The following is a 57,671-nucleotide window of genomic DNA, read 5'->3' as shown; positions in this document are numbered from 1 at the left end:
GGAAATCCTTCTTCTGTTCATAGAAAAGGTGTGGAAGTTGAAAAAGGTATAAAAGAAGTAAGACAAATTATAGCTAAATCTCTAGGCGCGAAAGATAAAGAGATTTATTTTACATCAGGTGGAACAGAATGTAATAATACTATAATAAGAGGTATTGCCAATCTAAATAAGAAGAGAAGAAATCATATAATATCTACAAATATAGAACATCCTTCTGTTTTAAACACACTAAAAGATTTAGAAGAAGATGGATTTGAAGTAACTTACTTAGAGGTCGGAAAAGATGGAAAGATAAATATAGAAGATTTGAAAAATGCTATAAAATCAGCTACATGTTTAGTAAGTATGATGCATGTTAACAATGAAATAGGAACTATACAGCCAATAGATGAAGTTGGAAAATATCTGAAGTCTTTAAAAGAGAAGATATATTTCCATGTAGACGCTATTCAATCATATGGAAAAATAAACTTTAGACCATCTAAATACAATATAGATTTTATGAGTGTAAGCGCACATAAATTTCATGGTCCAAAGGGAATTGGATTTATGTATATTAAGGAAAATAATCGCTTAAAGCCTATGCTAACAGGAGGAGGACAAGAAATTGGAATTAGGTCTGGAACAGAAAATGTACCTGGAATATATGGGCTTGGAGAAGCTGTAAATATATTAAGTAAAGATTTAGATGCTGTTATTTTGAAGATAAATAACTTAAAAAACATATTTAGAAATAAAATAGTTGAGAATATAGAAGATATAAAAATTAATTCTCCAGAAGATGGCGTATGTCATATATTAAATGTATCATTTATAGGTACAAAGGGAGAAGTTTTACTTCATTACCTAGAGCAAAAAGGAATTTATGTGTCAACTGGATCTGCATGTTCTTCTAAGAAAAAAGGTAGTCATGTTTTGAATGCTATAGGTCTTACAAATGAAGAAATCAATGGAACAATAAGGTTTAGCCTATCTGATATGAATACAGAAGATGAGATATCTGAAGCTGTGAAAGTATTAAAAGAATCAATTTGTGATTTAAGGTCAATAATGAGAAAGAAATAAAGAATACTGTATAAATAATAAGAAGAAAGTAGTTTAAGAGGTGAAATGGTGTATAATATATTAATAGTAAAGTATGGAGAAATTGGAGTAAAAGGAAAAAATAGATATATATTTGAGAATAGACTTATAAGAAATATAAGAAATATGTTAAAGCCAATTGGCAAATTTAATGTATATAAAGAGTATGGAAGAATATATGTCGATTTAGAAGATTATGATTATGAAGAAGTTATTGAAGAAGTTAGAAAAGTATTTGGTATAGTAGGTGTGTGTCCTGGAGTAAGAGCTAAAAAAGATTATGATACATTAAAAGAAATAGCTTTAAAGATGCTAGAAGAAAAAATAGATGCTGGATATAAAACTTTTAAGGTAGAGTCAAGAAGAGGAGATAAGTCTTTTAGATTAACTTCTCAAGAAATGAGTATGGATATAGGTGGGTACTTATTATCAAAGGTAGGAGATAGAATTGATGTTGATGTAAGAAATCCAGAAGTTAAAATAAAATGTGAATACAGAGAATTTCATACTATGGTTTATAGTGATACTATACCTGGATACGGTGGATTACCACTTGGAACTAATGGTAGAGCGATGTCTCTTTTGTCTGGTGGTATAGATAGTCCAGTAGCAACATGGATGGTCGCAAAAAGGGGTATGGAAGTAGAAGCAGTGCATTTTCACAGCTATCCATTCACAAGTGAAAGGTCACAAGAAAAAGTTAAAGATTTAGCTAAGATATTAGCTAAATATTGTGGTAGAGTAAGGCTTCATAAGGTAAATATACTAGAAATACAAAAAGCAATTGGCGAGAATTGTAATGAAGAAGAAGCGACTATTCTTTCAAGAAGATTTATGATGAGAATAGCACAAAAACTTTCTGAAAAAAGACATTGTGATGCTTTGATTACAGGTGAAAGTATTGGTCAAGTTGCATCTCAAACTATACAAGGGCTTACTTGCACTAATGCTGTTGTAAATTTACCAGTATTTAGACCACTTATAGCTATGGACAAATCAGACATAGTTGATATAGCTAAGAAAATAGGGACTTTTGAAACATCTATAATACCTGAAGAAGATTGCTGTAGCGTATTTTCTCCTAGAAAACCTGTTACTAAACCTAGACTAGAAAAAATAGAAAAATCTGAGTTGTCACTTGATATTGAAAAATTAGTACAGGATGCAATTGACGGAATAGAGGTTGAAGACATAGAATTTTAATATGGAAGTGATTTAGTTATTTGGGGTAGGTGTTATATGTGATTCAAGTATTATATGTTGGTATTGGTGGATTTTTAGGAGCTATATTAAGATATTTAATATCTCTAAAGTTTGTAGGAACTAAATTTCCATTTGGGACTTTGGTGGTCAATATTCTGGGTGGAATTTTAATTGGCTTTGTAATGGAAATGAGTATAAGGACAGATTCTATTTCTAATAATTTAAAATTGTTTTTGACAACTGGTTTAATGGGAGGACTAACTACATTTTCTACTTTTAGCTTCGAAACTGTAAAGTTTTTTGATAGTGGGAATTATATATTATTTGGACTAAACATATTTTTTAATTTGGCATTAAGTATTTTGGGAGTTTTTGTTGGAAGGACTTTATGTAGACACTTTATTACTGTATAGCAGATTAAATTAAACACTATAATTTTATTTAATGGGAATGATTATTATGAATAAAAAGGGTTTTACACTAATTGAATTATTGGTAGTTATATCTATAATAGGAATTTTGGTTATAGTTGCGTTACCAGCGCTTTTTAAAAATATAGAGAAAAGTAAAGCAGTAACATGTCTTTCTAATAGAGAAAATATAAAGACTCAAATTGTTATTGCTGTGGCTGAGGAACCTAGCAAAGATAAAAAAGAAGTTATAAAAGATGTATTAAAAAATACGGATGGTAAGTATTTTGAAACAGAGCCAAAGTGTAAGTCAGGTGGAACATATTCAGCAGAGTTTGATGATGGTTATGATGGAATAACTGGCGAAGAAAGTATTGCAAAAGTTTATGTTACTTGTACAGAACATCCAGATGGTGTTGAGATGGCTAGAGATGTACACCAAAGTATGATGGACTTGATTGCATCATTTGCAGTAGACCCTTCTGTAATACCAGGGACTTCAAAAGGGAATGATGCTTTTAGAAATTATTTACTAAATAATAAATATAAAAATGGTTGGCCTACAATTCCAGATGAATTTAAAAAGAAATATAATTTAAGTAAGGCAACATTATATATACAACCATATGCATATAACCCTACTGAATCTGATGCTACTGTAGTTGTATTTGCAAATGATAAGACTGGAGGTAATTGGTACACATCTTTAGTTTATGATTATGATGAAGGTAGATGGTATAAAGGTAACAATGGTATTTCTGTTGCAGGTAGGTCATGGAATGTTGATTCAGCTGATGGTAAGACTAAATCTGTAAAAACAGAGATTCATACAAAAGCTGGTTGGGGTCCTTTAAATTAATATAGTAAATTTTATCAACTTTACTGGTATTAATCGTTCTATAGAAAAATGATATTTTCTATAGTTGAGTGATACCAGTTTTGTATTTAAGTTTATTTGTGAGGTAGATATATTGATGTTTTGATGTTATAAAAGCTTCACATATAAACTAAAAATAATTATAATAAGAATATAAAGTAGTTTAATTATAAAACTAATTTTCTAAAGATTTTGTATTTAAACTAACAAATACATAAAAAGGGGAATCGATATAATGAATAATTTACAAGATAATCAAACAATAAACTTGATAAAAGAACGTAGAAGTATACGAAAATTTACAACAGAGCAAATTACAGATGAACAATTAGATACATTATTACATTGTGCATTTGCAGCACCTTCAGGGTGTAATAAACAGCCATGGCACATAACTGTTGTACAAGACCAGAAACTTTTAAAAGAGATTAGTGATGATACTCTTTCTAGAATTCATGAAGTTAGTAATGTTGAAATAAATAAAAATTTTAAATTATTTTATGGTGCACCAACTGTTTTATTTATTTCTTATGACGAAGAGAGTTCATGGGCTCCATATGATGTGGGAATACTTACAGGAAACATAACAACAGCTGCACAAGCTTTAGGGCTTGGGAGTTGCATAATAGGAATGGTTAGGGGTCTGTTTACACCTGTTGAGCAAGGGGATATTGTAGGTCTTGTTAGTGTATTGGATGACAATGATGTAAAAGAATCAGATTCAATAAAGATGAAGTTTGATACAAATAAAAAATATAGAGAATTACTAGATATACCAGAAGGATATTCTGTACCATTTGGTATTGCTGTTGGTGTCCCAGAAGGGAATTTACCACAAGCTAGAAATGTAGTTTATAAAGTCTCTAGAGTTTAGAATATCTGAGTAGGAGTAGTTATAATGTCTATATCTGTTAATACAAGAAGTACACATGTAAATCAGAGTAATTATAGCAATGAAAGTAATGACAAGTTAGAAAAGTTTGATGAGCAAATACAGAAGCTAGAAAGTTTTATCACAGATTTGAAAGCTGATAAAAATATGGATTCTAAGATAAAAAATATGAAAATTGAAGCATTACAACAATAAATTAATGATTTGAAAAATCAAAAACAGGAATATGCAAGTCAATTAATCAAAGAGGGTACACTTAAAAAAGAATCTAAACAATCTGATATTAATCAAGAAAATTCTCAATATAAATACGATTATGCAAAAGGATTAACTTACTATACCACAAAGACTTTAGTGTCATCTGATTGTGATATAAAAAATATTTCTAAAACTAATAGTATGAGAATTAGTTTATTTGATGATATTCGTACTAAGAATATGGAAATGAGTAGTCAAACTCGTCATTCACCTACCAAATTTGATTCATTTGAGAGTGGTAAATTAAGTAGCGGTTTAAGCCAGATTAATATGTCTTTTGGAGAACAACTATATGCTAGTACAGATAAAATTAAAGATAATAATAAAAAGCTAGAAGAAATTAAAGTAAATGAAAAGAGTAAGGAAGAAGAAATTTATGAAAATAAACAAGAATCTATTGATGTTATTACTGAAGAACATATAATTATATCAAATGATTCAGTTGATAAGTATAAAAATTCTGTTTTAAATAGTACTGAAAATATTAAAGAGGAAAATGTTAAAAAAGAAAACAAAATATATACAGAAACTGATAAAGTAGAATACATAATGGAAATTGCTAATTTAGAAAACAAACCTCATAGAAGAATTGATACTACTATTTAGATAGATACATTTTTATTTGGATTATGAGATACAGTTATAAAGTTTTATGTAATTGAAAATAGAAGGGACAAGGTTAAAAATAAAAAATTATTTGTTTTAATCTTGTCTTCTATTATTTTATGTTTATAGAATAATAAAATGAGTTTAATTAATTTAAGTATTATGTATAAAGAATATAAAGTCGAAAAAGATAAAAAAATAATAATAATGTTTTGGAAAAAAGTGGTATAAGATTGAAATAAATAAAAAATCATGATACAATAAATGTAAAATAAAGGAAAAAGTGACCCTTAGTTATAAAAGGGTTTTTTTTTATGTAAAAAAAACTATAAGAATATTATAAAAAATGTATATCAAAGCCATTCAAAATTTTTTGCCACTTCTAATAATTGATTATCAGTAAAAGTACAGAACGACTGTTTACAAGATAAAGAAATAATTATAATTTTAATAGCATATATATATAATTTTTTAAAAAAAATGTATATATATGTAAAAAAAACTATTAATCATATAAATAGTGACTTTTTTATAACAAACGGAAACTATAATAACCATAATTAAAATAATTATTTTAATTGAAATAATTATTTTAATTAAAAAATTATTGATACTCTAAACACATATCATACTTATATCACAACTAATTTTTATGAAATTGAAAACAATTAAAGTTAATTACTTTAAGTAATATAAATATATAAAATATCTTACTTTATTGTTTTTTAGGTTGTTTAATTCTACAAAAATAAAATTAAAATATTTAGTCTATAGAGCATTAATATCTTTGTGTAAAAATTAAATATATTTTTTATTTAATAAAAAGGATTTCAAGTGAAAATTAAATAAACTATAAAAACTTCACTTTTAAGATAGACTTCATAATAGATTAATTAGACTTTAAATAAATAGTTTTGATAAAGACTATGCAAAATAAAGTATGAAAAATCTGTTTGAAATAAAAAATATTGGAGGGGGATTTTTAATGAAACACAGATTGAGTAAACTAACATCTGTTTTGGCAACCTTAGCTTTAGTTGTTGGTGTAGGAGTACCATCATATGGACAAACTTTACCAGATAAAGTTAATAATGAAGTACTACAAAATACAGAGCGAAGATATGATATTAATGGAAGATATCAAGTAGATTTTCGTGCAAATATGGGAAATGGATATGTAACATTTTTCTCATTATTTGTCCCATGTGGTGGTAACTCATTAAATGTAAAATATGTATGGGGGACTGACCCAAAAGGAGGTTCTCAAGAAGGGTGGGTATTACAAGTTAATGGGGAAAAAGTTTCAACTATTTATGGAACAAGCTATGGATTTCCTAATGGCATACCATCTGCAGGGATAACAGGAAGTCAAATGACAGGAATTTATTCTTTTGTTACAAATCGAGACATGTCTGGAGTAAATTGGAGCTATACATCACCTAATACAGGTAATGGAAACGCTACAAGAACATCATATGCATCTACTGAGATTTCAAATGCAAAACTTTCTATTAAAGTAAATTATAAAAATAAAGAAACAGGAGCTATAGTTGGGTCATATACAACTCAAGTTCCAGCTAAGTATGGAAATAGCACTGTTACACCTGATACTACACAAATTCCTGCTGGATATAAATTAGATCCGGCAAGTCAATCTAAAGTAGTAAATCTTGTTCAAAATGGAGTTAATCCAAATGTAGTTGATTTTACAGTTATTCCTGATAATGCAGGAGTTCCAGAAGAAGATCGTGTTCTTATAGTTGGATTTAAAGATAAAGATGGAAATAATGTTGGAAGTACTTATATAGAAGAAATTCCAGATATACTAGGCTCACATGATGTAACACCAAACACATCAAAAGTTCCTAATGGTTATAAGCTTGATCCTTCTAATCAAACTCAGACTGTTAATTTACAACCAACAGGTCTTGACAAGAGTATTGTTTATTTTACAGTAAGTCCTGATATTCCACTTGTAAATCGTATAGTTACAGTTAACTTTAAAGATAAAGATAGTGGAGCAATAATTGGAGACCCATATACAGTTACACTACCAGCTGAATATGGAAATCATAGAGTGGAATCTGATTCTACAAAGGTACCAAATGGATATGTACTTAATCCAGATAATCAATTTGAAATGGTAAATCTTAGTACCAGTGGTCTTGTACCAGATAGAGTTTACTTTACAGTAAGTAAGATGCCTTCAGAAGCAGAACGTACTTTAACAATTGGTTTTAAAGATAAATATGGTAATATAGTTGGAGATACATACACAGAGGTTGTTAATGCTGTACTTGGAAGCCATACAATAACTCCAGATTCTACAAAGGTTCCTGCTGGATATAAATTAGACCCAGCAAGTCAGTCTCAGACAGTTACACTTAATTCTTCTGGAATTAATCCAAATACAATTTATTTTACTGTAGCCGAAAAAACTTATAGGGTAGCTTATGTATCAAACTTCCCTTCAGGAGTAGCTGTTTCTGGTTCAGTACCAAGTGATACAACAGAATATAAAAAAGGAGATACTGTGACTGTTTTAGGAAATACTAATGGGCTTGATGCCGATACTTATACATTTGTAGGTTGGAGTACAGTTAGAAATGACCCATCAACAATATTATCAGGAACAATCACTATGGGAGAAAGAAATATCATATTATATGCAGTGTGGCAAAAAAATTAATAATATAAGTTGTTTATTATTGTAATTTATAAGTTAGAATCTTCTTTAATATTTATATAAGAATAAGATTCTAATAGTTATAAGAAATTCTGATATAGATTTTATCAGTATTTCTTTATTTTACAAAATGAAAAAATAAAATTATTTTTTAAACAAATAAGGAGGGTTTTGATGAATCAAAAGTTAAAAAAATTAACTATATGTATACTTACATTTGCTATAATTCCTTTAAATTATTCAAATGTTTTTGCTGAGTATGATTTAAATAAGATATTTAATAAGCAGATTCAAGATAAAAACTTAAGGAGAGTTAATAATATTACAATAACTTATGATGGTAATGGGGCTACTGGAGGAACGATAAATGAAGCTATACTTAGTGGAGGAGCGTTTATTCCTGGACCAGTAATAACAGGTCCAAAAGTATATGACCTTGATGATTTTGATTCTTATTTAGCACTAAGTAGTAACCTTACAAGAGGAAACTATCATACTGATGCTTGGAGTGTCTCAAGGGACCATTTGGCAAGTGGTACTCAACCATATGCAGGTGGAGAAAATATAGTAGCAGTAGGTATAGACAGAGATATAACACTTTACGCCATTTGGATTCCAGACTTTTTACAAGTAAGATATAACGGAAATGGAAATACTTCAGGTAATGTTCCATCAGATTCAAATAAGTATCATCAGAATGATAATTTGCAAATTAAAGAAAATGAAGGTAACCTTAAAAAAACAAATTATAAACTTACAAAGTGGAATACAAAAGCTGATGGCACAGGAAAATCTTATAATTTAGGCTCAAGTTTTGAGGTATTATTAAAAAATTATGACAATTTTAACATAGACCTTTATGCACAATGGGAATATGATTTGCAACTGGATGGTAATGGAGGAACAGGTGCACTTCCAGATTTGCCAAAACCAGGAGAGGCTGACAAATTCCCAGGGTCAGGTGGACTTATCAATGGTGATGAAGAATTCATAGGGTGGAATACAGAAGAAGATGGAAGTGGTACATCTTTTAAAGAAGGAGACCCTATTCCGCCAGATATCTCAGGAGATACAATATATGCACAATGGGGATATAAATTAGATTATAACTTAAATGGAGGAGCAGGAAGTATATCAGAAGAAAAACATAAAAAAGGCGCTGAAGTAACTGTTACAAGCCAGATACCATCTAAAGTTGGATCAATATTTATGGGATGGAATACAAAAAATAATGGTGAAGGGACTTCATACAGAGATGGTGATAAATTTAACCTTACGAAAAATACAACTTTATTTGCACAATGGAAAGAGGAATGTAGAATAACATATGATAAAAATGGAAGTACAGGTACAGCTCCAATAGATAATAATGTATATGGAAAAGGAGATGAAGTTACTGTACTTGGTGATAATGGTTTAGTAGCACCCTCTGGTAGAGGAGGAAATTTTTATTGGAGTACAAAAGCAGATGATACAGGCAGTAGATATAAATCAGGAGAAAAGTTTAACATAAAGGATATAAATACAACCCTTTATGCATTTTGGACAGATAAATACAGAGTTAAATATGAAAATAATGGTGGACAAGGAGATGTACCTGAAGATGAACTGCATGATGGAAATGCAAATACAAGTGTAAAAGCGAATACAGGAAATCTTACAAAAGAAGGATACAAATTTATTGGATGGAATACAAAACCAGATGGTAGTGGAACTCCATATAAAGGTGATGGAAGTGAGATAATTAATGTTGATGATAATATAACACTTTATGCTCAATGGGAAAAGATATCTGATAATTCAGGTGGAGATGATAATTCAGGTGGAAATAGTGGAGGAAGTAGTGGTGGAAGTAGTGGAGGCTCATCTACTAATACAACTAGCCCATCAGAAGAAAATTTGACAGGTGATGATAGATATGAAACTGCTATAAAAATAAGTAAAAGAGGTTTTGAATCAGCTGAAAATGTGATACTAGTAAATAGTACATCAATACCAGATGCCCTATCAGCAACTCCATTTTCATCTACTAAAAATGCACCTATTTTATTAACTGAAAAAAATAAATTAAATACAAATACAGAAGCAGAGATAAAAAGATTAAAAGCAAAAAATATTTATATAATAGGTGGAGAAAATACATTAAGTTCCGATTTAGAAAAAGAATTAAAATTAAAAGGGTTTACTATTGTAAGAATAGGTGGAGTGGATAGATATTCAACTTCTCTAAAACTTGCTAAAGAAATAGATAAAATAGTAGATGTAGAAAAAGTATCTGTAGTCAATGGACACGATGGATTAGCAGATGCAATAAGTGTTGGTGGTATTTCAGCACAAAATAAAACTCCAATAATTCTTACAAATGTAAAAAATGAGATGATATCTATTAAAAAATTTATAGATGAAGAAGAAATATCAAAATCTTATATTATAGGAGGAGAAACTTCTTTGCCAAAATCTATAGAAAAACAATTTCCAAATCCAAAGAGAATAGGTGGAGAAGATAGAAATAAAACAAATTCAAAAGTAATAGAAGAGTTTTATAAGGATAAAGAACTAAGAAATCTTTATGTAACAAAAAATGGGATGTTAAGAGAAAATGATTTAATAGATGCTTTAACAGTAGGTGTTTTAGCAGGTAAAAATAAATCGCCAGTAATGATTGTAGCAAAATCACTTGATGAGTCTCAAAAAACTTTAGTTAAAAGTAAGAAATTTGATAAGATAACTAAGGTAGGAGGAAATGGAAATGAAGATGCATTTAATGAGATAAAAAAATTAGTAAAATAGTATAATCTAAATAAGAATATTTTGTTGATTAAACTACACCAATAGTAATAAATTATAACCCTACTTTTATTTTTATTATAAGTAGGGTTATAATCTTACTATATTACTTATATTGTAGGGGGAAAAGATGAGAGAAGAACTAAACTCTTTAGATTTAAATCAGGTAGAAATTTTCTTTGAACTTTTATCTCAAAATACAGAAGATTATATTTTTTTTTGGGATATAAATAAGAATAATTTTAAAATATCCTCAACCGTTTTTGATGAATTTAATCTAAGTAAAGATATAGAATATGATTTAGTCGATTGTTGGAGCAAAATTATTTATCCAGATGATGTTCAAGTGTGGAAAGACGATATACAAGTCTTGCTAAATGGAGAAAAGGATGAACACAATTTAGAGTATAGATTAATAAACAAGTATGAAGAGATAGTATGGGTTTCTTGTAGAGGTAAAGCTTATGTATCAGATGATAAAAAAACTATAATTATGGTTGGTAGGATAAAGAATATAGGCGAAAAGAATAAATTTGATTCTATCACAGGGACATGGAATAGAGAACAATTTGAATACAGAATGAATTGTATTACAAAAGAGAAAATCTATACAAGTGGAGCTATGTTTATCATGGATATTGATAATTTTAAAAATATAAATGAGAAATATGGACACTCTTATGGTGACAAGGTTTTGCGTGCAATTGCTACAGAAGTTTTAGAATATTTACCTAAGGATGTTAGATTGTACAGATTAGATGGAGACGAATTTGCATTTTTTTACCCTATGTGCAATAAAGAAACTATAGAAAATTTATATGAAAAAATACAATTGTATACAAATACTCAGCATGAAATCGAATCAAATAAATATTATTGTACAATAACTGCGGGGGTTGCTATGTATCCAGAAGATGGAGATAATTATTTGGACTTATTTAAACATGCTGATATTGCGTTAGATATCGCAAAAATTGGTGGTAAAAATAGAATGAAGTTTTTTTCAAAAGAACTCTATGAAAATAAGTTAAAAGTAATTTCAATGCAACAGAAGTTGAGAGAGTGTGTTGAAAATGATTTTAATGACCTTGAATTATTTTTCCAGCCACAGGTAGATGCATTTAACAAAAATGTCATAGGAGCAGAGGCACTTTTGAGATGGCATTCAAATACTTATGGAGAAGTATCTCCTGTTGAATTTATACCAATACTAGAACAAAGTAATCTAATTATACCAGTAGGAAAGTGGATTATAAAAAAGGCTGTAAAACAGTGTAAAGAATGGCATAAAGTAAATCAAGATTTCAAGATATCTGTAAATGTATCATATATTCAACTAAAGGAAGATTTTTTTAGAGATTTTATAATAGAATGTTTGATAGAATATCAATTAAAACCTGAATTTTTAATTTTAGAATTAACAGAGAATTGTTGGGTACCAGATATAAATTTATTGAATGATAAGTTTATTAGTTTAAAAAGTATTGGAGTACATATTGCAATTGATGATTTTGGTACTGGATATTCATCTTTAAATTATCTTAAAGAGTTATCTGTTAATATAATAAAGATTGAAAGAAGTTTTGTTAAGAATATTAAATATAATAGTTATGAACATACCTTCCTAGAATATATTATTAAATTAGCTCATATTATCAACTTAAAAGTTTGTGTTGAAGGTATTGAGTCCTATGAAGAATACAATATAGTGAAGAGTTTAGGTGTAGATATTATTCAAGGTTTTTTATTTGGTAGACCTGTAAGTGCATCTGAGTTTTATAGACTTCAATTATCAAATTGATGAGTGTAGATAAAGTATACTAAAAATAAGGTAAAATATAAGGTTTTTTAAATCTTATATTTTACCTTATTTTATTGTGATAACTATTAATCTCAAGTAGTATTAGCTATTATACACTTTTGCTCCAAACTTAGAGATTATTTCACTAGCTTTTTTAATATCTTCTTTGGTAGCATCAGGAACATCTTTTAATTCATAATCAATACCTAGATTTTCCCATTTGTGTATTCCCATAGAATGATATGGCAGTAATTCGAATCTCTCTACATTTTTTAATGTAGCAACGAATTTACCTAATTTTTCTAAGTTGTCTATATCATCAGTAATTCCAGGAACTAAAACATGTCTTATCCATACTGGAATATTTCTTGATTCTAAGTGTTTAGCAAGTTTTAAAGCTTTATCCATACCCACACCAGTCAAATCAATAGATTTTTCTTCAACCATATGTTTTAAATCAAGCAAAACTAAGTCAGTATTATCTAAAACTGAGTCTATAGTTTCTATATCTACAAATCCAGATGTATCTAGACAAGTGTGTATGTTATTTTCTTTAGCTTTTTTAAATAGCTCACTTAAAAACTCTGGTTGAAGAGTAGACTCGCCACCAGAAGCAGTAATACCTCCACCAGAAAACTTCATAAAAGAAGTATACTTAAGAGCATCAGTTATTATTTCATCAACTGTATATTCTTTTCCAGATTTGGTATCCCATGTATCTCTATTATGACAGTATTTGCATCTAAGAGGACATCCTTGAAAGAATAGTATGTATCTTATTCCTGGACCATCTACAGTACCAAATGTTTCTATAGAGTGTACTTTTCCCTTAATCATAGAGTTCACCTCACAATATATTTTGATAACTTTATTAATAGTTATAATATTTCTCTAAAAAAGGCCATCTTATACCAGAAATAATTCAAGTATAAGATAGCCATTTATTTTTATTTTCTACACAGTAGTAATCTTAGCTAAAGTATAAAAATTTAAAGACTAAGCCATTTTACCGTGGAATGTTCTGTTTATAACATCTAATTGTTGTTCTTTAGTTAATTTTATGAAGTTAACTGCATATCCAGAAACTCTTATAGTTAATTGTGGATATTCTTCTGGATGTTCCATAGCATCTTCTAAAGTAGCTCTATCAAATACATTAACATTTAAGTGATGAGCATTTTGAGCGAAGTAACCATCCATCATTGCAGAAAGATTATTTATTCTTTCATCCATATCTTTTCCTAAAGCACCAGGTACTATAGAGAAAGTATTAGATATACCATCTTGAGCATGCTCATATGGTAATTTAGCAACTGAAGATAATGAAGCTAAAGCACCATTAGTATCTCTACCATGCATTGGGTTTGCACCAGGAGCAAATGGAGCACCAGCTCTTCTACCATCTGGTGTATTACCAGTTTTCTTACCATAAACAACATTTGAAGTTATTGTAAGTATAGATTGAGTAGGATAAGAATTTCTATAAGTTTTATTTTTTCTTATCTTATTCATGAAGCTTTCAACTAGCTCTACAGCTATACTATCAACTCTATCATCGTTGTTTCCGTATTTTGGATAATCTCCTTCTATTTCGAAATCAACAGCTATTCCTTGTTCATTTCTGATAGTCTTAACTTTAGCATGTTTTATAGCAGATAATGAATCCGCACAAACTGATAATCCAGCCATACCACAAGCCATAGTTCTAAATATATCTCTATCATGTAATGCCATCTCTAATGCTTCATAAGAGTATTTATCATGCATATAATGTATTACATTTAAAGTATTTACATATAAGTTTGCTAACCAATCAGTAAATGGTTCAAATTTACTCATAACTTCATCAAAGTCTAAATACTCAGAAGTTATAGGCTCAAATCTTGGTCCAACTTGAGCACCAGATTTTTCATCAATACCACCATTTATAGCATATAATAAAGTTTTTGCTAAGTTAACTCTAGCTCCGAAGAACTGCATTTGTTTACCTATTTTCATTGCAGATACACAACAAGCTATACCGTAATCGTCTCCCCAGTATGGTCTCATTAAATCATCATTTTCATATTGAACTGAACTTGTATCTATAGATACCTTAGAACAGAAATCTTTGAATCCTTGAGGTAATCTAGTTGACCATAAAACTGTTAAGTTTGGTTCTGGTGATGGTCCTAATGTATATAGAGTATTTAACATTCTAAATGAGTTTTTAGTAACTAATGTTCTACCATCTACTCCCATACCTCCTATACACTCAGTTACCCAAGTTGGGTCTCCAGAGAATAAATTGTTGTAATCAGGAGTTCTTAAGAATTTAACCATTCTTAATTTCATAACAAAATGGTCCATATATTCTTGTAATTCTTCTTCTGTCACTGTTCCAGCCTTTAAATCTCTTTCAAAGTATATATCTAGGAAAGTAGATGTTCTACCTAAAGACATTGCAGCACCATTTTGGTCTTTAACAGCAGCTAAATAACCAAAGTATAACCATTGTACAGCTTCTTTTGAGTTAGTTGCTGGTTTTGATATATCAAAGCCATAAGATTCAGCCATCTTTTTAAGCTCATTTAAAGCTGATATTTGTTCAGTTATTTCTTCTCTTAGTCTTATAACTTCTTCATCCATGCAAGAAACTTCTAACGATTTCTTTTGTTCAATTTTATCTTCTATTAAGGCATCAACACCATATAAAGCAACTCTTCTATAGTCACCTATTATTCTACCTCTACCATAAGCATCTGGAAGACCTGTTATTATACCAGATTTTCTAGCAGCTCTCATTTCTGGAGTATATGCATCAAAGACTCCTTGGTTATGTGTTTTTCTATATTTAGTAAATATTTCTTTTATTTCAGGGTCTAATTCATATCCAAAAGCATCACATGAATTTTCAACCATTTTTATACCACCATATGGCATAACCGCTCTTTTTAAAGGGGCATCCGTTTGTAATCCAACTATTGTTTCTAATACTTTATCTAAATATCCTGGAGCATATGCAGCTATTCCAGAAATAGTTTTTGTATCTACATCTAAAGTACCACCATTTTCTCTTTCTTTTTTAAATAAGACCATTGCTTTGTCCCATAGTTTTTTAGTGTTTTCAGTAGCACCAGCTAAGAAAGAGTCATTTCCTTCATATGGAGAATAGTTTAATTGTATAAACTCTCTGACATTTACTTCTTTAGTCCATCTTCCTGTTTTAAATCCTTGCCATGCATTCATTAAGTATTTCCTCCTTAGATTTAAATGATAAATAATGTTGTTAAAATTAATTTTTATATACTTAATTTGTTTTATATATTTTTTTAAAAATATATTTTCTAATATAATAATAACATATTATGCGTATTCTGTATACAAGAAAAATAAAAAAATGTCGTTTTAAAGTATAAAACAAATTATATGTTAGTAATGTGATGAAATTATACCCATATATTAATAAAATGAAACAAATAAATATCTAAAATAATAAGGTAATATTTGAAAAAATTATAAATTAGAAATAAATAAATCTCAGTACAAAAAAGAAAAAGCATACATCTTGATAACTTGAATATTTATTTAATAGGGGGAGGTGATATATTGTTTATCACAGTGATATTATTTTTAGTAGGTTTCCTATTAATTACTAAAGGCGCAGATATCTTTATAAATTGTACTGTAGAGATAGGTAGAAAAACGAATATTTCAGAAATTATACTTGGAGCAACTATTGTTAGTTTTGCAACAACATTGCCTGAATTTACAGTGTCATTACTTGCTTCTATTGATGGTCACACTACAATGAGTTTAGGAAATGCAATTGGTTCTATAATATGTAATACAGGGTTAGCATTAGGTTTAGTTGTTTTTCTAAGTCCATTTAATGTAGATAAAAAAATGTTTTTTTCTAAGTCTTTACTACTAATAGTATCTGTTATAGTTTTAATTTTATTGGGGTTAGATGGAGTTATAACAAGAGGAGATTCATTATTACTTATAATAATATTGATTTTTTATATGGTTAATAACTATAAGAGTGTTGTAGGAAAATCGAATACTAAAAATAGAGGTATTCAAAAAGATACTATTAAAGAAATACCTATAAAGAAGAGTAAACAGTACAGAGGTTTTTCTATAGCAGAAATTATAAAAATACTAATACTTTTTACTACAGGCTTAATAATGATGATAATAGGTTCTCAAATTCTTATAGAGAGTGGTGTAAGAATAGCTAGTTTTCTTAATATACCTCAAGGTATAGTGAGTTTGACTATAATAGCACTTGGAACTTCTTTACCAGAGATAGTGTCTTCAATTACTGCCATAAGAAAAAATCATCATGAAATATCTGTAGGAAATATTCTAGGTGCAAATATATTGAATATAGTATCAGTAATAGCTGTATCAGCAATACCAAATGACATACCAATATTATCTCAAAATAGAAAACTTGATATACCATTCATGATATTATTATTGTTATTAGTAATAGTACCAACTCTTAAATCAAATAGACTTAGTAGACTACAAGGTGTATTAATGTTATTTACATATTTTATATATATATCAATTTTGTATTTTATGTATATTATTTAATCATACTGTTAAAAATATTAATTGCAGAATATCCTAAAAAAGTATATAATGGATAGGTTAAGATTAATTGATAACGGAGAGGAATAATATATGAATATAACAAAGTTTGAAGATTTACCAATAAGTGAGGGAATAAAAAAAGCTATAGCTGAAATGGGGTTTGAAGAGCCATCTCCTATACAAGCACAGTCTATACCTGCAATTTTGTCAGGTAAAGACGTTATAGGACAAGCACAAACTGGTACGGGGAAAACAGCAGCTTTTAGTATACCTATACTAGAAACAATAGACCCAAATAATAGAAGTTTACAAGCTGTAGTACTTTGCCCAACAAGAGAGCTTGCAATACAAGTATCTACAGAAATAAGAAAACTAGCTAAATACTCGCACGGAATAAAGACATTACCTATATATGGTGGTCAACCAATAGATAGACAAATAAAATCTCTAAAGAGTGGTGTGCAAGTTGTAATAGGTACACCTGGACGTACAATAGACCATATTAATCGTAAAACATTAAAGATGGATAATGTAAAAATGATTATACTAGATGAAGCAGATGAAATGCTAGATATGGGATTTAGAGAAGACATAGAAATGATTTTAAGTAAGATTCCTGAAGAAAGACAAACAACTTTCTTTTCAGCAACTATGCCAAGAGGAATTTTAGATTTAACTAAGAGATATCAAAAAGACCCAGAACATATAAAAGTTGTTAGAAAAGAACTTACAGTTTCAAATACAAAACAATATTATATAGAAACTAGATCATCAAATAAATTGGAAGTATTATGTAGATTAGTTGATGTGTATGACCCTAAATTATCTGTTGTTTTCTGTAATACTAAAAGAAAAGCAGATGAGTTAGTAGGAGATTTACAAGCAAGAGGATATTTTGCAGATGCATTACATGGTGACTTAAAACAAACACAAAGAGATATAGTAATGGATAAGTTTAGAAATGGTACAATAGATATACTTGTTGCTACTGATGTTGCGGCTAGAGGTATAGATGTTGATGATGTTGAATGTGTATTTAACTATGATTTACCACAAGATGAAGAGTACTATGTTCATAGAATTGGTAGAACTGGTCGTGCTGGTAGAGAAGGTATGTCATTTACTTTTGTATTTGGAAAAGAAATGAGAAAGATGAAAGATATAGAAAGATATACTAAATCTAAATTAATCAAGCATAATATACCAACAATAACTGATGTTGAAGAGAAAAAAGTAGGCTCTTTCTTTGCACAAGTTAAGCAAACTATAGAAGAAGGTCATTTAACTAAACAATTACAATGGTTAGAAAGTTTCTGTAATGATGAAGATTATGCAATGGTTGATATTGCTGCTGCACTTGTTAAGTTATCTCTAGGGGAAGAAATGAAAGAAGAAATAATAGAAGAAAAACCTAGAAGAGAACGTGGAGATAGAAAAGGTGCTACTGGAGCTAAAGATGGTATGATTAGATTGTTTATCAATATTGGTAGAAATCAAAGAATACAAGCTAAAGATATCGTTGGTGCTATAGCTGGAGAAGTTGGAATACCAGGTAAAATGGTAGGAACTATAGATATATATGATAAGTATACTTTTGTTGAAATACCTAAAAAAGATGCAAAAACAGTAATTGAAAAAATGAAAGATATTAAGATAAAAGGTAACAAAATTAATATAGAAAAAGCCAATAAAAAGAAAAAATAATATATAGTATATAAAAATATAATCGAAAGATATATAAAATAGTATATTGAATATTTAAAAAGCCTAATGTGTTTTCAAAACAGATGATAAATAATCTGTAAGAGTCAACAACATAAGGCTTTTATTGTTTTATATAATAGTATTATTAAAGACATTTTAAATTTTGTTTGTGCTTTATTTACATAAGTATAAAAAATATATTAGAAAATAAATAATCAAATAAAAATTAATATATGATTTTCATTTGATAATGGAAGTAAGAGATTGATTTATCACTTTATGATAGGCACATGTATAGAGAAAAACACCACTTACTAGAATATTTCATCGCCACTCTTAAAGCCAAAGGCTGGATGAAAATCAAATTTAACTGCACCCACAGCAACCTTAGGTCCAACAGCCTTTTTAATTCTATAAATACCCTCATTGCCGAAACCAGCACATAGCTCAATAGCTGTATATCCTTTTTCCTCATTTTCTTGTAATTCTAATGATAGCATAGTACTTTCTCAATTTAATTTGCTTAAAAGTAATTTTATATGAATATCATATTTATAAGGTATTTTTAAATTTATTTTGATAAAATATACTTATGTCTTAAACAGAGTATTTTAAGTATATGAAATTTAATGAAAATATAGTGAATATGTAACTTTTATAAGGAGATAAAGATATTTTATGGATACAATAAAGAAATTAAGTCATGGATGTACACTAGATTGCCATGATTGTTGTAAATTTAATGTTTATACTAAAGGAAATAATGTGATAAAAATTGAAGGAGATAGAAATCATCCTTATACAAAAGGATTTATATGTAAAAAGGGGTTTGCTCATTTAGATAGATTAAATCATAAAGATAGGATAGAGACTCCAATGTTAAAGGTAGATGGTCTATGGAAAAAGATTTCTTTTGCTGAAGCATTAGAGATAATGGCAGATAAACTCCTATTTTATAAAGAACATTATACATCAAAGTCTATTATGCACTATGACCAATATGGAAGTGGGTCTATATTAAAATATATAGGAGATGTATTTTTTAATTTTTATGGAGGAGTTAGTAGGCATAAGGGTGGGCCCTGTTGGAGTGCAGGAATGCATGCCCAAAAGTATGACTTTGGAGTAGCTAAGGGACATGCTATAGAAGATATGCTAAACAGCAAGAGTATATTTATATGGGGAAAAAATCCAGCATATACTACCATTCATACTATGCAAATAATTAAAAAAGCCAAAGAAAAAGGGATAAAAATAGTAGTCATTGACCCTATATATACAAAGACTGCTCAAATGGCAGATAAGTACATACAAGTAAACCCTGGAACAGATGGAGCATTAGCTATAGCTATGGCAAAAATTATAATAGAAGATAACCTGCAGGACGAAGAATATATAAATTCGTATGTTGTTGGTTTTGAGGAATATAAAAAATATTTGGATTCATTAGATTTAAACTTTTTATGTGATGAATGTGGTGTTAAAGAAAAGGATATAAGAGCATTAGTTGATTTATATGCTAATAAATATTCAAGTATAAATGTAGGTTATGGTCTTCAAAAGTATAAAAATGGAGGAAATACAATAAGAGCGATAGATGCATTAGGAGCTATAACAGGTCAAATAGGATTTAGTGGTGGTGGAGTGAATTATGCTAATAAGGTTTATCCAAATGTGATAGATGCTGACCCTTATAATAGCCAATCATATGGCGAAGATAGGGAGTTTTATGTAAGTAATATTAGCAAGTTTATAGAAGAGTCCTTAAAAGACAATATATCAGATGAAGTTAATAATACATTAGAGAAAGCAAATAATACATTGAACAAGTTTGATAAGATGTCAAGTAAATCACTAAAAGGAAATATTCCTATAAAGATGGCAGTAATAACTAAAAGTAATATGTTAAATCAATTGCCAGATTTAGTAGAGTTAGAAAGAGTTTTTTCAAAGATTGAATTTAAAGTATGCTTTGATATGTTTATGACTGACACAGCTACTTTATGTGACTTATTTATACCTTGTACAAATACGCTTGAAAGTGAAGATATAATTTATAGTTCAATGACCAATCCATATATAACATACAATGAAAGAGCAGTAACACCAAAGCATGAATTGATGGATGAGTATTATTTTTTTATGGAGTTAGCTAAAAAGATGAAACTAGAAGGTTATCCTTTTGTAACAAAAAAAGAATACTTAGAAAAAGTAATTGAGCCGCTTAAACGTTTTGAGAAAAGTCTAGATATAGAGAAACTTAAAAATAGTTATTTTACTATACATAATCCTATTGCTTGGGAAGATAAGAAGTTCGAAACTCCATCTGGAAAATACGAACTTTATTCAGAAAGGATAAGAGATTTAGGAATTAGTCCAATTCCAGTGTATATAAGTAATAAAACTAGAAACTTTGAAGATGAAAATAGGAAAAATATTTTTAGACTGCTAACTAATCACCATGCAGATACTTTGTTTAGTCAACACTTTATGGATAAGACATCTATAGCTCAAGCGTATATAAATCAAATTATGGCTAGAAAAATAGGTGTTAACAATAAGGATATTGTAACTTTAAAGTCAAAAAAAACAAAAATAGATGTACAGATAAATATAGATAGTGGAGTAAGTGATTATATAGTAAAAATGTATGTTGGATGGTGGAAGAAACATGGCAATCCTAATAGTTTAACAGATACTGGTATATCTGATATTGGTGGTCAAGTAACATATAATGAAACGATGGTAGAAATAATACGACAAAACTAGTTAAATTTCATTGAAGGAATAGAAATGCGATTATAGAATTGATTAAAAGTTACTATTTTTACAAAACTATTGAAGGAGGGATTTTGATGGTAAAATATTCCTTAGAACATAAGAATCTATACATAGAATTTATGTGCTCAGAACTAGACCACCATGTAGCTAATGAAATAAGGGAAGAAATAGATAACTTATTAAGTGTTAATCAAGTAAAAAATGTTGTATTTGATTTTGGAAATATTAATTTTATGGATTCTTCAGGTATAGGTGTCATCATAGGTAGATATAAAAAAATTTCTAATGAAGGGGGACGAGTTTCAGTAATTAATATAAGTTCACGAGTTAAGAAAATTTTTGATTTATCTGGGTTAAATAAAATTATTGGCATTTATGATACGTATGAAGAAGCTCTAAGTTCTTTGTAGGGAGGAGTATGTGATGAATAATATTATGGAAGTTAAATTTTCGGCACTATCAGAAAATGAAAGTTTAGCAAGAGTTATAGTAGCATCATTTGCAGCAAAATTAGACCCAACAGTAGATGAATTAGTTGATATAAAGACTGCTGTCTCTGAGGCTGTTACAAATGCTATAATACATGGATATGAAGAAGACAGTTCTAAGTTTGTTTTTTTGAAATGTGAGATAGAGGGAAATACTATAAAAATCGTAGTTGAAGATGAAGGGTATGGAATAGAAAATGTGGAGAAGGCAATGGAACCACTTTATACATCAAAACCAGAACTTGATAGATCAGGAATGGGATTCACAGTTATGAAAAGCTTTATGGACGATGTAGAGGTAAGTTCTAGAAAAGATAATGGCACTAGAATTGAAATGACTAAAAAAATAAATTTGCCTAAATAAAGTCCAAAAGTGAGGTTTTATTATGGAAGTAACTGTTGCCAGAGAAGAAAAAAAACCTCTTCTTAGTCATGAAGAGACTCTAGAACTTATTGATAAAGTTCAAAATGGAGATGAAGAGGCAAAAGAAATATTAATATCAAGTAATTTAGGTCTAGTTAGGAGCGTTGTATCTAGATTTTTAAATATAGGGTATGATAGAGAAGATTTATTTCAATTAGGTTCTATAGGTTTAATAAAATCAATATATAAATTTGACCCTAAATTTAATGTTAAATTCTCTACTTATGCAGTACCAATGATTCTAGGTGAAATAAAGAGATACTTAAGAGATGATGGTATGATAAAAGTATCAAGGTCATTGAAGCAAATAGCTGTAAAGGCCAAGATGGAAAGTGAAGCTTTAACTAAAAAGCTAGGCAGAGAACCAAGTATAGAAGAAATAGCTCAAGCATTAGATGTAGAAAAAGAAGATTTAGTAATGGCTATGGAAGCTAATTTTAATGTAGAGTATTTGCAAGGTGTTATTCATGAAGAAGAAGGTTCTCCAATATGCCTTATTGATAAGATAAGCATGAAAGGAGAAAGTGAGGAAGAAAAAGTTGTAGATAATATATTATTAAAGGATATACTTGGAAGACTGGATAAGAGAGAACGTCAAATAATAGTTCTCAGATATTTTGAAGATATGACTCAAAGTGAAATAGGAGAAATGCTCAATATATCACAGGTTCAAGTATCAAGAATAGAGAAAAAAGTATTATCTAAGTTAAAAGAATATATATCATGATAATACTTATGATATATTAAACTTTTTAGAATTTTTATATTAAGTTTTTAAGTTACTATTAAAAAATTATAAGTTCAAATAAAAAATATTAAAAAACAAGGTGTCTTTATGATAGAAAATAAATTATTTTCTTTATTAGGCATCTTTTTTATTTTTTGACAAAACTTTGAGTGTCTAAAATAAATAATAGGTTTATTTTTTTTAAATTAACAAATAATACTTTAGAGAGGTGTTTAGTATGGATAAAAATTATAAAAAATATGTAGACCAAATAAGCCCAAAACCTACATATTTAAAAAACTATACACTTGCATTTATTGTAGGTGGAATTATTTGTATGATAGGGCAAGCCATAAGTGATTTATACATGAAAGTTGGAGGTCTTGATAAATTAGGTGCTAGTTCCGCTACATCAATAACACTGATATTTATAGGGGCATTTCTAACTGGATTAGGAGTTTATGACCTAATCGGAAAAAGAGCAGGAGCTGGTTCTATAATACCAATAACAGGTTTTGCTAACTCAATAGTATCTCCTGCTATGGAGTATAAAAGAGAAGGATATGTATTAGGTGTAGGTGCAAACTTATTTAAAATTGCAGGGCCAGTTTTAGTTTATGGTATAGGTTCTTCTATTTTATGTGGAATTATTTATTATATTTTTAAGATGTTTTAGAGGATTTTTATTTAATTTAAATTTTATTAATTATGAAGAAGATATGAAATCTGAAAAATAGTTATGGAAGTAGTTAGTTAGGAAATAATCATGCAGATTTTAATTAATATTTTTAATTAATATTAAAAAATTAAATATTAAAATGCAAAATTAAAAAGGTGTGAAAATATGAAAAATAAAAGAATTGGAAAAAGAACAGTCAAGCTAGAGAATAAACCAACAATAATATCAGCTGGTACTATAGTAGGTTCTAAAGAAGGTGAAGGACCATTAAAAGATTATTTTGATATGATTATGACTGATGATTTATATGGTGAAAAAACTTGGGAATTGGCTGAAAGTAAAATGGTAGAGACTGCATCTCAGAAAGCCATACAGAAGGCAGGAAAAAAACTGTCAGATGTAAATTATATGCTAGGCGGGGATTTAATCAATCAAATAGTACCAGCATCTTTTGCTGCAAGAGAATTAGCAATTCCATTTTTGGGTATATATGGCGCTTGTTCTACAATGGCAGAAGGACTTTGCATAGGTTCTATGCTTGTAGATGGTGGTTTTGCAGATTTAGTGCTATCAGGAACATCAAGCCATTATTGTACAGCAGAAAGACAATTTAGATTTCCACTAGAATTAGGAAATCAAAAGCCAATGACAGCTCAATGGACAGTTACAGGAGCAGGAAGTGTTTTATTAGCTCCTAATGGAGAAGGTCCTAAAGTAAAATATGTTACAGTTGGAAAAGTAATAGATAAAGGTATTGATGATGGTAATAATATGGGACCAGCCATGGCTCCAGCAGCAATAGATACTATATATTCTTATTTTGAAGATACTAATGATGACCCAAATAGCTTTGACATAATTGCTACTGGCGATTTAGGTACACTTGGCAAACAAATAGCAGAAGACTTTTTGAAAGAGAAGGGTGTAGATATTTCAAAGTGTTATACTGATTGTGGTATAGAAATGTTTAACCTTAAAGAGCAAGATGTTCACTGTGGTGGGAGTGGATGTGGATGTTCAGCTACAGTATTTGCAGGATATATATATGAAAAATTAAGAAAAAAAGAATTTAACAAAGTAATGCTTGTATCAACAGGAGCACTATTATCACCAACAAGTACACTACAAAAGCAAACAATACCTTGTGTTGCACATGCAGTAGTAATAGTAAATGAGTAGGAAGTGATATATATGTTAATGGAATACGTAAGAGTATTTATTGTAGGTGGAATTATATGTTTAATAGCTCAAGTAATGATGGACTACTTTAAAATGCAAACTCCATATGTTATGGTGACATATGTAACAACTGGTGTAGTTTTAACTTTTCTAGGACTTTATGAACCATTAGTTAAGTTTGCAGCAGCAGGTGCAACAGTTCCTATAATAGGATTTGGATATTCACTTGCCAAAGGAGTAATAAAATCAATACAAAGTGATGGATTTTTAGGTATTTTCCTAGGTGGAACAACTGCTACAGCTGGTGGGATAGCCGCAGCTATATTTTTTGGATATATTATGTCGGTAGTATTTACACCAAAAGCAAAACCATAAAACCACTTAAATATATGATAATTTTTTGTATAAAGTAGGTAGATATCTTTTTAGATTCTACCTATTTTTTTATACTTACAAGCGTTTACATAATCAAGTTGACAATTATTTACAACATGGTGTAGTATTATATTAGCAAAAATAAAATGAAGTGAAGTAGGGGATAAAGATGGTAACTATTAAAGATATTGCAAGGAACCTAGGCATTAGCTATTCAACTGTTTCTAGGTGCTTAAACAATAATCCTAATGTATCTGAAAAAACAAAAAAGAAGGTAGTGGAAGAGGCTAACAGGCTAGGGTTTCATTTTAATGTAAATGCGAGAAATCTAGCAAAAAAAGAAACAAATAGAATAGGGGTAATCTTTTCAAATAATTTTAATCATCAAGACACTAGAAAATTTTTTAGTGATATAATGGACAGTTCTATAAATTCTATTGAGACTAATAAGTACGACTTTATAATACAGCCCAATAACAACATTAGTGGTGATAGTAATGTCTATAAAATGGTTAATGGGCAAATGGTTGATGGATTAGTAATAGTGTCTCAATCAATAAAAAAAGAAGAGTATGAGTTTTTAAAAGACAATAATTTTCCACACGTATTCATATATTTTAAGCCATCTTTTGTAGGAGAGGTAGATAACTTCTTTTGGGACGATAACGTATATGGAGGCTATATAGCTACTAAACATTTAATCGACCATGGTCATAAAAATATAATAACAATAACTTCAGAAGATAAGAGTTCAAAAATGCATGAAGATAGAACAAAAGGGTATTTAAATGCTATGGAAGAAGCTAATTTAGAGACGGATGTAATTGAATCTAAAATGGATTTTGAATCTCAAGTTGAACTATTAAGAAATCATATTGATAAAATAAAAAAGGCTTCAGCTATATTTGTGCAACAAGATGTACCAGCTATTTCTATAATACAAGAATTAAAAACTACTTATGGTATAAATGTACCAGAAGACTTATCTGTAATAGGATATAATAATATTGAATTAATATCTTACTTTAGGTCACACTTATCGACAATAGATGACCCAAGAGAGCAAGTTATAAAAAATGGAGTAGATAGTTTAGTAAATACAATAAATAAAAAGAGCACAGAACATATCCCAAGAAAACTTTATCCAAGACTAATTATAAGAAACAGCGTTAATAGAATAAAAGACTAAAAGTAATCCAGTTGATTATAGAATTTAATATCAATAAAAACTTGAATAAATAAAAATACTGGAATGAAAGTTCATTCCAGTATAAAATCTAACTTTTGAGTCTCGGTACAACATTGAGATTTATTATTTTTTAAGTAGTTTCATTAAGATAGTTTTTTATAAAATCAATAAACATTCTTGTTGACTTGTTTAAAAATTTATTATCTGTCCAATATAGCTCAATAAATTGCTCACATCTTATATCATTAATAGGTAATAGTTTAATAGAAGATTCATAATCTATACACCATGATTTTTCAGGAATAAATCCAACTCCATGACCTTCTTTTATCAAATTATAAACGGTTGAAGGAGAATCACATTCAAAACCTACATTAGGTTCAAAGTCAGCATAGTTACAAAATCTATCTGTAATTTTTCTGAAATTTGTACCTTCATCTAAACATATAAAATTCTCATCTTGTACATCTTTAAAATACACACTATTAAGCTCTGATAGTGGATTGCTGTAAGGTACACCTATAAATATTTCTTCACTAGTTAATACTTCATAATTTGATGACTTAAATTCAAAGCAATATGAAGTAATACATATATCAAAATCGTAGTCAAATGTTGATTTTGGAATATGTTGCATTAATTTGAATGAAATATTTGGATGTAATTTTTTAAATTCACTAAGTACATCTAAAATTAACCCTGATGCAGTAAGTACGATTAATTTGATTTGGTCAAATTCACTACAAGCTAAATCTTTTATTTCTTTAGTTGATGTATCTAATAAATTAAGTATAGAATCAACTCTTTTAAGAAAAATATTTCCACAATAGTTTAATTTAATAGACTTTCCTTTCCTGTCAAATAATTTTACACCTAAATCCATTTCAAGTAGAGCTATACTTTTGCTAAGTGCTGACTGTGTTACATGTAATTGCTTAGCAGCATTAGTCATATTTTCAGTACAAGCTACAACTTGAAAATATTTTAATTGTAATAAATCCATGATGCTTAATCCTCCTTTTGCTTTATGACTAAAAGCATATAAAAATAATGAAACATTTATATTATACATTATCGATGAGAGAATATATAATTAAATCACTAATACTTATATTGTAAGAAAATTATAAAAATTGCAAGGAGGTATAAAAATGAAAGGAATTAAAAATGCTCTGATAGCAGCCTGTATAATTACAGTATTGGCTGAATTAATTGGGCCTATTTCATTTAAAGTTATGGGTATTAATATAACTTTACTTAGTATACTATGGGCTATCTTTATAGGTATGGCTGTTTCCCCTCATTTGTTAGGAAGGGTTATACCAGCTTTAAAAAAGTTTATAGGAGATAATGAAATAAATGTATCTCCATATCTTTTATCTTTAACTCTATATCCATTAGGAATAATGTTTGGAATTAATGCAGGTCCTAAAGTTGGTATATTACTTCAAGCAGGACCAGCACTTTTATTACAAGAGTTTGGTCATATGGGTACAATGTTGATAGCATTACCTGTTGGAGTAGCACTAGGTCTTGGAAGAAGTGCATTAGGAGGGACTTTTTCATTATGTCGTGACACAGCACTAGGAATTATTGGGGATAAGTATGGATTAAATTCACCAGAAGGTATAGGAACATTGGGAACTTATATAAGTGGTAGTATCTTTGGAACATTATTATTTTCATTTTTGGCACCATTGGGTGTTCTTATAGGCTTTCATCCATATGCTTTAGCAATGGCATCAGGAATGGGAAGTGGTTCTATGATGGGGGCTGCAACAGCATCATTGATGAATACTGTCCCAAATATGTCTGAACAGATTTTAGCTTATTCAGCTACCAGTGGATTGATTACAGCTGTTACTGGAATATACATAGAATTATTTTTATCATTACCAGTTGCTAATTATTATTATAGTAAAGTGGCTCCGATTATTGAGAAGTTTAGAAGTAGAAAAAAAACAAAAACAAGAGATGTCTTATAATGGAGGATGTATAGATGGAAAAGACTTTGAAGACTATTATGGAACAGATAAAAATAGTAATGTTCATATATATTATTATTTGCTTTGGACAGGCTATAGCACTTAAAACACAGGCTAAAGATTTGTTGATTGGAAGTGTATTTGGGTTTATATTAGTAATAATTGCTATTGTAATAAAGAATTTTGTTAAGAGACCAAATTTACCAGGTTTTGCATGGGCGACTTTAGTTGCGTTTGTATTATCACTTCCAATATCACCAGTTGGAGATTTTATAGCAAGTAATATAGGAAAAATCAATTTTATGTCTACAGTAACACCATTATTAGCTTTTGCAGGAATTTCTGTAGGTAACCAATTAGACATATTAAAGACTTTGAGTTGGAAGCTAGTAGTTATATCATTTATAGTTATGACATCTACTTATTTTGGTTCTGCTTTTATATCTCAAACAGTTCTAAAAATAAATGGAATGATTTAAGGAGGTAGTAAGTATGAAAGAATTAAAATTAAAAATCAAAGAAGATATAAAGCTGTTATCTGATGAGAAAAAAGCATCATTTGAAAAGGTATCCAAATCTTTATTTGAAAATCCAGAATTAGCATTTGAAGAATTTAAATCACAAAAAGCATTATGTAATTTATTAGAAGAAAATGGATTTGATGTGACAAAGGGTGTAGGAGGATTAGAAACATCTTTTGAGGCAGTCTACTCAAATGGAACTGGTGGAAAGACAGTAGCTTTTCTAGCTGAATATGATGCACTTCCAGGTATGGGACATGCTTGTGGACATAATATAATAGGTACAAGTTCTGTTGGAGCGGGTATTATTTTAAAAGAAGTTATAAAAAAATATGATATAGAAGGAACTGTAAAAGTATTTGGAACACCTGCAGAAGAAAGAGTAGGTGGAAAAATAACTATGATTAGAGAAGGGGTATTTAAAGATGTAGATGCTGCATTAATTTTACATCCATGTGATGCTTCAATACCTGATGATATATCATTTGCTCAAGTTAACTTAAAATTTGATTTTAGTGGAAAAGCTTCTCATGCTGCTGCTTATCCTTGGGAAGGAAGAAGTGCATTAAGTGGAGTAATAGCATTATTCAATAGTGTAAATAGCATGAGATTACATCTTAAAGATTATGCAAGAGTACATGGAATTATAACTGATGGAGGTAGTATACATAACATAATTCCTGAAAAATCTATAGCTATATTTAATGTAAGAGCATTAAGTATAGAATACCTAAATGAAATTTGTGATATGCTTAAAGATTGTGCTAAGGGAGCTGCAATTTCTACAGGAACTAGTGTAGAAGTAATTCAATTAGATGAGATATATAAAGAGATAAAAAATGATTCAAGATTGGTAAATATAGTTAGAGAAAATTTTGAAGTATTGGGTGAAGATTATATTGAAAGAGATTTAACTCAAGGTATTGGTTCAACTGATACTGGAAATTTAACTCATGAAATACCTGCAATACAAGCATATATAAAATTAAAAGAAAACACTGCAACTCATACAGAAGAATTTGCTGTAGCTGCTGGTGGCGAAGAAGGGAAAATAGCACTTATAAAAGCAATTAAAGTACTAGCAATGTGTGGTGTAGATGTTTTGTACAGTAAATAATGTATTACTAAAAAAATACATGAAGAAAGGAGACTAAATATGATATTAAAACAAGTATTAGAGGTTTATGACATTTTAGACAAATCAACTGCAAGTGGAGAAGAAGTGAAGACATACTTACAAAGCTATGGTGGAGAAAATATAATAGTAAAAAAGCTATCATCAAGTAAAGGTTCTACAGACTTAGTTAAGCTTACAATTGCTGGTAAGAATGGTAAATTAAACGGAGGAAATGCCCCTACTCTAGGTATTTTAGGCAGACTTGGAGGTATTGGAGCAAGACCAGATGTAATAGGTTTTGTTTCAGATGGTGATGGAGCATTAGTAGCAATTTCAGTAGCAGCGAAACTTTTAGATATGCAACGAAAAGGAGATGTGCTAGAAGGAGATATTATAATTTCTACTCATATTTGTCCAGATGCTCCAACTAAAGAGCATTATCCTACACCTTTTATGGATTCACCAATAGATATGACAACTATGAATGAAAATGAAGTTGACAGTAGTTGTGATGCAATACTTTCAATCGATACTACTAAAGGTAATAGAATAATCAATACTAGAGGATTTGCAATATCGCCAACTGTCAAAGAAGGGTACATATTGAAAACTAGTGATAATCTTTTAGATATTATACAGACTGTAACTGGAAAATCTCCATTTGTATTTCCTTTATCTATTCAAGATATAACACCATATGGAAATGACCTGTATCACTTGAATAGTATTTTACAGCCAGCAGTTGCTACAAATTCTCCAGTAGTTGGAGTAGCAATTACTACAGAAATGCCTGTTGCTGGATGTGCTACAGGTGCAACTCATTTTAGTGATTTAGAGTCAGCTGGTAGATTTGCAATTGAAGTTGGCAAATTATTTGGTGTAAATAAGTGTGATTTTTATGATAAGGAAGAATGGGATATACTTATCAAAAGATATGGGAAATTAAACGCATTCCAAACTTTTGGTATACAATAAGCAAAAAATATAAAGTTTATATAGTTTATATAGTTTGTAATAAGTTTATATAGTTTGTAATATATAAATATTATAACAATCGCCACATTAATTATAATTACTAAAAAAGGAGTGTCTCATCGAGGATTTCTAAAAATCACTTTGAGGCAACTCCTTATATTTTTGTTTGAATTTTAATTATTTATTAATATTTAAATGTAATCTTTTATTAAACTATGGTGTTGTATTTCCACCACCATCAGGAGGGGTGACAGTACCACCACTGTTTCCACCATTGTCAGGAGGGTTAGTAGTACCACCACTGTTTCCACCATTGTCAGGAGGGTTAGTAGTACCGCCACTGTTTCCACCATTGTCAGGAGGAGTAGTAGTACCGCCACTATTTCCACCGTTATCAGGAGGAGTAGAGCCACCACCATTATTACCTGAATTATTGTTGTTATTATTGTTTTCTTCTTCTTGTTGATTATTATCTGGTTTCTTTGTATCTTCAGGAGATGGCTGAGAACTTACTCTAGAAGGAGCAGTACCTTCAATAAATGCTGCTTTAGAGCCAGAAGATTGCTTTCCTCCATCTTCTAAATTAATTTTTGTAAAATATACATTTTTAGGAACTTCAAATTCAGTAACTGTTAAATTTGCATGTATTTTTGCCATGATTTTTTGCCAAAGTTTTGCTGTACTAGTACTTCCATGTGGAACATCTCTACGTTTTATAGTGTTACCAGCATCATCTTTTCTACCAGCATCATCTCCAATGTATGTTGCTCCTACATAATAAGGTGTATAACCAACAAACCAAGCATCATATGCGCTATTTGTAGTACCTGTTTTACCTGCAACAGGCATTCCTTTAGGAAGTGATGCAATACCACCTGTACCTTCAGTAATTACACTTTCTAACATATCTGTAACAACATAAGCTACTTCTGGGTCTACAACTTTATGCTCTTCAGGAGCGTTTTTAACTAATAATTGCCCATCAAAAGTAGTTATAGTAGTGTAAATAGATGGTTCTACATAAACTCCTTGATTTGCTAATGTACCATAAGCAGCAGCCATCTGAAGTGGAGTAATACCACTTGCCATACCACCAAGTGTTAATGCTGGGAACTGTCTATCAGTTGCTCCTGTTTGGCTATTTTTAACAGTTGTTATACCAAAGTTCTTTAAGTAGTCCATCATTATATCTATACATTCATCATAAGAATCTCCAAGCATCTCAGCAGTTTTAACTGCTATTGTATTTGAAGATTTAGCAAGAGCTTTACGTAAACTCATAGAGCCATGACCACTAGTGGTAGTTCTTGGATTCCATTTAGTGTTTTCTTCAAATTTATATCCTCCTCTAACATCATTTAGAGCAGTTGATTGTGTAATCTTTAAAGTATCAATAGCTGGTGTATAAATTGCTAGAGGTTTTATAGAAGAACCTGGCTGATGAGGGCTAGTAGCACGATTTAAAGTTTTTCTGCCACTTATGTTTCGGCCTCCAGCTAGTGCTCTTATTTCACCATTTTTGTAATCTAAAATTACCATTGCAGACTGTGGCTGGCTAACTCCATCAGGTCCAACCATATGTCCTGGGAAATTGCTATTTTTATCAAATTCTTCTTCCAAAGCATCCTGCATTTTAGGGTCTATAGTTGTATTTACAATTAGACCACCATTGTAGAATAAGTTTTGAGCTTCATCATTTGTATGTCCTTGTTCCATTAGGGCATTTATAACTTCACTTTCAATAAGGTCTTCTACAGATGAAGAAACTTTATCTGCTGATTTAGGTAATTTTATTTCTATCTTAGCATTAATTGCTTCATCATATTCTTTTTGTTTTATATATCCTAGGTCTAACATTTTCTTTAGAACAATTTCTTGTCTTTTCTTAGCTTCAGGGTTGTTTATAGCTTTTCTAACAACTAATGTACCTGCTTTTAGCTGTCTATAAGTATCACTAGATATAAGTTCCCAAGTTTTTAATTTCTCAATCATATCAAAGTCTACTTGAGTTGGGTCATCTAAATCATCATCAGTTGTATTAACAAAAAATAACAACTTATTCTCTAAGTCACTCTTAGTTTCATTTCCATCTAATTTAGAAGTTTTGTAAGCTGAAAACCTAGATGGATTTTTAGTTGAACCAGCAAGAAGTGCTGACTCAGCTATAGTAAGGTCAGATGCAGACTTATCAAAATAACCACGTGCACCAGCCTCAGCTCCTGCAAGACCCTTTCCAACGAAGAAGTTATTTAAATAAGTTTCTAGTATTTTGTCTTTACTTACTGTCTTACTCATCTCATATGCATAATAAATATCTTTTATTTTACGAGGTAGAGTTTGTTGCTCAGTAGTCAATAGCATCTTAGATACCTGCATAGGAATAGTACTACCACCTTGCTTAGTACCAGTAAGAGTTTTTAATACTGATCTAAATAAACCTTTAATGTCAACACCCTTGTGTTCATAAAAACGTTCATCTTCTATTGCAATTACTGCATGTTGAAGATGAGTTGAAATTTTATCTAATGGAACGGGTGTCTTTTTATTTACACTTGGAGCAGTAGATAATGTTTTTCCATTAGCGTATTTAATTGTAGTTGTTTGGTTTGTTTGCTTGTCTAAAACAGCTTCTGTAACTGGAGAGACATCTCTTAATGATGCAAATACTAATCCAGCAGTACCTGCTGCACCAACAACTAATAAAACTAAAAATACTATACCAAATACTCTTAGTTTTTTAAATTTATCGCTTTTCTTAGATTTCTTCTTGCTTTTAGTTGAATGAGTTTTGTTAGCTGAATTTCTATTAACTGGTTTATTTGAGCTACTAGATGAACTAACCTTTTTTCTTCTTATTTTATTTCCATTTTTATCATTATCGTTATTCATAAGATTTTAACCTCCTTACTTAATGCAATATTATAACACAAATAGGAGTAATTTTGTAATTAATAGAAAAAATGAATTTGCTATAATATTCTGTACATTGTAGATATGTATAAACAAAATGTATTAATAAGTCTATATTTTTATTTATTTATTTTTGACAAATATTATAAAAATTATGCCAAAGTTACATATAAATAAATAGGAGGGGATAAATTTGAATAGGATAGTAGATAGAAAAAAGAAAAATGAATTTAGAAAAATTGTAGCTATTTTCTTGTTAATTCTTTTCTTGTCTGTATTTATAGGCAGTTTCATATATATAGATAAAAGTTTAAGACCAACAATTACAGTTTTAGCAGAAACAAAAGCTCTTGAATTGGCAAACAGGTCTATAAATAAAGCTGTTGCTGAAATGGTAGAAGGGAAAATAAATTATGAAGATTTAATGGATATACAGCTTGATAATAACGGAAAAATAACTATGATACAAGCAAATACTATTATGATGAATGAAATTGCATCTGCAATAGCTTTAGAAATACAAGATGAATTAAAAAAAGGTAAAACAGCAGATTCTTACATACCTATAGGAACAGCATTAGGAAGTCCTATATTAGCTAAATACGGCCCTAAACTTGAAGTATCTATTGAACCTATAGGAACAGTATCAGTAAACTTTAAAACGGAATTTGAGTCTTCAGGCATAAATCAAACAAGACATAGGATATATTTAGAAGCTCAAACTCAAGTGAAAGTAGTAATCCCACTTATAACTTCAACAAAACAAATTAAAGCTCAGATACCTATCTGTGAGACTATAATAGTAGGTGATGTTCCAGAAAGTTATGTAAATATACCTGAAAAGAACCTTGGCAATGTTTTACCTAACACTGGAAAAAATGCTAACAAGTAATATTAATGATATTTATTTTTTAATAAATTTGAAATAATAGTTTATAAATAAAAATTATGTCAATAATAAGTAATAAATAAGAATCAATATAGTTGTAATAAAAATTAATATAATTGTAATAAAAATTTATGTTTTAAAGTATGTAAAATATTTAATATATTTGGTCTGTAGAGTGAAGAAATATGTCTTCAGACCAAATATATTATAAACATTTATTTAATGATGATTTAAGAGTTACAAATTACTTATATAATTTATTATCTAAAGCATCCATTTAATAAATACACCATAACCTACAGCTGGGTCATTTTCAATGGCATGAGAAACTGCTCCTATTATTTTATCATCTTGTACTATTGGAGTACCACTCATACCTTGTACAATACCACCAGTTTGAGCTAAAAGGTTTTTGTCAGTGATTTTAATTTTAAAACTTTTACTCTCAGGATGGTTTTGGTTTTCTATATCTATAATTTCAATATTATATTTTTTACATTCATTAGAGTTGTTTTGTAAAATTATTTGAGCTTTTCCCAGCTTAACTTCATTTAGTGAAGCTACCTTATATTTTTTTAAGCTAGAAATATCAAAGTTATTAATTTGACCTCTTATTCCAAAATCAGTGTTTTCTGTAAAACTACCAATAATATTTTCTCTTTTTGCATTTATACATCCCACACTACCTCGATAGGATTTTTCTATGTCGAGGTGCTTAGTTGTAGAAATTGAACCTGATTTTATAGGTATTTTTCTTGAATTACCAACACTTATTGGGTGACCTACAGCACCAAATTCTGAGGTTTCTGGATTGATATAAGTCAAAGTAGCAAATCCAGAAAGTAAGTTATTAAAACTAATTTTTTCTAATATGTGTTTAGTTGTTTTCATTGTTAAAAGTTGACCACCTCTATTTAATAAAATAGACACTGGTTTTTCTTCTGGTAAAGCATTTAGTGTATTAGCAAAATCACTATATCCATCAACTTCTATATTATTTACTTTGATTATAGCATCACCTAATCTAAATGGAGATGCTTCACCAGGACTTCTAACGATGATATTTTTTAGTTCTGCATCAATTTGAAGAACATTTCCTATAGGTATTAAATATTGAGGTTCACTTTTTTGTAAATTTTGTGCATAAATTAAATTATTTGAGAAAAAATATAATAAAAATAAAAATGTTAAAACAATTGTAAATTTTGACTTAGCTAAGTTGTTTCTTTTACTTAAAGATTTATCTTTAAAATAAAAATTTTTAAATTGCATAGAACACCTCTTTCTTATTAAAATATTTTAATAATAAAATTGAAATTTTCTTGCTGCTTCAATATTATGTTGCTCAAGAATCAGTTTTTGATGCTTGGAAAACTGACACAATAACTCCTTAGTTTTCATAAAAATAAATAAAATAAACAAGGTATATGATAAAATAGATACATATTCATATAAATTTAAAATAGATAATAGCTGTCTATCATTGAAAGGAGCAAAAGATGAAAAAATATAGATTGTTAGTTACTTGTATAATTGCCATGGGAATTATAATTATAGGTACATCAAATCCAGTTACCAATTTTTACAAGACAACAAATTTAATTAATTCAGGCACTACTAAAAATGAAAAAACAGATAAAGATGAAAATAAAAATATAAAAGATAAAGATAAAGATGAAAATAAATCAAATTCAAAAAGCAAAAATGATAATAAGTCAGAGGATAATAAATCAGATAATAAAACAGAAACTCAAAAAAATAAAAAGTTTTTAATTTGTATAGACCCAGGGCATCAAGGAAAAGGGGATAGTAATTTAGAACCAGTAGCTCCAGGTTCTTCATCTCAAAAAGCAAGAGTATCTTCAGGAACAGAAGGTATAGCTACAAAGAAAGCAGAGTATGTTTTAAATCTTGAAGCATCTGTAGTTTTAAAAAATATATTAGAGTCTAAAGGTTACAATGTAATAATGACTAGAGAAACACATGATGTAAATATAAGTAACTCAGAAAGAGCAATACTTGCTAATGAGAAAAAAGCAGATATGGTTGTAAGAATACATGCAGATAGTTTAAATAATTCTTCAAAGACTGGTGCATCTATATTAGTTCCTGAGAAGGATGGAAAATATACAGCTCCTATATATGAAGATAGTAATAGATGTGCAGAATTCATCAAAACAAACATGGAACAAGCTGGGATACAGATAAATGGAATTGTTCAAAGAGGAGATTTGACTGGATTTAACTGGTCAAAAGTGCCAGCTGTATTAGTAGAGATGGGATTTATGAGCAACTATAATGAAGACCAAATGATGTCAAATCCAGAATATCAAAGAAAAATGATGCAATGTGTAGCGGATGGATTAGATGAATATTTTAAATAAAACATAAATAGAGAAAAAAATTGGGATGCTACTATTTTCCTAATTTTTATCTCTATTTTTTATTCAAATAATAGTGAAAAAGCAAATTACAAGGCTACATACCTGTTTGTATAAGAGACTACAAACCTACATTAAATGGAAAAATAGACATTTACATATATGACTATATTTTCATAATAAACCCTAACTATATAGTTTTGTAAAGTTAGATAATATTTAGGAAGAATTTAAAGCTGATATACTTTATTAAGAAAAGACCAAAAAAAGAAGAAAACAACAAAAAGAATTATGTGTATTATAGGAAGAAAACTAAATAAAGAAAACTTTTTACTATCACGAGTTTTGATTAATGAAATAATATATGAGATAGGATATAAACCAGCAAGTAGCATAGTAATTAAAGCAATCACAGATTGTATAATCTCACTGAAAATCTTCCAGTTTACCATTCCTAAATCAGCAACAGAAATGATAGTTCCAATCCATGTTATTAGAGAAAATGGAATTGGCAATGCATAAATAATATAAATAATAATGAAATATTTTTTCTGTTTAATAACTATTTTTCACCTCCGTTTAGATAAATAACCTGTAGCACCACTTATCGCCTAAGGCAAGCAAACGTAAATTGGTTTTATTCTATTCTAATAATTGTGTCTGTAAATATCAAATGATTTGCATTGTGTCAAAAACTTATATTAATGTTCATAAGAAATTTTGTTTATTTGAGAATCAATCAGAAACCATTTTATAATTTAAAGATTAAACAGGCTACAAAGAAATTATAGCATGCATGTATTTTTTAGTCGATAAAGAAGTTCTATCATTGATGAAAGTATCTATTTTTATTTTACATAATACAGCTATAAAGTTTATTCTCAGTTAAATTATTGTAAATATAACTAAAAATATTGGTAATACTTGATTTAAGTTTAAAAAGAATATATTATAGTATAGAATGTGTAAAATTTTTTTGAGAGGTGTTAGAATGCTAGTAGTAGAAAACGTAAGCCACGGATTTGGAGCAAGAACAATATTAGAAAATGTATCCTTTAGACTTAGAAAAGGTGAACATATTGCACTAGTTGGCGCTAATGGAGAAGGAAAATCGAGTTTTTTAAATATAATAACGAAAAAGCTTATGCCTGATGCTGGAAATATAAAATGGTCTTCAAGAGCTACAGTAGGTTACTTAGACCAACACACAGTATTAAGTAAAGGTAAAAGTATAAGAGAAGTGCTTAGAGAAGCTTTTAAGCATATGTTTGATTTAGAGCAAGAAATGATTGCTATGTATGACAAGATGGGAGAAGCTAGTGATGATGAGATGAGTAAGCTTCTTGAAGAAACAGCAGAAATACAAACTATACTTGAAAATAGTGGTTTTTATATGATAGATGCAAAGATACAAGAAGTTGCAAATGGTCTTGGTCTTGGAGAGATTGGTCTTGATAAGGATGTAACTGATTTAAGTGGAGGTCAAAGAACAAAAGTACTTCTGACTAAACTTTTACTTGAAAATCCAACTATTCTTATACTGGATGAGCCTACAAACTATTTAGATGAGGAACATATAACATGGCTTACTAGATATCTTCAGGAATATGAAAACAGTTTTGTTCTAGTATCACATGATATTGACTTTATAAATAATACTTGTAATGTAATATATCATATGGAAAATGGCGAGTTAAATAGATATAAAGGTAATTATGATGAGTTTGTAAGACTGAATGATATAAAGAAACGTCAAGAAGAGCAAGCTTATGATAAACAAGTTGAAGAAAGAAAAAGGTTAGAAGATTTTGTAGCCAGAAATAAAGCTAGAGTTGCAACAAGAGGAATGGCTAATAGTAGACAAAAACAACTAGATAAGATGGAAATACTAGAAAGACCAAAGGAAAAGATAAAACCTACTTTTTCTTTTAAAGATGCCAGAGCAGCAAGCAAGATAATCTTTGAAACAGAAGACTTAGTTTTAGGTTATGATGAAGCGTTAACAAAACCACTTAACTTCCATTTAGAAAGAGGAAAGAAGGTTGCTTTAAAAGGGATGAATGGTATTGGTAAATCTACATTATTAAAAACATTACTTGGAATAATAAAACCATTTGGTGGAAATGTTAGATTGGGAGACTATTTAGAAGTTGGATATTTTGAACAAGAGAGTTCAAGAGAAAATAATAATACACCTATGGATGAAGTTTGGAGTGAATTCCCTGGTCTTACGAATTTTGAAGTTAGACAAGTCCTTGCAAAATGCGGACTTACTAATGAGCATATAACTAGTCAAATGAGAGTATTAAGTGGAGGAGAAGCTGCCAAGGTTAGACTTTGTAAAGTTATGCTAAAAAATATAAACTTCTTAGTATTAGACGAGCCTACAAACCACTTAGATGTAGATGCAAAAGACGAATTAAAGAAAGCTATAAAAGAATTTAAAGGTACAGTTCTTTTAGTATGCCATGAGCCAGAATTCTATTCAGAAATTGTCGATGATGTATGGAATATAGAAGATTTCACTACTAAAATCGTTTAGGTAATTAATTTGTTACTGGGGGGATTTCATGAAAAAGTTTCTAAATATAATTTTTTCAGTGTGTATAAGTGTGGTTGTAATAGTAGGTGCTATTAATTTTACTGTTGGATTTAAGCAACTTTATTATTTTGATATTGATTATTTAAACATATCAGAGTTATCTGGTTTATCTAAAGATGATATAAAATTAAATTATGATTACTTAATAGATTACAACCTAAGCAAGGATGTATCTGAGTTTAAGTTACCAACATTAGAATCTTCTCCAGAAGGGAAAATACATTTTGAAGAAGTGAGAAATATATTTCAAAATATCAATAAATTAGCTAAGTTATTAATGATAATTTCTTTGGTGGGAATTATATTAAGTATAAAAAATAAAAATATAAAACTACTAAAAACTATATCAATGACATTGATAATAATGCCAGTAGTGTTGGCACTTCCTATTTTGTTGAATTTTGAAAAATCATTTATTATTTTTCATAAATTATTATTTAGAAATGATTATTGGATATTTAATCCTGATTTAGACCCAGTTATAAATATGCTTCCAGAAGAATTTTTCTTTCATGCTGGAATGATGATTTTAATATTGATTTTTGCAGTAAGCATGTTGATTTTTGCAATGTATAAATTATGTAAATTATTTAAAAGTAGAAAGATATAAGGTAGAGCGATATAAATTAAAACTTATATAATAAAAATAGCTATGCAATATTATTTAGACGAAAAGGAGTCAAAAAATATTTATGCATAGCTATTTTTAATAAAAAATTATTTTTTGCAAGTAATTTTAACTAAGTCTTGAAATTTTCCCATAATATAATTATAATTATCTTTTTTATGAGGTAGTATACAGCTACTGCAATCTTTAATGCCTTTCTCTGTGTACTTAAAGTTTCCTCCACAATTTTCTCCTAAAGCATATAAAGGACAATAGCAAAATAAACAGTTAAATTCTTCTGGTTTATCAGTTTTATGACAAGGGAAAAACTCACAATCTTTGTGATTAAAAAATTTATAATTTTCGCCCATATTTTCCTCCTAATTTAAATAAAATATGAAATCTTTTATAACTATATAAGATTTTGGTGATAATATAATTATACAATATTTTTATTAATAGTTGATAATATAGTACTCTTAATCATATTATTAATGGTATAATTAGTCAACAGAGAAATAATGTAAGTGTTTTTAATACAATTAGATTATGTTTTATAACAAAAAATGAGGTGATTAAGTGAAAGAAATTCAAGAAAGAGCACTTCTTGTAGGTCTGAATTTGACAACAATAGTTAAAAAAAGTGATGATATAGACACTAACGAATCCATGGAAGAACTAAAAGAATTAGCGAAGGCTGCTGGAGCAGAGGTTGTAGGTAGCTTAATTCAAAATAAGCAAGCTGTTGATGCAGCTTATTATATAGGAAAAGGTAAGGTAGAGGAAATAAGAGCATATAGTGAATCATTAGATGCTACTTTAGTAATTTTTAATGATGAATTATCTGGCGCTCAAATTAGGAATATTGAAAATGTTGTTGGAAAAAAAGTAATAGATAGAACTACCTTAATTTTAGATATATTTGCTCAAAGAGCACTTAGTAAAGAAGGTAAATTACAGGTCGAATTAGCACAATTAAAATACAGATTACCACGACTTTATGGAATGGGTGGTGAAATGAGTAGAACTGGTGCAGGAATTGGAACGAGAGGACCTGGTGAACAAAAGTTAGAAGTAGATAAAAGACATATACTTAATAAAGCAGCGGATATAAGACGTGAACTTAAAGAGGTAAAAAAGAATAGAGAGACACAAAGAGTTAAGCGTTTAAAATCAAATATACCAATTGTAGCACTTGTTGGATATACAAATGCAGGAAAATCGACCTTACTAAACGAATTAATAAAGACACACAAGGATTATGAACAAGAAAAAGAAGTTTTTGTAAAAGATATGCTTTTTGCAACTTTAGATGTAACTTTAAGAAAAGCTCTTTTGCCAAACAAGAAAGAATTTTTAGTAGTAGATACTGTTGGATTTGTTAGTAAACTTCCCCATGATTTAGTAGAGGCATTTAAGGCTACACTAGAAGAAGTACAATATGCAGATTTAATTTTACACGTAATTGACACAACGAACACTAGTTATGAATTGCAAAAAAGTACAACTGAAGGTGTATTAAAAGAACTTGGTGCAAATGATAAAAAACATATACTTGTATACAATAAAGTAGATAAGCTAGAGTTAGATATATATCCTAAGAGTCAAGAAGATATTGTGTATATATCTGCAAAACAAGGCATAAATATGGATAAACTATTAAATATGATAGAAATTGCTTTAATGGAAAATACTTATTCAGTAAGTTTGATGTTACCTTATGAAAGAGGTGATATATTTAGTAGAATAAAAGATAAATACAATGTGGAGAATTTTGAGTATGGGGAAAATGGTGTAAAATTAGATGTAAATTTAGATGAAGAAGATTTTAATATCTATAGAGAGTACATATTAGAAAAATAGGTTTGATATGGATATAAATTGGGAAAATATAGATAATCTTGAAGATTATTTTATAACCTATCTTCTTTACAAAGAATCTAAAACAGTATCTCAAATTAGTAAAATTAGAAACATTTCAAATGTTGAAGCAAGTGAGCAACTTATACAAGCAAAGTTGAAGATAAAAGAAATGCAAAAAGATGATTTTGAGGCATCTAAGGACATTTTAGATAAATTTTTAGAATTAGATAAAATTAAGAGACTTGATTTTATGGATAGCTTAGATGACGAAAAAATGGTATACTTTAAGAGAAAGGTTTTCAAAAGAATCCTTGTAGAGAAAAATGCTGAAGATTTGATTGTTTTAATTTGGGCAACAGGTGAGCTAAAAGATGATAGATTTTTGAAGTTACTCCATCAGCTCACAAACCACAGACACTCAGATATTAGAAGAATAACTTATTCAGCAATAAGAAAGATTGAGTCACCAAGTAGTAGAGAAGTCTTACAAAAAGGTCTCTACGATAAAAATGCACAAACTAGACAATATTGTGCAAAAGCTCTTTCAAAATTAGGAGATGAAAACAGTTTAAAGATTTTACAGCAGTTAAAAGATAAGAATAAGAATTTTGAAAAAGAGTACGTGCTTAGAGCTTATGATGAAGCCATTGAAGCATTATTAAATTTGAAAAAGTAATTTTTTATTAAAGCAATTTGTTTACTTAATGATTTATTTATGGAGTTTAACAAGGTAATTAATAAATTAATGGGAGGGGTTTCAAATGATAGTAAGACGTTGTGCAGGTGGAGTAGTGTTTTATGCTAATAAAGTACTTATTGTAAAAAATGATAGAGGTGAATGGACACTTCCAAAAGGAAAGATACTTGGAGGAGGACTTCCATATGAAAGTGCTGTTGAAAGAGTTAAAGTAGAAACTGGCATAGACGCTAAAATGATAGATGTAGCTGGCGATACTATGTATGAATTTTTCTCAAGAAGTAGACAACAAGAAGTTTGCAATGCGATAATGTGGTATGTTATGGAAGCTTGTAATACTGAATGTGTACTTGCTCCTGAATTCCAAGAAGGTGGATTTTACAAGATAAAAGATGCTTTAGAAATGTTGTCACATCATAAAGAGCAAGCTTTAGTTGAAGTATCTTATAAAAAGTTTAAAGAATTAAAGAAATTAGTTTCAGAGGGCGACGATGTTCCAGCAAACTAGTAGTGAATTTATAGAGTTTTGAGGAAGGGATAGACCCTTCCTTTTTTAATTCCAAGTTTTAGAAATGTATACTTTATAGTTTATCTGATTTGTATTTTAATAAATTATATTGATTTATGTATCAATAAATTATATTAAAAATAAAAATTAAAAATCTTGTGATTTTATTATATAATTGTCTTATAATGCTAACTAAATGAATACTAAAAATTCTATTTACATTTTAATTGGAGTAATTTTTATAAATAAAGATATATTTTAGCAAATGACAAAAATAGGAGGAGTTATAATGAGTAATTATAGGACATTACACGAATTTGGAACAGATGAAATAACAATTGAAAAATCTGTTTTTATTGGATATGCTAAGCCTATACAAAGTGAAGAAGAAGCAGTAGAATTTATAAATGAAATAAAGAAAAAACACAAAGATGCAAATCATAATGTGTGGGCTTATACAGTTGGACAAAATATGAATATACAAAGGTATAGTGATGATGGAGAGCCACAAGGAACAGCAGGGATATCAACATTAGAAGTCATAAAAAAAGAGGACTTGAGAGATGTAGTAGTAGTAGTCACTAGATATTTTGGTGGTATAAAATTAGGTGCAGGTGGTCTGGTTAGAGCTTATACAAAAGGTGCTAAATTAGGCTTAGAAGCTGGAAAAATAATTAGTAAGGTAATGTACCAAGAAGTTAAAGTTAAGATAGATTATACTCAACTTGGAAAGGTACAAAATGAACTGATGAATTTAGGGTACTTTATAAAAGATACCATATATGAGGATAATGTTGAGATAATAGTATATTCAAAGTTAGAAGATGTGGAAAAACTATCAGAGAAAATGATTGATATAACAAGTGGAACAGGAAAGATAGTTTTAGGAGAAGAATTTTATTTATCTGAACAGGATGGAGAAATTTTACTATAAAAATCTTACTGTAATTTAAGCTAAAAGTAAAAAAGTAGAGTAGCAATATAGAAGATAAAAGCATAAAAATAGAATAGTTATATAGAAAATAAAAGCCATTAATTTATATTAAAATAATTTAATGGCTTTTATCAGACTTTGCACAGAATCCTTTTTTAACTTCAAATAAACCAACTAAAAGTAAAAACACTCCAAATATTTTCTTCAATATATCAGACGATAAATAATTAGCTAATAGTGAGCCAAATATAGCTCCTAACACTCCAAATACAGCTATTGGAATAACTAATTTGAAAATTACGTTTTTATTTTTGATATGTATAGCTAATGCTATCAAAGTCATAGGTATGGAGGAAAGTAAGTTTACACTCTGTGCTATTTTAGTATCTATACCAGCAAGTAAAACGAGAGCAGGAATAAGAATAGTTCCACCGCCCATTCCCATTCCTCCAATAATTCCTGCAAAAAATCCAATTAAAGCAAATAACATTAAAACACCATCCTTAATGCTGCAATTATCATAATCAAGCCAAAAGAAATCCTAAGAAACTTTCCAGTAACTTTATTTAGTAATTTAGCCCCTATAATACCACCAACAATACTTCCTGCCGCAACTTTTATTGTTAAGTTAATGTCGTAAGTTCCTTTAGAAACATATAAAACAGAACTTGCTGTTGTCAAGAAAATGATTATAGAAAGAGCTGTTGCATGAGATTTATGTTCTTCTACCTTCACAATATCATTTAATATTGGGACTAAAAGAGTACCACCTCCAGAGCCAAATACTCCGTTTATAAATCCTGTAAATACTCCAATTATCGTATTTTTTATATTGAAATCAAAATATTTTTTCCTTAAGTTATTAGTATTTTTCATAAAAACCACCTTCTAAAATAGTTTTACCAAAATAGGCAAATTATATTTATATAAAATAATATTAAATATAATCTTTCATTTTTGCTTAAATTTGAATAAAAAAAAACATGTTAAAACAACATATTAATATATGGTATAATATATTAAAACAAAGTAGTAAATTGAGAGGAGATAACAATGTCGAATATAAAAATACAAATAGACAAAACTGTAGAATGGCTTAAAAATAAGGTTAATGAGGCAAATGCAAAAGGATTAATTGTTGGTGTATCTGGAGGAATTGATTCAGCAGTAGTTGCCAATTTAATTAAAAAAGCTTTTCCAGAAAACTCTATGGGAGTTATAATGAGCATAAAAAGTAATCCTCAAGATAGAGAAGATGCACTTAAGGTTATAGAAGGATGTGATATAGAATATCTTGATTTAGACCTTATAGAACCACAAAGTGCTATATTAGACATGGTGGTAGGAAATTTAAAAGAGAAACATTTATATAGAGAAGAATATTTAAAAATGACAGATGCAAATTTAAGAGCAAGAGTAAGAATGAGTACTATTTACACAATTGCTAATAACTTAGGATATTTAGTTGTTGGTACAGATAATGCTGCAGAAATACACACTGGATACTTTACTAAGTTTGGGGATGGTGGAGTTGACATTTTACCAATTGCAAATTTAACTAAAGCTGAAGTATACGAATGGGCAAAAGAACTTGGTGTTCATGAAGATTTAATAAATAAAGCTCCTTCAGCAGGTCTTTGGGAAGGACAAACAGATGAAAATGAAATGGGAACTACTTACAATATGATAGATGCTGTATTAGAAGGTAGATTAGATGAAGTTCCTCAAAGAGACCAAGAGATAATAGAAAGACTTCATAGAATAAGTGAACACAAGAGAAAAACGCCTGCACAACCTCCTAAGTTCTAATTTACTATTTTCAAGATTTGTGATAAAATTTACAAGTGATAAAAATTAGAATAATTAATTGTACGTATTAAGGAGTGGAAATATGGGACGTATAGGAAATATAATTAATAGAAAAGGTAAACAAGATGCTCAAAGAGCAAAAATATTCACTAAACATGCTAGAGCAATAGCCGTTGCAGCTAAAGAAGGTGGAGCAGACCCAGAATATAATGCAGCATTAAAAACAGCTATAGAAAAAGCTAAGGCAGATAATATGCCAAATGATAATATAGATAGAGCTGTTGCTAAAGGTGCTGGTGCAGGTGCTGGAGAAGACTATGAAACTATAGTTTATGAAGGATATGGACCTGGTGGGGTTGCTGTTATAGTAGAGACTTTAACTGACAATAAAAATAGAACTGCTGGTAATGTAAGATATTACTTTGATAAAAACGGAGGAAACCTAGGAACTACTGGATGTGTGTCTTTTATGTTTGATAACAAAGGACAAATATTAGTTGGTGCAGGAGATGGCGTTTCAGAGGAAGAATTAATGGATGTTGCATTAGAAGCAGGTGCTGAAGACTTTATAACAGAAGAAGATGGTTATGAAATAATAACTACACCAGAAGATTTTTCTAGTGTTCGTGATGAATTAAAAGCAAAAGGGTATGAATTTATATCTGCTGATGTAAAGATGATACCTCAAACTACAACTGTACTAACTGAAGAATCTCATTTAAAAATGATGAATAAATTAGTTGATATGCTTGAAGAAGATGATGATGTTCAAGATATATATCATAACTGGGAAATGGAAGAATAAATATTCTAATATCTTAGAAATGTATACACCTCTGAGCCATGTTTGCATAATAATATGTTAATATGGTTCAGAGGTGTTTTTATGTCTATAAAAATTGTTCTATAAAAATATATCTTATAAAATATTGTAGATATTAAACATCCTATTATAGGAGATATGAGAGTCAATGGAAATCCAGTTAAGTTGATGACAACAAAAGCTCAAATTAATGTACCAGCGCCATCTTTAGGAGAAAATAATGAGGAGATTTATAGAAGTTGGCTTGGCTTTGATAGTGGTAAAATAAATGATTTAAAAGAAAATGGAGTTATCTAATTTTAGAGGAAAAGTATAAATATAATATTCATTATCTTCGAAGAATTGTAAATCAAATCTAAAATTATCAGAAGCATTTAAGATAGGAAAATCTATTTAGACACTAAGTCTTTTTGGATTTTCCTATTTTAGTTAAAAAATTTATACTATTAGAAAAAATATATAGATGTACTAAACTAAAGTATTAACAATTTAAATTAATAGAGAATAAACTATTTATATGTTGAATAAAGGCCTCCTTATTAGAGTTTAAATAAACTTGTGAATATATTACCTAAACTATTTTAATGAAAATATCAAAAATGAGACCGCATTCTCAAAAATGAGACTGTGTTTTTTAAGTATTTTCTCGAAAATGAGACAAAAATATTGTTTTATGGGTTTTATTGGATAAAAATTCTTTCGTGAATTACAATCTAATCAATTTTAAAGTTAAAAACTATTAAAAATTCAGTGAAATTTATGTATATTTTGTTTATTTTATCAAAAAAAACAGTTTTTTAACAAAAATAGAGAAATTAAATATAAGTTGGCGTAGAACTTGCTACTATATATTAACAAGAAAGTGTAGAAAAAATAACAATAAATAATGGGGGGAATATGATGGGATTTGTAATGGACAATTTGAAAAATCTTAAGGTGGAAGTTAAGGATAAAGTCTGTGTTATTACTATAAATAGACCTAAAGCTTTAAATGCTCTTAACAATGACACTCTTAGAGAATTATCTCAAGTTATTGATGCAGTATCAGAAAAGGATGAAATATTAGGAGTTATTATTACTGGAGAAGGTAAAGTTTTTGTAGCTGGAGCTGACATACGTCAGATGCAAAACTATAAAAGTGAAGAAGGCAGAAAATATGCAGGTTATGCCCAAGGGATTTTCGATAAAATTGAAGCTCTTGAGAAAACAGTAATAGCAGCAGTTAATGGATATGCATTAGGTGGTGGATGTGAACTTGCTATGAGCTGTGACATTAGAATTGCATCAGAAAAGGCTATATTTGGGCAACCTGAAGTTAATTTAGGAGTCATTCCATGTTTTGGTGGAACTCAAAGATTATCAAGACTTGTTGGAACTGGGATAGCCAAAGAATTAATTTTTACAGGAAGGCAAGTAGATGCAGAAGAAGCTAAATCTATTGGTCTTATTAATAAAGTGGTTCCAAGTGATTTGCTTTTACAAGAGTCGATGAATATGATGAACCAAATAGTTGAAAAAGCACCAATAGCAATAAGATATGCAAAAGTTGTTATTAATAAGGGGATAGATATGGATTTAAAAAATGCTCTTGAATTAGAGAAAGATATTGCAGGTTTAACTTTTGCTACAAGAGATAAGCAAGAAGGAATGAATGCCTTTATAGAAAAGAGAAAACCGATTTTTGAAAATAAGTAGCTATTATAACTATTGAAACAAATATAGAACATATTTAAAATCTAAATTTCGTGAAAAAATACATATAGTTTTATAGTTTAATTTTAAAAGGAGTTAATTTATGAATACGGGAGTAATTATAAGTTTAGTAGGGATTATCATAGCCCTATCCCTTCTAGTTGTAATGGTTATGAAGGGCGTAAATATTTTTATAATAGCAATTGTATGTTCATTATTAGTTGCTATAACAGGAAATTTAAATGTGTATGATGCACTTAAGGTGGATTATATGACAGGATTTGTTGGATTTCTTCAGGCAAATTTCTTTATTTTCCTAACAGGTACCTTAATGGGAAAAATAATGGAGATTACTGGAGGAGCAAAATCTATTGCTAAGATGATTGTAAGATGGATTGGGAAGGATAAAGCATTACTTTCTATTCCAATAGCTTGTGGAATATTAGCCTATGGGGGAGTAAGCGTTTTTGTTGTAAGTTTTGCTGTGTTTCCGATAGCTTTAGAAATTTTTAAAGAAGCTGATTTGCCACGACGATTTATACCAGCAGCCTTGACTTTTGGATGTTCAACTTTTGCTATGGTTGCACCAGGGGCACCTCAGATTCAGAATATTGTCCCAGCTTCAACATTAGGAACAGATATTATGGCTGGAGCAGTAAATGGATTTATATCATGTGCAGTAATGTTTATAGTTGGAAGCATTATTTTATACAAAATGGTTTCAAAAGAAAAGGCTAATGGTGGGCATTTTATAGCACATGAATCAGATACATTTGATGAAGTAGCAGCAACTAATTCCAAGAGAAAAAATGGTCCTAATGGTCTAATTGCATTAATTCCATTAATAGTATCAATCTTGATAATCAATGTGAAAATTAATGGAAAAGCAATAGTACCAATTGAGGTAGGAGTATTTATTGGAGCTTTATTAGTGTATTTATTGTTAAATAAATATCAAGATAATACCAAAATAGTTGGACATGTTGGTGATGCATGTAAAACTACAGTAGTAGCAATATGTAATACTTGTGCTGTAGTTGCATTTGGCTCAGTTGTAAAATCAGCAGTTGGTTTTGACTTCATAGTTAATGCTATGACTAATATTCCTGGACCTCCTATTGCAGGGGCTGCAGTTGGGACTACAGTTATTGCAGGTATCTGTGGGTCAGCTTCAGGTGGACTTGGAATTGCGGCTCCACTTCTTGGACCAGTATTTTTAGCTAAGGGTGTTTCTGCTGCTGCATTAACTAGAACTATGGCAATTTCGTCAGCAGCATTAGATTCACTTCCACACAATGGATATATCGTTACTGTAACAAATGGTCTATGTAATGAATCACATAAGGATGCTTATATGCCAATATTCTGGGTAACTGTTTTAACCCCGATTATTGGAACTGTAGTAGCAGTTCTTCTGTTTACGATGTTCCCAGGATTACCATAACAGAAAAGATAAAAAGTATAAATTATATTTTGATATTGTAGAATCAATTTTCAAAGTATGTATAATAAATTTTATGTTTTAATAACATAAATACCATATTTAAAATACCAAGTTGACAGTATAAGGAGGAATTGAAAGTGTTAAATAAACCATTAGAAGGAGTTAAGGTCATTGACTTAACATATTTTGTAGCAGGTCCAGGTACTTCTAAAATATTAGCTGACTGGGGTGCTGATGTTATTAAGGTAGAACCAAGCTTTGGAGACCCAGGAAGAAAGACAGGGGCAACAATGACAATGCCAATAGATGATTATAATAATCCTTTTTACAGCACATATAATTCAAATAAAAGAGGCTTGTCTATAAATCTTAAGAGTGAGGCTGGAATTGAAATTATGGATAAGCTTTTAAGTGAAGCAAACGTATTTGTTTCAAGCTATAGAACAGGAGCGCTAAAAAGACTAGGTCTTGACTATGAATCATTAAGTAAAAAGCATCCACATCTTATCTGGGGACAAATAAATGGTTTTGGTGATTTCGGACCTGCTAAGGATAATGCAGGTTTTGATACAGTTGCTTTTTGGGCAAGAAGTGGAGCTATGCTTGATATTGCAGAGAAGGATACAAGTCCAATAAACCCACCTATAGCCTTTGGAGATGCCACAACTTCTTGCAGTTTATCTGGAGGTATATGTGCAGCTTTATACCAACAATCTAAAACTGGAAAAGGACAAAAAGTAATGGCATCTTTATTTGGACAAGCAATATGGAATGCATCATCTTTATTAGCATCTACACAGTTTAGCGATGAGTATCCAAAAACTAGAAAAAATGCCATTTCTCCAGTAATAAACTCTTATCGTTGTAAGGATGGAAAGTGGATATTCTTAAGCATTCTAGAGCATGAAAGATATTTTGAGGCACTTTGCAGATTATTTGGAAGAGAAGATTTAATAAAAGAAGAGAAATTTGCATCTTCAGTAGAAAGTAAGAAAAATGCTACAGAACTTATTAATATTTTGGATGGTGAATTTGCAAAATTTACTCAAAATGAGATGGTTGAAAAGCTTACTACTGCGGATATAGCCCATGAGAGAATTCAACATGTTAATGATGTGGTAACTGATGAACAAGCTATTGCTAATAACTATATATATGAACATACAAGTAAAAATGGAAATAAGACAATGCTTGCATCCACTCCAGTTAAGTTTGGGAACATTGAAGTTAACATGACTTGTGATGCTCCACTTATAGGAGAACATTCAGATGAGATATTGAGAGAGCTTGGATACAGTGATTCTGATATAGAAGTTCTAATTGAGTCTGGAATTGTAGCAATGAATAAAGAAACATGTGAAGTACGTTAATGAATAGGAGGAAATTTTATGGATTTTAGATTAACAGAAGCACAACTAATGCTTCAAAGAGTAGCAAAAGAATTTGCAGAGAATGAAATAGCACCAATAGCTGCTGAAACAGATAGAACAGGTATTTTTCCAAGAGAGCTTTTTAGCAAAATGGCTAAAATAGGCTTTAATGGTATTGGAACACCTGTAGAGTATGGCGGTTCTGGTGGAGCAGATATAGAAAAGGTAATTGTTGTTACTGAGGTTGCCAAAAAATGTGCAGCATCTGCAGCAATATTATCAATACACACAATATACGCTCAAGCTATTTTGAAATTTGGTACTGAGGAACAAAAGAAAAAATACCTTCCAATGATGGCTGAAGGTGGGTGTGTAGGTGCCTTTGCTTTAACTGAGCCTAATGCTGGTTCAGATGCTGCAAGAGCTGCAACAACTGCAATTATTGATGAAGCAACTGATGAATACGTCTTAAATGGGACTAAGTGTTTTATTTCTGGTGGAGGTCAAGCAGAATCATTAATAATATTTGCATTGACAGAGCCATCAAAGGGAATAAAGGGCATGTCTGCTATCATCGTTGACAAAGGTACGCCAGGTTTTTCAATAGGAAAAATTGAAGAAAAAATGGGTATCCATGGTTCAGAAACTGCAGAGTTAATATTTGATAATTGTAGAGTTCCAAAGTCTAATTTATTAGGAAAAGAAGGGAAAGGCTTTAACATAGCTATGACTTGTCTAGATGGAGCAAGAATTGGAGTTGGAGCTCAAGCTGTAGGAATTGCGGAAGGTGCTTTAGAAGAGAGTATCAAATATTCTAAAGAAAGAGTTCAGTTTGGCAAGCCAATTTCAGCTTTGCAAGGTATTCAATGGTATATAGCAGATATGGCGACTATGGTGGAATCAGCAAAGTTGTTAGTATATTATGCTGCAGACTTGAAAGCTAGAGGGGAAAGACACACTAAAGAAGCTGCTATGGCAAAATACAATGCGTCACGTACTGCAAGAGAGGTTACAAACCTAGCTCTTCAAATCCATGGAGGATATGGATATATGAAGGATTATCCATTAGAGAGAATGTACAGAGATGCCAAGATAACAGAAATTTACGAAGGTACTTCAGAAATACACAAGGTTGTTATTTCAAGAGCAGTACTAGGATAGGAGGAAGAGCATGAATATAGTTGTTTGTTTAAAGCAAGTTCCAGATACTAACGAAGTTAAAATAAATAAAGAGACAGGTACTCTAATAAGAGATGGTGTACCAAGTATAATCAATCCAGATGATAGAAATGCTTTAGAAGAAGCTTTAAAAATAAAAGATGAACTAGGAGCAGTGATTAAGGTTGTAAGCATGGGACCCCCTCAAGCTAAAAGTGCTTTAAAAGAAGCTTTGGCAATGGGTGCTGACGAAGCATATTTAATTTCAGATAGAGCTTTTGGTGGTTCAGACACTTGGGCTACATCTACAATTATTGCTGCTGCTATAGAGAAGGTTGGAAAGTATGATGTAATATTCTGTGGAAGACAAGCTATAGATGGAGATACAGCTCAGGTTGGACCAGAGGTTGCAGAATTCTTAGGTGTCCCACAGGTTACATATGCAAAAGAAGTAAAGGTTCAAGATGATAAATTACTAGTAACTCGTTATACAGAGACAGGAGATTATTTAATAGAAGCAAAGATGCCAGTTTTATTAACTGCTATAAAAGAGTTAAATAATCCAAGATATCCAAGTGTCAAAGGAATCTTAGAAGCTTACAATAATGGAGATGCAAAGATTACTGTGTTAACACTTGAAGACTTAGCTGTTGATACAACTCAAATTGGATTAAAGGGTTCGCCTACAAATGTTTACAAGTCTTTTGTACCAGTTAAAGACAAGCATAATGAAATAATCGAAGGTATAAATAAAAAGGAAAAAGCTGAGAAACTAATAGAAATACTATTCGATTTGAAACTAGTATAGGAGTGTTAAGATGATGAGAGCAAAAGTTAATCAAGGTATAAATTTAAATGATTATAATGGTGTTTGGGTAATAGGAGAGCAAAGGGAAGGTAAAATAAATCCTGTTACTATAGAACTTATTGGTGAAGGAAGAAAGCTTGCTGACCAATTAGGAAAAGAGCTTGCAGTTGTAATAGCTGGATATGAAGTAGAGAAAGAAGTAAAGGAGTTACTTCACTATAGTGTTGATAAAGCTTATTATATCAACGACCCTCTTCTTAAAGATTTCACAACTGATGGATATGCAATTTCAATTGCAGGTTTAATTGAAGAGAAAAAGCCAGAGGTTGTACTAGTTGGAGCTACTTCTATAGGAAGAGATATCGCACCTAGAATTGCAGGTAAAGTTGGAACAGGTCTAACTGCTGACTGTACAAAACTTGAAATAGATTCAACAGATAATAAGTTATTACAAACAAGACCAGCCTTTGGTGGAAATTTAATGGCTACTATTGTTTGTCCAAAAAATAGACCACAGATGTCAACAGTTCGACCAGGTGTTATGGCAAAAGCTGTAAGAACTGAATCAAAGACTGGAGTTTTAGAGGTTGTTACTCCAGAACTTAATGAAAAAATGATTAGAACTAGATTAGTAGAAATTCTTCCAAAAGAAAAGAAATCTATAAATCTAACTGATGCTAGAATAATAGTATCAGCAGGAAGAGGATTAAAGAGGGCAGAAGGATTTGAACTAATAAAAGAATTAGCTGATAAATTGGGGGCAGAAATTGGTGCTTCAAGAGCGGCAGTAGATTCAGGGTGGATAGAACATTCTCATCAAGTGGGACAAACAGGAACTACTGTTAGACCAGAGTTATACATTGCGTGCGGGATATCTGGAGCAATACAGCATTTAGCAGGTATGAGTGATTCTAAATATATAGTTGCTATAAATAAAGATTCAAAGGCACCTATTTTCAGTATATGTGACTATGGAATTGTAGGGGATTTATATGAAATTCTACCTGAAATGATAGAATCATTAAATAGGTAACTTCTAGAAAACATTGAATATATAGAATGGTAAGTCTTATAATATTGTATTGTAAGACTTATTATTTTTGCTGAAGGTTATAGTGGAGGGATGAAACAATGAAAGAGCACTGGTATAAGGATATATTTGCAAGAGTATTATCCATGACTGATGATGGTTTTATTGTTGTAAATAAAGATGGAGTAATCATAGATATTAACGATAAATATTGTGACTTCTTAGGGAAAGAAAGAGACGATATAATAGGACACAATATACAAAGTATTATACCAAATACAAAAATGTTAGATATTATGAGAGATAAATATTGTGAAGAAGGAGCTATACACCATTACTCAGGTGGAAAAACAAAAGAAAAAAGTGTAATAGTAAGTAGGTCTTATGTGGAGAATGATAATGGAGAAGTAGTTGCAGGGGTAGCTCAAGTTAAATTTAGATTACAATCCTTTGATGTAGCTAAAAAGTTAATGTCAGAATATATGGAACTCCAATATTATAAAGAACAGTTCAAGGATAAATGTAGTTTTGACAAGCTCATAGGTGAAAATAGAGATTTCATAGAACTTAAGAAAACAGGTATGAAAGCTTCTAAAACGAACTTCTCAGTGCTTTTAACAGGTGAAACAGGTACAGGTAAAGAAGTCTTTGCTAGAGCAATTCACAATAATAGCAGTAGAGCAGACAAGCCTATGGTTAGTATAAACTGTGCTGCAATACCAGAAGAACTATTAGAATCAGAGCTATTTGGGTATGACGAAGGAGCTTTTACAGGAGCAAAAAAAGGAGGCAAAAAAGGTAAGTTTTTAGTTGCAAATAATGGCACAATCTTCTTAGATGAAATAGGTGACATGCCTTTGACCATGCAAGCAAAACTTTTAAGAGTTCTTCAGGAAAGTGAAATAGAACCAGTTGGAGGTCTTAAAACTATAAAAATAGATGTAAGAGTAATCTCTGCTACAAGAAAGAATTTAAGTAAAATGGTTGAAGAGGGATTATTTAGAGAAGATTTATACTATAGGTTAAATGTAATAAATATTCATATGATGGAATTAAAGGACAGACAAGATGATATTTTATTGTTAGCAAATTATATACTAAATAAATTAAATGTTGAATATAAGGAATTGAAGGTTTTAAGTGATAAAGTTAAAAATTGTTTTATTAACTATATTTGGCCAGGAAATATAAGAGAACTGCAAAATGTAATAAAAAGTGCTTATGCTGTAAGTGATGATATGGTCATTATGATGTGTGACCTTCCATCTAAAATGGATAATATAAGCAGAGTAGCTCAATGTAATGTGGATAGTAATTGCTCAATTCATGAAATGGTTGAAAATTATGAGAAGAGTTTAATTATTGATGTATTAAGGAAGTACAATTGGAAATGTTCCAAGGCAGCAGAGGTTATGGGAATACACAAAAGTCTTTTGTATAAGAAAATAAAAAAGTATGAAATTGAATTAAACAATTAAGATGACTTGAATTAAGATTAAGGCACACAAAAAATCACCCTTATACAGTGAACTATACCCACTGTTTTAACTGTATAAAACAGTGGGTATAGTTCAAAATTAGAGTGATTTTTACTTTATTTAATATTTATAAAAAATGTTTTAAAATATTTATCTTATTATTTAATCATAATTTTCCACTTCTTTATCAAGTTCTTTTCCACAAGAATCACATTTATATATAGCATTATATCCGTAATCATATTCATCAACTATTTTCTTTTGTCTAAATACACCACCACAATCACATAAAAAACCGTTTTTTATAAGAGTAACAATAAATTGTGATTTTATAAATTTTATATCATTACATTTATCATTAGTGTAAAAATTATAAATATAAGAGTTGTCACATTCATCTCTCAATTCAAATTTTTCAATATATGTGTTGTTTTTTAACTCCTCAAATTCTTCTTTAGTTAAGTATGACTTTTGTTGCAATTCGTGTAAGCGCTTAATTTGGTCCATAATTTATATCCTCCTAATAATTTTAGTATTTTAAGCTTAGATAAGGACTCTAAGTTTTATTAAATTTATCTCAAGGAATTATTTAAATTATATTTAGTTTTATTTAATTACAACATAAATAAATTAGCTATAAATAAAAACTAATTTTAAAAATAATTTCCTATGAAAATCTAAATTACTAACCCCTTACTAACCCGAAAAACTAAAAAAGAAAATAAAAAATATATCCAATCTAAATGATATATAAATAAAGATGATATATAAATAAAGGTATTTTATATAAATTTAACTTTAAATATCTCAACTGTAATATATAAAAATATATTATAGTTAAAATATACCACATATTTTGGGTATTGTATACTGGAATTAAAGCAATTAATTTATTTTTTAACACACAAATGATTTTATAAAAAAAAACAAGACTGAAAAATTCTTATATTATTTGATAAAATAAAAATGATAGTAAATTTATTGAATTTTATAAAATTTATAAGGAGTGAACTTAAAATATGCAAGAGAATAAAAATGATATATTTGAATCAATAGATAATGATGACTTTGACAATAAAACAGAAGATGAGTATTTAGAAATAGTAAAGCAAAATGGATTAAATTTAATATACATAAAAAATCAAACAGAAAAGATATGTCTGGAGGCTGTTAAACAAAATTGTAATGCAATAAAGTGTGTTGATAATCAAACAGAAAAAATATGTATAGAAGCAGTCAAGCAAGATTGGAGAATGTTAGAATTTGTTGAAGATCCAACAGAAGAAATATGTATGTTAGCACTTAGTCAAGATGGAACAGCATTAAAATATATAGAA

54 protein-coding genes (2 of these 54 cut by a window edge) are annotated in these 57,671 nt (G+C 29.5%); 44 read left to right on the top strand and 10 right to left on the bottom strand.

The genetic code is table 11. The annotated features are described in order from the left end of the window. The 10 genes from IR151_RS04980 to IR151_RS04930 all read left to right on the top strand — a co-directional run. Nucleotides 1–1,065 carry the 3' portion of a cysteine desulfurase family protein gene (locus IR151_RS04980; RefSeq protein WP_227433419.1) on the top strand. The gene continues 87 nt to the left of window position 1, outside the view, so the window shows 1,065 of its 1,152 coding nt (coding positions 88–1,152); its start codon lies off the left edge, out of view; the stop codon is at nucleotides 1,063–1,065. Between the two features lie 45 nt (nucleotides 1,066–1,110). Continuing rightward, nucleotides 1,111–2,286, top strand: coding sequence for a tRNA uracil 4-sulfurtransferase ThiI (thiI, locus tag IR151_RS04975; RefSeq protein ID WP_227433418.1), 1,176 nt, complete (start codon nucleotides 1,111–1,113; stop codon nucleotides 2,284–2,286). 38 nt (nucleotides 2,287–2,324) lie between these two features. Further along, on the top strand, nucleotides 2,325–2,699 hold the full coding sequence (gene crcB / locus IR151_RS04970; RefSeq protein WP_227433417.1) for a fluoride efflux transporter CrcB: 375 nt from the start codon (nucleotides 2,325–2,327) through the stop codon (nucleotides 2,697–2,699). Nucleotides 2,700–2,745: 46 nt separating this feature from the next. Then, nucleotides 2,746–3,555 carry a prepilin-type N-terminal cleavage/methylation domain-containing protein gene (locus IR151_RS20315; RefSeq protein WP_285894813.1) on the top strand — a complete coding sequence of 270 codons (810 nt, stop codon included), beginning with the start codon at nucleotides 2,746–2,748 and terminating at the stop codon, nucleotides 3,553–3,555. A gap of 253 nt (nucleotides 3,556–3,808) precedes the next feature. Next, complete coding sequence (locus IR151_RS04955; protein ID WP_227433416.1) at nucleotides 3,809–4,447, top strand: nitroreductase; 639 nt, start codon at nucleotides 3,809–3,811, stop codon at nucleotides 4,445–4,447. A 24-nt stretch (nucleotides 4,448–4,471) separates the two neighbouring features. Beyond that, entirely contained in the window at nucleotides 4,472–4,660 is a 189-nt protein-coding gene (locus IR151_RS04950; RefSeq protein WP_227433415.1) for a hypothetical protein, read from the top strand. 9 nt (nucleotides 4,661–4,669) lie between these two features. Continuing rightward, entirely contained in the window at nucleotides 4,670–5,329 is a 660-nt protein-coding gene (locus IR151_RS04945; protein WP_227433414.1) for a hypothetical protein, read from the top strand. A gap of 985 nt (nucleotides 5,330–6,314) precedes the next feature. Continuing rightward, nucleotides 6,315–8,018 carry a hypothetical protein gene (locus tag IR151_RS04940; RefSeq protein ID WP_227433413.1) on the top strand — a complete coding sequence of 568 codons (1,704 nt, stop codon included), beginning with the start codon at nucleotides 6,315–6,317 and terminating at the stop codon, nucleotides 8,016–8,018. A 171-nt stretch (nucleotides 8,019–8,189) separates the two neighbouring features. Then, nucleotides 8,190–10,805 (top strand): cell wall-binding repeat-containing protein, encoded by a 2,616-nt coding sequence (locus IR151_RS04935; RefSeq protein WP_227433412.1) that lies wholly within the window; start codon nucleotides 8,190–8,192, stop codon nucleotides 10,803–10,805. A 127-nt stretch (nucleotides 10,806–10,932) separates the two neighbouring features. After that, the gene (locus tag IR151_RS04930) at nucleotides 10,933–12,603 is read left to right on the top strand and encodes a GGDEF and EAL domain-containing protein (RefSeq protein WP_227433411.1); all 1,671 of its coding nucleotides are present in this window, start codon (nucleotides 10,933–10,935) and stop codon (nucleotides 12,601–12,603) included. Between the two features lie 102 nt (nucleotides 12,604–12,705). Here IR151_RS04930 and pflA read toward each other — a convergent pair whose 3' ends face one another. Next, nucleotides 12,706–13,440: a pyruvate formate-lyase-activating protein gene (pflA, locus tag IR151_RS04925; RefSeq protein ID WP_227433410.1), complete on the bottom strand. Its 735-nt coding sequence runs from the start codon at nucleotides 13,438–13,440 to the stop codon at nucleotides 12,706–12,708. Between the two features lie 159 nt (nucleotides 13,441–13,599). Further along, on the bottom strand, nucleotides 13,600–15,831 hold the full coding sequence (pflB, locus tag IR151_RS04920) for a formate C-acetyltransferase (protein ID WP_227433409.1): 2,232 nt from the start codon (nucleotides 15,829–15,831) through the stop codon (nucleotides 13,600–13,602). A 360-nt stretch (nucleotides 15,832–16,191) separates the two neighbouring features. Here pflB and IR151_RS04915 point away from each other — a divergent pair, with 360 nt between their 5' ends. Together IR151_RS04915 and IR151_RS04910 are read left to right on the top strand one after the other, a co-directional pair. Next, complete coding sequence (locus tag IR151_RS04915; protein ID WP_227433408.1) at nucleotides 16,192–17,187, top strand: calcium/sodium antiporter; 996 nt, start codon at nucleotides 16,192–16,194, stop codon at nucleotides 17,185–17,187. Nucleotides 17,188–17,277: 90 nt separating this feature from the next. Then, nucleotides 17,278–18,891 (top strand): DEAD/DEAH box helicase, encoded by a 1,614-nt coding sequence (locus tag IR151_RS04910; RefSeq protein WP_227433407.1) that lies wholly within the window; start codon nucleotides 17,278–17,280, stop codon nucleotides 18,889–18,891. A 314-nt stretch (nucleotides 18,892–19,205) separates the two neighbouring features. Here IR151_RS04910 and IR151_RS04905 read toward each other — a convergent pair whose 3' ends face one another. After that, nucleotides 19,206–19,391 (bottom strand): DUF6506 family protein, encoded by a 186-nt coding sequence (locus IR151_RS04905; protein ID WP_413926627.1) that lies wholly within the window; start codon nucleotides 19,389–19,391, stop codon nucleotides 19,206–19,208. Nucleotides 19,392–19,569: 178 nt separating this feature from the next. Here IR151_RS04905 and IR151_RS04900 point away from each other — a divergent pair, with 178 nt between their 5' ends. The 8 genes from IR151_RS04900 to IR151_RS04865 all read left to right on the top strand — a co-directional run bounded on the left by IR151_RS04900 (nucleotide 19,570) and on the right by IR151_RS04865 (nucleotide 26,733). Further along, a complete protein-coding gene (locus IR151_RS04900; RefSeq protein ID WP_227433406.1) occupies nucleotides 19,570–21,660 on the top strand; it encodes a molybdopterin-dependent oxidoreductase in 2,091 nt (696 codons plus the stop codon). 86 nt (nucleotides 21,661–21,746) lie between these two features. Beyond that, nucleotides 21,747–22,082 carry an anti-sigma F factor antagonist gene (gene spoIIAA, locus IR151_RS04895; RefSeq protein ID WP_227433405.1) on the top strand — a complete coding sequence of 112 codons (336 nt, stop codon included), beginning with the start codon at nucleotides 21,747–21,749 and terminating at the stop codon, nucleotides 22,080–22,082. 13 nt (nucleotides 22,083–22,095) lie between these two features. Next, on the top strand, nucleotides 22,096–22,524 hold the full coding sequence (spoIIAB, locus tag IR151_RS04890) for an anti-sigma F factor (RefSeq protein ID WP_227433404.1): 429 nt from the start codon (nucleotides 22,096–22,098) through the stop codon (nucleotides 22,522–22,524). Nucleotides 22,525–22,546: 22 nt separating this feature from the next. Then, nucleotides 22,547–23,311 carry an RNA polymerase sporulation sigma factor SigF gene (gene sigF, locus IR151_RS04885; protein ID WP_227433403.1) on the top strand — a complete coding sequence of 255 codons (765 nt, stop codon included), beginning with the start codon at nucleotides 22,547–22,549 and terminating at the stop codon, nucleotides 23,309–23,311. Between the two features lie 238 nt (nucleotides 23,312–23,549). After that, nucleotides 23,550–23,987, top strand: coding sequence for a stage V sporulation protein AC (gene spoVAC, locus IR151_RS04880; protein ID WP_021425350.1), 438 nt, complete (start codon nucleotides 23,550–23,552; stop codon nucleotides 23,985–23,987). Nucleotides 23,988–24,155: 168 nt separating this feature from the next. Beyond that, nucleotides 24,156–25,169, top strand: a complete 1,014-nt coding sequence (spoVAD, locus tag IR151_RS04875) for a stage V sporulation protein AD (RefSeq protein WP_227433402.1) — start codon at nucleotides 24,156–24,158, stop codon at nucleotides 25,167–25,169. A gap of 12 nt (nucleotides 25,170–25,181) precedes the next feature. Continuing rightward, nucleotides 25,182–25,544, top strand: a complete 363-nt coding sequence (gene spoVAE / locus IR151_RS04870) for a stage V sporulation protein AE (protein ID WP_227433401.1) — start codon at nucleotides 25,182–25,184, stop codon at nucleotides 25,542–25,544. 169 nt (nucleotides 25,545–25,713) lie between these two features. Next, the gene (locus IR151_RS04865; RefSeq protein WP_227433400.1) at nucleotides 25,714–26,733 is read left to right on the top strand and encodes a LacI family DNA-binding transcriptional regulator; all 1,020 of its coding nucleotides are present in this window, start codon (nucleotides 25,714–25,716) and stop codon (nucleotides 26,731–26,733) included. A 130-nt stretch (nucleotides 26,734–26,863) separates the two neighbouring features. On the opposite strand, the gene IR151_RS04860 is transcribed toward IR151_RS04865, so the two are convergent. Then, nucleotides 26,864–27,736 carry a LysR family transcriptional regulator gene (locus IR151_RS04860; RefSeq protein WP_227433399.1) on the bottom strand — a complete coding sequence of 291 codons (873 nt, stop codon included), beginning with the start codon at nucleotides 27,734–27,736 and terminating at the stop codon, nucleotides 26,864–26,866. A gap of 148 nt (nucleotides 27,737–27,884) precedes the next feature. On the opposite strand from IR151_RS04860, the gene IR151_RS04855 reads away from it, so the two are divergent. From IR151_RS04855 to IR151_RS04840, 4 genes are read left to right on the top strand one after another with little or no spacing between them, the layout of a single operon-like run. Continuing rightward, a complete protein-coding gene (locus tag IR151_RS04855; protein WP_227433398.1) occupies nucleotides 27,885–28,718 on the top strand; it encodes a DUF3100 domain-containing protein in 834 nt (277 codons plus the stop codon). A 14-nt stretch (nucleotides 28,719–28,732) separates the two neighbouring features. After that, nucleotides 28,733–29,197 (top strand): hypothetical protein, encoded by a 465-nt coding sequence (locus tag IR151_RS04850; protein ID WP_227433397.1) that lies wholly within the window; start codon nucleotides 28,733–28,735, stop codon nucleotides 29,195–29,197. Between the two features lie 13 nt (nucleotides 29,198–29,210). Then, on the top strand, nucleotides 29,211–30,356 hold the full coding sequence (locus IR151_RS04845; protein WP_227433396.1) for a M20 family metallopeptidase: 1,146 nt from the start codon (nucleotides 29,211–29,213) through the stop codon (nucleotides 30,354–30,356). 39 nt (nucleotides 30,357–30,395) lie between these two features. Beyond that, nucleotides 30,396–31,331 (top strand): DUF1177 domain-containing protein, encoded by a 936-nt coding sequence (locus tag IR151_RS04840; protein ID WP_227433395.1) that lies wholly within the window; start codon nucleotides 30,396–30,398, stop codon nucleotides 31,329–31,331. A 213-nt stretch (nucleotides 31,332–31,544) separates the two neighbouring features. On the opposite strand, the gene IR151_RS04835 is transcribed toward IR151_RS04840, so the two are convergent. Continuing rightward, complete coding sequence (locus IR151_RS04835; protein ID WP_227433394.1) at nucleotides 31,545–34,220, bottom strand: transglycosylase domain-containing protein; 2,676 nt, start codon at nucleotides 34,218–34,220, stop codon at nucleotides 31,545–31,547. A 214-nt stretch (nucleotides 34,221–34,434) separates the two neighbouring features. Between IR151_RS04835 and yunB the strand changes: the two genes are divergently transcribed. Further along, nucleotides 34,435–35,133 carry a sporulation protein YunB gene (gene yunB, locus IR151_RS04830; RefSeq protein WP_227433393.1) on the top strand — a complete coding sequence of 233 codons (699 nt, stop codon included), beginning with the start codon at nucleotides 34,435–34,437 and terminating at the stop codon, nucleotides 35,131–35,133. Nucleotides 35,134–35,394: 261 nt separating this feature from the next. Here yunB and IR151_RS04825 read toward each other — a convergent pair whose 3' ends face one another. Next, nucleotides 35,395–36,402: a SpoIVB peptidase S55 domain-containing protein gene (locus IR151_RS04825; RefSeq protein ID WP_227433392.1), complete on the bottom strand. Its 1,008-nt coding sequence runs from the start codon at nucleotides 36,400–36,402 to the stop codon at nucleotides 35,395–35,397. 227 nt (nucleotides 36,403–36,629) lie between these two features. Between IR151_RS04825 and IR151_RS04820 the strand changes: the two genes are divergently transcribed. From IR151_RS04820 to IR151_RS04805, 4 genes are all read left to right on the top strand, one after another. Continuing rightward, entirely contained in the window at nucleotides 36,630–37,514 is an 885-nt protein-coding gene (locus IR151_RS04820; RefSeq protein ID WP_227433391.1) for an N-acetylmuramoyl-L-alanine amidase family protein, read from the top strand. A 342-nt stretch (nucleotides 37,515–37,856) separates the two neighbouring features. Further along, on the top strand, nucleotides 37,857–38,033 hold the full coding sequence (locus IR151_RS04815) for a hypothetical protein (protein ID WP_227433390.1): 177 nt from the start codon (nucleotides 37,857–37,859) through the stop codon (nucleotides 38,031–38,033). A gap of 469 nt (nucleotides 38,034–38,502) precedes the next feature. Beyond that, nucleotides 38,503–40,053, top strand: coding sequence for an ABC-F family ATP-binding cassette domain-containing protein (locus IR151_RS04810; RefSeq protein ID WP_227433389.1), 1,551 nt, complete (start codon nucleotides 38,503–38,505; stop codon nucleotides 40,051–40,053). A 28-nt stretch (nucleotides 40,054–40,081) separates the two neighbouring features. Beyond that, nucleotides 40,082–40,723, top strand: coding sequence for a TIGR01906 family membrane protein (locus tag IR151_RS04805; RefSeq protein WP_227433388.1), 642 nt, complete (start codon nucleotides 40,082–40,084; stop codon nucleotides 40,721–40,723). Nucleotides 40,724–40,830: 107 nt separating this feature from the next. Here the strand turns inward: IR151_RS04805 and IR151_RS04800 are convergent, their stop codons facing one another. Then, nucleotides 40,831–41,091, bottom strand: a complete 261-nt coding sequence (locus IR151_RS04800) for a cysteine-rich small domain-containing protein (protein WP_227433387.1) — start codon at nucleotides 41,089–41,091, stop codon at nucleotides 40,831–40,833. 208 nt (nucleotides 41,092–41,299) lie between these two features. Here IR151_RS04800 and hflX point away from each other — a divergent pair, with 208 nt between their 5' ends. The 4 genes from hflX (at nucleotide 41,300) to IR151_RS04780 (ending at nucleotide 44,722) form a co-directional block, all read left to right on the top strand. Then, nucleotides 41,300–42,583, top strand: coding sequence for a GTPase HflX (hflX, locus tag IR151_RS04795; RefSeq protein WP_227433386.1), 1,284 nt, complete (start codon nucleotides 41,300–41,302; stop codon nucleotides 42,581–42,583). A 7-nt stretch (nucleotides 42,584–42,590) separates the two neighbouring features. Beyond that, the gene (locus IR151_RS04790) at nucleotides 42,591–43,259 is read left to right on the top strand and encodes a HEAT repeat domain-containing protein (RefSeq protein ID WP_227433385.1); all 669 of its coding nucleotides are present in this window, start codon (nucleotides 42,591–42,593) and stop codon (nucleotides 43,257–43,259) included. An 85-nt stretch (nucleotides 43,260–43,344) separates the two neighbouring features. Beyond that, the gene (locus IR151_RS04785; protein ID WP_227433384.1) at nucleotides 43,345–43,788 is read left to right on the top strand and encodes an NUDIX domain-containing protein; all 444 of its coding nucleotides are present in this window, start codon (nucleotides 43,345–43,347) and stop codon (nucleotides 43,786–43,788) included. 289 nt (nucleotides 43,789–44,077) lie between these two features. Continuing rightward, the gene (locus tag IR151_RS04780) at nucleotides 44,078–44,722 is read left to right on the top strand and encodes a YigZ family protein (RefSeq protein ID WP_227433383.1); all 645 of its coding nucleotides are present in this window, start codon (nucleotides 44,078–44,080) and stop codon (nucleotides 44,720–44,722) included. Nucleotides 44,723–44,840: 118 nt separating this feature from the next. On the opposite strand, the gene IR151_RS04775 is transcribed toward IR151_RS04780, so the two are convergent. After that, a complete protein-coding gene (locus IR151_RS04775; RefSeq protein ID WP_227433382.1) occupies nucleotides 44,841–45,212 on the bottom strand; it encodes a sulfite exporter TauE/SafE family protein in 372 nt (123 codons plus the stop codon). Beyond that, nucleotides 45,212–45,598 (bottom strand): sulfite exporter TauE/SafE family protein, encoded by a 387-nt coding sequence (locus tag IR151_RS04770; protein ID WP_227433381.1) that lies wholly within the window; start codon nucleotides 45,596–45,598, stop codon nucleotides 45,212–45,214. Before IR151_RS04770 ends, IR151_RS04775 begins: the two co-directional genes overlap by 1 nt. Nucleotides 45,599–45,775: 177 nt before the next feature. Here IR151_RS04770 and nadE point away from each other — a divergent pair, with 177 nt between their 5' ends. The 10 genes from nadE to IR151_RS04720 all read left to right on the top strand — a co-directional run bounded on the left by nadE (nucleotide 45,776) and on the right by IR151_RS04720 (nucleotide 56,334). Beyond that, nucleotides 45,776–46,531 carry an NAD(+) synthase gene (gene nadE / locus IR151_RS04765; RefSeq protein WP_227433380.1) on the top strand — a complete coding sequence of 252 codons (756 nt, stop codon included), beginning with the start codon at nucleotides 45,776–45,778 and terminating at the stop codon, nucleotides 46,529–46,531. An 82-nt stretch (nucleotides 46,532–46,613) separates the two neighbouring features. Continuing rightward, nucleotides 46,614–47,336 (top strand): YebC/PmpR family DNA-binding transcriptional regulator, encoded by a 723-nt coding sequence (locus IR151_RS04760; protein ID WP_227433379.1) that lies wholly within the window; start codon nucleotides 46,614–46,616, stop codon nucleotides 47,334–47,336. A gap of 156 nt (nucleotides 47,337–47,492) precedes the next feature. Next, complete coding sequence (locus IR151_RS04755; protein ID WP_227433378.1) at nucleotides 47,493–47,651, top strand: hypothetical protein; 159 nt, start codon at nucleotides 47,493–47,495, stop codon at nucleotides 47,649–47,651. A gap of 603 nt (nucleotides 47,652–48,254) precedes the next feature. After that, nucleotides 48,255–49,049, top strand: a complete 795-nt coding sequence (locus IR151_RS04750) for an enoyl-CoA hydratase-related protein (RefSeq protein WP_227433377.1) — start codon at nucleotides 48,255–48,257, stop codon at nucleotides 49,047–49,049. Nucleotides 49,050–49,149: 100 nt separating this feature from the next. Beyond that, the gene (locus tag IR151_RS04745; protein WP_227433376.1) at nucleotides 49,150–50,490 is read left to right on the top strand and encodes a GntP family permease; all 1,341 of its coding nucleotides are present in this window, start codon (nucleotides 49,150–49,152) and stop codon (nucleotides 50,488–50,490) included. 137 nt (nucleotides 50,491–50,627) lie between these two features. Further along, a complete protein-coding gene (locus IR151_RS04740) occupies nucleotides 50,628–51,860 on the top strand; it encodes a CaiB/BaiF CoA transferase family protein (RefSeq protein WP_227433375.1) in 1,233 nt (410 codons plus the stop codon). Between the two features lie 18 nt (nucleotides 51,861–51,878). Beyond that, nucleotides 51,879–53,021: an acryloyl-CoA reductase gene (gene acrC / locus IR151_RS04735; protein ID WP_227433374.1), complete on the top strand. Its 1,143-nt coding sequence runs from the start codon at nucleotides 51,879–51,881 to the stop codon at nucleotides 53,019–53,021. Between the two features lie 10 nt (nucleotides 53,022–53,031). Further along, complete coding sequence (locus tag IR151_RS04730; RefSeq protein WP_227433373.1) at nucleotides 53,032–53,826, top strand: electron transfer flavoprotein subunit beta/FixA family protein; 795 nt, start codon at nucleotides 53,032–53,034, stop codon at nucleotides 53,824–53,826. A gap of 13 nt (nucleotides 53,827–53,839) precedes the next feature. Continuing rightward, nucleotides 53,840–54,859, top strand: a complete 1,020-nt coding sequence (locus IR151_RS04725; protein WP_413926925.1) for an electron transfer flavoprotein subunit alpha/FixB family protein — start codon at nucleotides 53,840–53,842, stop codon at nucleotides 54,857–54,859. A gap of 98 nt (nucleotides 54,860–54,957) precedes the next feature. Next, on the top strand, nucleotides 54,958–56,334 hold the full coding sequence (locus IR151_RS04720; protein WP_227433371.1) for a sigma-54 interaction domain-containing protein: 1,377 nt from the start codon (nucleotides 54,958–54,960) through the stop codon (nucleotides 56,332–56,334). 162 nt (nucleotides 56,335–56,496) lie between these two features. Here IR151_RS04720 and IR151_RS04715 read toward each other — a convergent pair whose 3' ends face one another. After that, nucleotides 56,497–56,841, bottom strand: a complete 345-nt coding sequence (locus IR151_RS04715; protein ID WP_227433370.1) for a hypothetical protein — start codon at nucleotides 56,839–56,841, stop codon at nucleotides 56,497–56,499. A gap of 512 nt (nucleotides 56,842–57,353) precedes the next feature. Between IR151_RS04715 and IR151_RS04710 the strand changes: the two genes are divergently transcribed. Next, a protein-coding gene (locus IR151_RS04710; protein ID WP_227433369.1) for a DUF4116 domain-containing protein crosses the window boundary here: on the top strand, nucleotides 57,354–57,671 show its beginning. The gene runs 693 nt beyond the window's last position; only the first 318 of its 1,011 coding nucleotides appear in the window; the start codon lies at nucleotides 57,354–57,356; its stop codon lies off the right edge, out of view.

Source organism: Clostridioides sp. ES-S-0006-03 (genome assembly GCF_020662275.1).
GTDB lineage: Bacteria > Bacillota > Clostridia > Peptostreptococcales > Peptostreptococcaceae > Clostridioides.
Note: the sequence above shows the minus strand (reverse complement) of the source record. Positions and strands in the feature narration are given on the sequence as shown.

What these genes read in the sequence shown, in the direction of transcription:
- IR151_RS04790 (WP_227433385.1), top strand. Translation starts at nt 42,591, where the DNA reads ATGGATATAAATTGGGAAAATATAGATAATCTTGAAGATTATTTTATA.
- spoVAC (WP_021425350.1), top strand. Translation starts at nt 23,550, where the DNA reads ATGGATAAAAATTATAAAAAATATGTAGACCAAATAAGCCCAAAACCT.
- IR151_RS04730 (WP_227433373.1), top strand. Translation starts at nt 53,032, where the DNA reads ATGAATATAGTTGTTTGTTTAAAGCAAGTTCCAGATACTAACGAAGTT.
- spoVAE (WP_227433401.1), top strand. Translation starts at nt 25,182, where the DNA reads ATGTTAATGGAATACGTAAGAGTATTTATTGTAGGTGGAATTATATGT.
- IR151_RS04835 (WP_227433394.1), bottom strand. Translation starts at nt 34,220, where the DNA reads ATGAATAACGATAATGATAAAAATGGAAATAAAATAAGAAGAAAAAAG.
- IR151_RS04750 (WP_227433377.1), top strand. Translation starts at nt 48,255, where the DNA reads ATGGGATTTGTAATGGACAATTTGAAAAATCTTAAGGTGGAAGTTAAG.
- IR151_RS04720 (WP_227433371.1), top strand. Translation starts at nt 54,958, where the DNA reads ATGAAAGAGCACTGGTATAAGGATATATTTGCAAGAGTATTATCCATG.
- spoIIAA (WP_227433405.1), top strand. Translation starts at nt 21,747, where the DNA reads ATGGTAAAATATTCCTTAGAACATAAGAATCTATACATAGAATTTATG.
- IR151_RS04725 (WP_413926925.1), top strand. Translation starts at nt 53,840, where the DNA reads ATGAGAGCAAAAGTTAATCAAGGTATAAATTTAAATGATTATAATGGT.
- IR151_RS04905 (WP_413926627.1), bottom strand. Translation starts at nt 19,391, where the DNA reads ATGCTATCATTAGAATTACAAGAAAATGAGGAAAAAGGATATACAGCT.
- spoIIAB (WP_227433404.1), top strand. Translation starts at nt 22,096, where the DNA reads ATGAATAATATTATGGAAGTTAAATTTTCGGCACTATCAGAAAATGAA.
- IR151_RS04800 (WP_227433387.1), bottom strand. Translation starts at nt 41,091, where the DNA reads ATGGGCGAAAATTATAAATTTTTTAATCACAAAGATTGTGAGTTTTTC.
- spoVAD (WP_227433402.1), top strand. Translation starts at nt 24,156, where the DNA reads ATGAAAAATAAAAGAATTGGAAAAAGAACAGTCAAGCTAGAGAATAAA.
- thiI (WP_227433418.1), top strand. Translation starts at nt 1,111, where the DNA reads ATGGTGTATAATATATTAATAGTAAAGTATGGAGAAATTGGAGTAAAA.
- IR151_RS04775 (WP_227433382.1), bottom strand. Translation starts at nt 45,212, where the DNA reads ATGTTATTTGCTTTAATTGGATTTTTTGCAGGAATTATTGGAGGAATG.
- IR151_RS04940 (WP_227433413.1), top strand. Translation starts at nt 6,315, where the DNA reads ATGAAACACAGATTGAGTAAACTAACATCTGTTTTGGCAACCTTAGCT.
- IR151_RS04745 (WP_227433376.1), top strand. Translation starts at nt 49,150, where the DNA reads ATGAATACGGGAGTAATTATAAGTTTAGTAGGGATTATCATAGCCCTA.
- IR151_RS04955 (WP_227433416.1), top strand. Translation starts at nt 3,809, where the DNA reads ATGAATAATTTACAAGATAATCAAACAATAAACTTGATAAAAGAACGT.
- IR151_RS04845 (WP_227433396.1), top strand. Translation starts at nt 29,211, where the DNA reads ATGAAAGAATTAAAATTAAAAATCAAAGAAGATATAAAGCTGTTATCT.
- IR151_RS04755 (WP_227433378.1), top strand. Translation starts at nt 47,493, where the DNA reads ATGAGAGTCAATGGAAATCCAGTTAAGTTGATGACAACAAAAGCTCAA.
- IR151_RS04785 (WP_227433384.1), top strand. Translation starts at nt 43,345, where the DNA reads ATGATAGTAAGACGTTGTGCAGGTGGAGTAGTGTTTTATGCTAATAAA.
- IR151_RS04850 (WP_227433397.1), top strand. Translation starts at nt 28,733, where the DNA reads ATGGAAAAGACTTTGAAGACTATTATGGAACAGATAAAAATAGTAATG.
- IR151_RS04935 (WP_227433412.1), top strand. Translation starts at nt 8,190, where the DNA reads ATGAATCAAAAGTTAAAAAAATTAACTATATGTATACTTACATTTGCT.
- acrC (WP_227433374.1), top strand. Translation starts at nt 51,879, where the DNA reads ATGGATTTTAGATTAACAGAAGCACAACTAATGCTTCAAAGAGTAGCA.
- IR151_RS04860 (WP_227433399.1), bottom strand. Translation starts at nt 27,736, where the DNA reads ATGGATTTATTACAATTAAAATATTTTCAAGTTGTAGCTTGTACTGAA.
- IR151_RS04855 (WP_227433398.1), top strand. Translation starts at nt 27,885, where the DNA reads ATGAAAGGAATTAAAAATGCTCTGATAGCAGCCTGTATAATTACAGTA.
- IR151_RS04820 (WP_227433391.1), top strand. Translation starts at nt 36,630, where the DNA reads ATGAAAAAATATAGATTGTTAGTTACTTGTATAATTGCCATGGGAATT.
- nadE (WP_227433380.1), top strand. Translation starts at nt 45,776, where the DNA reads ATGTCGAATATAAAAATACAAATAGACAAAACTGTAGAATGGCTTAAA.
- IR151_RS04810 (WP_227433389.1), top strand. Translation starts at nt 38,503, where the DNA reads ATGCTAGTAGTAGAAAACGTAAGCCACGGATTTGGAGCAAGAACAATA.
- IR151_RS04715 (WP_227433370.1), bottom strand. Translation starts at nt 56,841, where the DNA reads ATGGACCAAATTAAGCGCTTACACGAATTGCAACAAAAGTCATACTTA.
- sigF (WP_227433403.1), top strand. Translation starts at nt 22,547, where the DNA reads ATGGAAGTAACTGTTGCCAGAGAAGAAAAAAAACCTCTTCTTAGTCAT.
- IR151_RS04780 (WP_227433383.1), top strand. Translation starts at nt 44,078, where the DNA reads ATGAGTAATTATAGGACATTACACGAATTTGGAACAGATGAAATAACA.
- IR151_RS04805 (WP_227433388.1), top strand. Translation starts at nt 40,082, where the DNA reads ATGAAAAAGTTTCTAAATATAATTTTTTCAGTGTGTATAAGTGTGGTT.
- IR151_RS04770 (WP_227433381.1), bottom strand. Translation starts at nt 45,598, where the DNA reads ATGAAAAATACTAATAACTTAAGGAAAAAATATTTTGATTTCAATATA.
- pflA (WP_227433410.1), bottom strand. Translation starts at nt 13,440, where the DNA reads ATGATTAAGGGAAAAGTACACTCTATAGAAACATTTGGTACTGTAGAT.
- IR151_RS04865 (WP_227433400.1), top strand. Translation starts at nt 25,714, where the DNA reads ATGGTAACTATTAAAGATATTGCAAGGAACCTAGGCATTAGCTATTCA.
- pflB (WP_227433409.1), bottom strand. Translation starts at nt 15,831, where the DNA reads ATGAATGCATGGCAAGGATTTAAAACAGGAAGATGGACTAAAGAAGTA.
- IR151_RS04950 (WP_227433415.1), top strand. Translation starts at nt 4,472, where the DNA reads ATGTCTATATCTGTTAATACAAGAAGTACACATGTAAATCAGAGTAAT.
- IR151_RS04760 (WP_227433379.1), top strand. Translation starts at nt 46,614, where the DNA reads ATGGGACGTATAGGAAATATAATTAATAGAAAAGGTAAACAAGATGCT.
- IR151_RS04840 (WP_227433395.1), top strand. Translation starts at nt 30,396, where the DNA reads ATGATATTAAAACAAGTATTAGAGGTTTATGACATTTTAGACAAATCA.
- IR151_RS04930 (WP_227433411.1), top strand. Translation starts at nt 10,933, where the DNA reads ATGAGAGAAGAACTAAACTCTTTAGATTTAAATCAGGTAGAAATTTTC.
- IR151_RS20315 (WP_285894813.1), top strand. Translation starts at nt 2,746, where the DNA reads ATGAATAAAAAGGGTTTTACACTAATTGAATTATTGGTAGTTATATCT.
- IR151_RS04900 (WP_227433406.1), top strand. Translation starts at nt 19,570, where the DNA reads ATGGATACAATAAAGAAATTAAGTCATGGATGTACACTAGATTGCCAT.
- IR151_RS04825 (WP_227433392.1), bottom strand. Translation starts at nt 36,402, where the DNA reads ATGCAATTTAAAAATTTTTATTTTAAAGATAAATCTTTAAGTAAAAGA.
- IR151_RS04910 (WP_227433407.1), top strand. Translation starts at nt 17,278, where the DNA reads ATGAATATAACAAAGTTTGAAGATTTACCAATAAGTGAGGGAATAAAA.